At 66.3% G+C, this 56,659-nt stretch carries 53 protein-coding genes (1 of these 53 cut by a window edge); 34 read left to right on the forward strand and 19 right to left on the reverse strand.

The genetic code is table 11. The features are described 5' to 3' along the window. Together DES52_RS23230 and DES52_RS05815 are read left to right on the forward strand one after the other, a co-directional pair. The coding region (locus tag DES52_RS23230; RefSeq protein ID WP_211317869.1) for a hypothetical protein at positions 1 to 215 on the forward strand (215 nt) is incomplete at its 5' end. A gap of 38 nt (positions 216 to 253) precedes the next feature. Further along, positions 254 to 598 (forward strand): winged helix-turn-helix transcriptional regulator, encoded by a 345-nt coding sequence (locus tag DES52_RS05815; protein WP_110885865.1) that lies wholly within the window; start codon positions 254 to 256, stop codon positions 596 to 598. A 3-nt stretch (positions 599 to 601) separates the two neighbouring features. Here DES52_RS05815 and DES52_RS05820 read toward each other — a convergent pair whose 3' ends face one another. The 5 genes from DES52_RS05820 to typA all read right to left on the reverse strand — a co-directional run bounded on the left by DES52_RS05820 (position 602) and on the right by typA (position 9,663). After that, positions 602 to 1,393, reverse strand: coding sequence for a hypothetical protein (locus DES52_RS05820; RefSeq protein ID WP_110885866.1), 792 nt, complete (start codon positions 1,391 to 1,393; stop codon positions 602 to 604). After that, positions 1,390 to 2,175: a TrmH family RNA methyltransferase gene (locus tag DES52_RS05825; RefSeq protein WP_110886131.1), complete on the reverse strand. Its 786-nt coding sequence runs from the start codon at positions 2,173 to 2,175 to the stop codon at positions 1,390 to 1,392. The genes DES52_RS05820 and DES52_RS05825 overlap by 4 nt, the downstream gene beginning before the upstream one ends. A gap of 47 nt (positions 2,176 to 2,222) precedes the next feature. Next, entirely contained in the window at positions 2,223 to 3,341 is a 1,119-nt protein-coding gene (locus tag DES52_RS05830) for a hypothetical protein (RefSeq protein ID WP_110885867.1), read from the reverse strand. A gap of 100 nt (positions 3,342 to 3,441) precedes the next feature. After that, positions 3,442 to 7,023 carry an MSCRAMM family protein gene (locus DES52_RS05835; RefSeq protein WP_146237200.1) on the reverse strand — a complete coding sequence of 1,194 codons (3,582 nt, stop codon included), beginning with the start codon at positions 7,021 to 7,023 and terminating at the stop codon, positions 3,442 to 3,444. Between the two features lie 858 nt (positions 7,024 to 7,881). Next, entirely contained in the window at positions 7,882 to 9,663 is a 1,782-nt protein-coding gene (gene typA, locus DES52_RS05840; RefSeq protein ID WP_110885869.1) for a translational GTPase TypA, read from the reverse strand. 670 nt (positions 9,664 to 10,333) lie between these two features. Here typA and DES52_RS05845 point away from each other — a divergent pair. Beyond that, positions 10,334 to 11,482 carry an MFS transporter gene (locus DES52_RS05845; RefSeq protein ID WP_110885870.1) on the forward strand — a complete coding sequence of 383 codons (1,149 nt, stop codon included), beginning with the start codon at positions 10,334 to 10,336 and terminating at the stop codon, positions 11,480 to 11,482. 53 nt (positions 11,483 to 11,535) lie between these two features. Here the strand turns inward: DES52_RS05845 and DES52_RS05850 are convergent, their stop codons facing one another. Beyond that, entirely contained in the window at positions 11,536 to 12,723 is a 1,188-nt protein-coding gene (locus DES52_RS05850; protein ID WP_146237201.1) for a hypothetical protein, read from the reverse strand. A 160-nt stretch (positions 12,724 to 12,883) separates the two neighbouring features. On the opposite strand from DES52_RS05850, the gene DES52_RS05855 reads away from it, so the two are divergent. From DES52_RS05855 to DES52_RS05890, 9 genes are all read left to right on the forward strand, one after another. Further along, the gene (locus DES52_RS05855) at positions 12,884 to 13,837 is read left to right on the forward strand and encodes a LysR family transcriptional regulator (protein WP_170130915.1); all 954 of its coding nucleotides are present in this window, start codon (positions 12,884 to 12,886) and stop codon (positions 13,835 to 13,837) included. Between the two features lie 9 nt (positions 13,838 to 13,846). Continuing rightward, positions 13,847 to 14,920, forward strand: a complete 1,074-nt coding sequence (gene truD, locus DES52_RS05860) for a tRNA pseudouridine(13) synthase TruD (protein WP_110885873.1) — start codon at positions 13,847 to 13,849, stop codon at positions 14,918 to 14,920. A 7-nt stretch (positions 14,921 to 14,927) separates the two neighbouring features. Then, a complete protein-coding gene (locus DES52_RS22840) occupies positions 14,928 to 15,299 on the forward strand; it encodes a hypothetical protein (protein ID WP_170130916.1) in 372 nt (123 codons plus the stop codon). Then, on the forward strand, positions 15,296 to 15,700 hold the full coding sequence (locus tag DES52_RS05865; RefSeq protein WP_170130917.1) for a DUF3293 domain-containing protein: 405 nt from the start codon (positions 15,296 to 15,298) through the stop codon (positions 15,698 to 15,700). Before DES52_RS22840 ends, DES52_RS05865 begins: the two co-directional genes overlap by 4 nt. A gap of 50 nt (positions 15,701 to 15,750) precedes the next feature. Continuing rightward, positions 15,751 to 17,361: an ATP-binding protein gene (locus tag DES52_RS05870; RefSeq protein ID WP_245900754.1), complete on the forward strand. Its 1,611-nt coding sequence runs from the start codon at positions 15,751 to 15,753 to the stop codon at positions 17,359 to 17,361. A 185-nt stretch (positions 17,362 to 17,546) separates the two neighbouring features. Further along, complete coding sequence (locus DES52_RS05875; RefSeq protein ID WP_110885876.1) at positions 17,547 to 18,821, forward strand: ABC transporter substrate-binding protein; 1,275 nt, start codon at positions 17,547 to 17,549, stop codon at positions 18,819 to 18,821. A 143-nt stretch (positions 18,822 to 18,964) separates the two neighbouring features. Next, the gene (locus tag DES52_RS05880; protein ID WP_110885877.1) at positions 18,965 to 19,876 is read left to right on the forward strand and encodes a carbohydrate ABC transporter permease; all 912 of its coding nucleotides are present in this window, start codon (positions 18,965 to 18,967) and stop codon (positions 19,874 to 19,876) included. A gap of 9 nt (positions 19,877 to 19,885) precedes the next feature. Beyond that, a complete protein-coding gene (locus DES52_RS05885) occupies positions 19,886 to 20,734 on the forward strand; it encodes a carbohydrate ABC transporter permease (protein ID WP_110885878.1) in 849 nt (282 codons plus the stop codon). 91 nt (positions 20,735 to 20,825) lie between these two features. Further along, positions 20,826 to 22,283: a S10 family peptidase gene (locus DES52_RS05890; protein WP_110885879.1), complete on the forward strand. Its 1,458-nt coding sequence runs from the start codon at positions 20,826 to 20,828 to the stop codon at positions 22,281 to 22,283. A 43-nt stretch (positions 22,284 to 22,326) separates the two neighbouring features. On the opposite strand, the gene DES52_RS05895 is transcribed toward DES52_RS05890, so the two are convergent. Genes DES52_RS05895 through DES52_RS05905 form a run of 3 tightly spaced genes read right to left on the reverse strand, consistent with a single transcriptional unit; the run spans position 22,327 to position 24,000 of the window. Then, complete coding sequence (locus DES52_RS05895; protein ID WP_110885880.1) at positions 22,327 to 23,097, reverse strand: hypothetical protein; 771 nt, start codon at positions 23,095 to 23,097, stop codon at positions 22,327 to 22,329. Next, positions 23,094 to 23,591 carry a gamma carbonic anhydrase family protein gene (locus DES52_RS05900; RefSeq protein ID WP_110885881.1) on the reverse strand — a complete coding sequence of 166 codons (498 nt, stop codon included), beginning with the start codon at positions 23,589 to 23,591 and terminating at the stop codon, positions 23,094 to 23,096. Before DES52_RS05900 ends, DES52_RS05895 begins: the two co-directional genes overlap by 4 nt. Before the next feature lie 13 nt (positions 23,592 to 23,604). Next, a complete protein-coding gene (locus DES52_RS05905) occupies positions 23,605 to 24,000 on the reverse strand; it encodes an NUDIX hydrolase (protein WP_110885882.1) in 396 nt (131 codons plus the stop codon). Positions 24,001 to 24,187: 187 nt separating this feature from the next. Here DES52_RS05905 and DES52_RS05910 point away from each other — a divergent pair, with 187 nt between their 5' ends. From DES52_RS05910 to DES52_RS05925, 4 genes are all read left to right on the forward strand, one after another. After that, on the forward strand, positions 24,188 to 24,430 hold the full coding sequence (locus DES52_RS05910; RefSeq protein ID WP_110886132.1) for a cold-shock protein: 243 nt from the start codon (positions 24,188 to 24,190) through the stop codon (positions 24,428 to 24,430). 114 nt (positions 24,431 to 24,544) lie between these two features. Beyond that, positions 24,545 to 25,672, forward strand: a complete 1,128-nt coding sequence (locus DES52_RS05915; RefSeq protein ID WP_146237202.1) for a YjgN family protein — start codon at positions 24,545 to 24,547, stop codon at positions 25,670 to 25,672. Positions 25,673 to 25,680: 8 nt separating this feature from the next. Next, a complete protein-coding gene (locus DES52_RS05920; protein ID WP_110885884.1) occupies positions 25,681 to 26,718 on the forward strand; it encodes a M48 family metallopeptidase in 1,038 nt (345 codons plus the stop codon). Positions 26,719 to 26,763: 45 nt separating this feature from the next. Beyond that, entirely contained in the window at positions 26,764 to 27,774 is a 1,011-nt protein-coding gene (locus tag DES52_RS05925) for a peptidylprolyl isomerase (RefSeq protein ID WP_110885885.1), read from the forward strand. A 66-nt stretch (positions 27,775 to 27,840) separates the two neighbouring features. On the opposite strand, the gene DES52_RS05930 is transcribed toward DES52_RS05925, so the two are convergent. Next, the gene (locus DES52_RS05930; protein ID WP_110885886.1) at positions 27,841 to 28,530 is read right to left on the reverse strand and encodes a response regulator transcription factor; all 690 of its coding nucleotides are present in this window, start codon (positions 28,528 to 28,530) and stop codon (positions 27,841 to 27,843) included. A gap of 133 nt (positions 28,531 to 28,663) precedes the next feature. Here DES52_RS05930 and DES52_RS05935 point away from each other — a divergent pair, with 133 nt between their 5' ends. Beyond that, the gene (locus DES52_RS05935) at positions 28,664 to 29,251 is read left to right on the forward strand and encodes a TetR family transcriptional regulator (protein ID WP_110885887.1); all 588 of its coding nucleotides are present in this window, start codon (positions 28,664 to 28,666) and stop codon (positions 29,249 to 29,251) included. Here the strand turns inward: DES52_RS05935 and DES52_RS05940 are convergent. Continuing rightward, on the reverse strand, positions 29,210 to 29,968 hold the full coding sequence (locus DES52_RS05940; protein WP_110886133.1) for a helical backbone metal receptor: 759 nt from the start codon (positions 29,966 to 29,968) through the stop codon (positions 29,210 to 29,212). The two genes, DES52_RS05935 and DES52_RS05940, sit on opposite strands and share 42 nt — an antisense overlap. Before the next feature lie 107 nt (positions 29,969 to 30,075). On the opposite strand from DES52_RS05940, the gene DES52_RS05945 reads away from it, so the two are divergent. From DES52_RS05945 to DES52_RS05970, 6 genes are all read left to right on the forward strand, one after another. Continuing rightward, a complete protein-coding gene (locus DES52_RS05945) occupies positions 30,076 to 30,288 on the forward strand; it encodes a hypothetical protein (RefSeq protein WP_110885888.1) in 213 nt (70 codons plus the stop codon). 8 nt (positions 30,289 to 30,296) lie between these two features. Next, positions 30,297 to 31,001, forward strand: a complete 705-nt coding sequence (locus tag DES52_RS05950; protein ID WP_110885889.1) for an alpha/beta fold hydrolase — start codon at positions 30,297 to 30,299, stop codon at positions 30,999 to 31,001. 79 nt (positions 31,002 to 31,080) lie between these two features. After that, positions 31,081 to 31,848, forward strand: a complete 768-nt coding sequence (locus tag DES52_RS05955) for a c-type cytochrome (RefSeq protein WP_110885890.1) — start codon at positions 31,081 to 31,083, stop codon at positions 31,846 to 31,848. A gap of 86 nt (positions 31,849 to 31,934) precedes the next feature. Beyond that, positions 31,935 to 33,560 carry a signal peptide peptidase SppA gene (gene sppA, locus DES52_RS05960; RefSeq protein WP_245900756.1) on the forward strand — a complete coding sequence of 542 codons (1,626 nt, stop codon included), beginning with the start codon at positions 31,935 to 31,937 and terminating at the stop codon, positions 33,558 to 33,560. Positions 33,561 to 33,624: 64 nt separating this feature from the next. Next, positions 33,625 to 34,077 carry a MarR family winged helix-turn-helix transcriptional regulator gene (locus DES52_RS05965; RefSeq protein WP_110885891.1) on the forward strand — a complete coding sequence of 151 codons (453 nt, stop codon included), beginning with the start codon at positions 33,625 to 33,627 and terminating at the stop codon, positions 34,075 to 34,077. A gap of 46 nt (positions 34,078 to 34,123) precedes the next feature. After that, entirely contained in the window at positions 34,124 to 35,803 is a 1,680-nt protein-coding gene (locus DES52_RS05970) for a VOC family protein (protein ID WP_110885892.1), read from the forward strand. Positions 35,804 to 35,881: 78 nt separating this feature from the next. Here the strand turns inward: DES52_RS05970 and DES52_RS05975 are convergent, their stop codons facing one another. Next, positions 35,882 to 38,794, reverse strand: a complete 2,913-nt coding sequence (locus DES52_RS05975; protein ID WP_110885893.1) for an insulinase family protein — start codon at positions 38,792 to 38,794, stop codon at positions 35,882 to 35,884. Positions 38,795 to 38,921: 127 nt separating this feature from the next. Here DES52_RS05975 and DES52_RS05980 point away from each other — a divergent pair, with 127 nt between their 5' ends. From DES52_RS05980 to DES52_RS05995, 4 genes are read left to right on the forward strand one after another with little or no spacing between them, the layout of a single operon-like run. Further along, positions 38,922 to 40,442, forward strand: coding sequence for a putative Ig domain-containing protein (locus tag DES52_RS05980; protein WP_110885894.1), 1,521 nt, complete (start codon positions 38,922 to 38,924; stop codon positions 40,440 to 40,442). Then, positions 40,442 to 40,651: an RNA-binding S4 domain-containing protein gene (locus DES52_RS05985; RefSeq protein ID WP_110885895.1), complete on the forward strand. Its 210-nt coding sequence runs from the start codon at positions 40,442 to 40,444 to the stop codon at positions 40,649 to 40,651. Before DES52_RS05980 ends, DES52_RS05985 begins: the two co-directional genes overlap by 1 nt. A gap of 1 nt (position 40,652) precedes the next feature. Continuing rightward, positions 40,653 to 41,171 (forward strand): DUF1684 domain-containing protein, encoded by a 519-nt coding sequence (locus tag DES52_RS05990; RefSeq protein ID WP_110885896.1) that lies wholly within the window; start codon positions 40,653 to 40,655, stop codon positions 41,169 to 41,171. Between the two features lie 8 nt (positions 41,172 to 41,179). Next, the gene (locus DES52_RS05995; protein WP_170130918.1) at positions 41,180 to 41,902 is read left to right on the forward strand and encodes a DUF1175 family protein; all 723 of its coding nucleotides are present in this window, start codon (positions 41,180 to 41,182) and stop codon (positions 41,900 to 41,902) included. A 3-nt stretch (positions 41,903 to 41,905) separates the two neighbouring features. Here the strand turns inward: DES52_RS05995 and sdaAB are convergent, their stop codons facing one another. Continuing rightward, complete coding sequence (sdaAB, locus tag DES52_RS06000; RefSeq protein ID WP_110885898.1) at positions 41,906 to 42,568, reverse strand: L-serine ammonia-lyase, iron-sulfur-dependent subunit beta; 663 nt, start codon at positions 42,566 to 42,568, stop codon at positions 41,906 to 41,908. Positions 42,569 to 42,675: 107 nt separating this feature from the next. On the opposite strand from sdaAB, the gene DES52_RS06005 reads away from it, so the two are divergent. After that, the gene (locus DES52_RS06005; protein WP_110885899.1) at positions 42,676 to 43,536 is read left to right on the forward strand and encodes an alpha/beta hydrolase; all 861 of its coding nucleotides are present in this window, start codon (positions 42,676 to 42,678) and stop codon (positions 43,534 to 43,536) included. A gap of 10 nt (positions 43,537 to 43,546) precedes the next feature. Here DES52_RS06005 and DES52_RS06010 read toward each other — a convergent pair whose 3' ends face one another. Beyond that, entirely contained in the window at positions 43,547 to 44,467 is a 921-nt protein-coding gene (locus DES52_RS06010; protein WP_110885900.1) for a hypothetical protein, read from the reverse strand. Between the two features lie 80 nt (positions 44,468 to 44,547). Between DES52_RS06010 and DES52_RS06015 the strand changes: the two genes are divergently transcribed. Next, positions 44,548 to 45,390: a DegV family protein gene (locus tag DES52_RS06015; RefSeq protein WP_110885901.1), complete on the forward strand. Its 843-nt coding sequence runs from the start codon at positions 44,548 to 44,550 to the stop codon at positions 45,388 to 45,390. Between the two features lie 9 nt (positions 45,391 to 45,399). Next, on the forward strand, positions 45,400 to 46,497 hold the full coding sequence (locus tag DES52_RS06020; protein ID WP_110885902.1) for a serine hydrolase: 1,098 nt from the start codon (positions 45,400 to 45,402) through the stop codon (positions 46,495 to 46,497). Between the two features lie 54 nt (positions 46,498 to 46,551). Here the strand turns inward: DES52_RS06020 and DES52_RS06025 are convergent, their stop codons facing one another. After that, positions 46,552 to 47,181, reverse strand: a complete 630-nt coding sequence (locus DES52_RS06025) for a hypothetical protein (RefSeq protein ID WP_110885903.1) — start codon at positions 47,179 to 47,181, stop codon at positions 46,552 to 46,554. 125 nt (positions 47,182 to 47,306) lie between these two features. Here DES52_RS06025 and DES52_RS06030 point away from each other — a divergent pair, with 125 nt between their 5' ends. From DES52_RS06030 to DES52_RS06045, 4 genes are all read left to right on the forward strand, one after another. Then, positions 47,307 to 48,413, forward strand: a complete 1,107-nt coding sequence (locus DES52_RS06030; protein WP_245900758.1) for an N-acetylmuramoyl-L-alanine amidase family protein — start codon at positions 47,307 to 47,309, stop codon at positions 48,411 to 48,413. 26 nt (positions 48,414 to 48,439) lie between these two features. Next, entirely contained in the window at positions 48,440 to 49,819 is a 1,380-nt protein-coding gene (hisD, locus tag DES52_RS06035) for a histidinol dehydrogenase (RefSeq protein ID WP_110885904.1), read from the forward strand. After that, positions 49,816 to 50,448, forward strand: coding sequence for a histidine phosphatase family protein (locus tag DES52_RS06040; protein WP_110885905.1), 633 nt, complete (start codon positions 49,816 to 49,818; stop codon positions 50,446 to 50,448). Before hisD ends, DES52_RS06040 begins: the two co-directional genes overlap by 4 nt. 138 nt (positions 50,449 to 50,586) lie before the next feature. Continuing rightward, entirely contained in the window at positions 50,587 to 52,353 is a 1,767-nt protein-coding gene (locus tag DES52_RS06045; protein WP_110885906.1) for an ABC transporter substrate-binding protein, read from the forward strand. A 45-nt stretch (positions 52,354 to 52,398) separates the two neighbouring features. On the opposite strand, the gene DES52_RS06050 is transcribed toward DES52_RS06045, so the two are convergent. From DES52_RS06050 to DES52_RS06065, 4 genes are all read right to left on the reverse strand, one after another. Further along, the gene (locus DES52_RS06050) at positions 52,399 to 53,541 is read right to left on the reverse strand and encodes an amidohydrolase family protein (protein ID WP_110885907.1); all 1,143 of its coding nucleotides are present in this window, start codon (positions 53,539 to 53,541) and stop codon (positions 52,399 to 52,401) included. A 58-nt stretch (positions 53,542 to 53,599) separates the two neighbouring features. Further along, positions 53,600 to 54,331 (reverse strand): sporulation protein, encoded by a 732-nt coding sequence (locus DES52_RS06055; protein ID WP_110885908.1) that lies wholly within the window; start codon positions 54,329 to 54,331, stop codon positions 53,600 to 53,602. A gap of 75 nt (positions 54,332 to 54,406) precedes the next feature. Then, complete coding sequence (locus tag DES52_RS06060) at positions 54,407 to 55,936, reverse strand: gamma-glutamyltransferase family protein (RefSeq protein ID WP_110886136.1); 1,530 nt, start codon at positions 55,934 to 55,936, stop codon at positions 54,407 to 54,409. An 88-nt stretch (positions 55,937 to 56,024) separates the two neighbouring features. Beyond that, positions 56,025 to 56,659, reverse strand: partial view of a cation:proton antiporter domain-containing protein gene (locus DES52_RS06065; RefSeq protein ID WP_170130919.1) — the 3' portion only. It continues 628 nt past the right edge of the window; the window shows 635 of its 1,263 coding nt (coding positions 629–1,263); the start codon falls outside the window, past its right edge; it ends in the stop codon at positions 56,025 to 56,027.

Consider the following 56,659-nt stretch of genomic DNA (forward strand, 5'->3'; position numbering starts at 1 on the left):
GAGACGGCGGAGAATCTCGTGTACGAGGTCATGATTCGACTGATGGTGCGCCGACTGGTCAAAAGTACGTCCTGAGGCTTATCAAACGCACTTTAGCAAAAGGGGCAGACGACGTCGGCGAAGACGTCGACGCGCAGCACGTCGAGCGGTGGCGTCATGACGGCATGATATCCGCTTCGCTTCCCTTCGGAAAGCGCTATGATTTTTACTACTGACTTTCCGAAGGGGAACCATTGCGTGCTACAGTTCGCACATGGCGTACGGCTCGGACATCGAACGGCGGCCCGAGTGCGCGGTCGAACGCACCGTGGGCATCATCGGCGCGAAGTGGACGACCTTGATTCTGCGCGAGCTTTTGGGAGGCACGAAGCGCTTCGGCGAGCTCAAGAGCGCCCTCGCGGGCATCAGTCCCAAGACGCTTTCCGACCGCTTGAGGACGCTCGAAGCACAAGGCATCGTGACGCGCGAAGTCTTCCCGGAGGTGCCGCCGCGCGTCGAGTACACGCTCACGCCGCGCGGCCACAGCCTCGGCGACATCATCGCCGCGATGGCGAAGTGGGGCGCGCAGGACCGGGACAACGTCGCCCGCGTGGATTGACGTTCACACGCTCGCCACGAGCGATTCGGGCAGCAGCGCCGCGAGTTCGAAGGCCGCGCGTTCGTACGCGTGCGCGGCTTGAAGCGCGCGCGTCGCCGCCCGCGTTCGCTCGACGCGCTCGCTCGGAGTATCACTCGTGCGTGCCCGTACGTGGGCGGCGGCGACTTCGTACGAAGCGCGCCACTCCCGAAGCCGCTCGAGTTGCTCGTCCATCCACCGCTGCGCGCCTTCACGCGCGGCGGCGAGATCGGCCGTGCGCCTCGGCACGCTGGCACGGGCGGCGACGCGGGCGCTCGGCACGGGCGCGTGTTCCGCCATCCAGCGCGTGAACTCCAACGCCCGCACGGCTTCACGAACGACCGGGTGATGGTCCGCGCGATGCACCCAAGCGTCACGCGCCGTCGACTGCCACGTCGGTTCGGGCACTTCGGGCGCGGACGGGACCGCGCCGATCGCGCTCAGGAGGTCACTCGTCTCCAAAAAGCGCATCTCGGCCTCCAGCCGCTCGCGCGGCGACGCGCCGTCGCTCGACTGCTTCTCGCGCCACACCTCGCTTTGCGACGTCAGCGCGTGCGTTTCGAGCACGAGCTCCTCCTCGCGGTGCCGAGCGAGCAAGACCTCCAGGTGCACTTGCGCCGCGAGGTGGCGCCACTCGTCCTCGGCGCGCTCCACGGCGAGGCGCGCTTGCAGCACGAGGTCGTCGGGCGCGCCGGGCCTTTCGAGGAGGTTGGTGAGCGATCGGCGTGAAGCGCGCACTTTCGCCCGGGCCACGCGAACGTCGAAGCGCTCGTTCACGAACGCGTGCTCCGTTGCCGCAGCGCTTCGTACAGCACGAGCGCGCCTGCGGTCGCCACGTTGAGGCTGTCGGCCTCGCCGCGCATCGGAATGGACAATCCGCGCGTCGCCGCCGCTTTCCAGCGCGGCGGCAAGCCTTCGTGTTCCGTGCCGAGCACCAGGGCCGCGCGGCCCGTGAGGTCCGCGCGCCAGTACACGTCGTCCGCCTCGGGGGTGAGGGCGAACGCGCGAACACTCTGGGCGCCCAAGAACGCGAGGGCCTCGTCGTCGGTCATCACGGCGGTCGGCACGGTAAACACGCTGCCTTGCGAAGCGCGAATGACGTTCGGGTTGTGCAGATCCACGCCTCTGCCCGCGAGCAGCACGAGATCGACGCCCACGCCGTCCGCCGTGCGCAGAAGCGCTCCGAGGTTGCCGGGCTTCTCCAAGCCCACGAGCACGAGGACGAGCGCGTCTCGAGGCAAGCTCGGCGTGGATGTCGCCCGCGCGGGGGCCACGCCGATCAGACCGTCCGGGTTCTCTCGAACGGACAGTTTCGCGAACGCGTCCGGCGAAACACGTACGGTCGGCACCGACAGCGTCGCCGCGAATTCGCGTCCTTCCGGGCGCAGCAACGCCTCGCAGACGTAGACCGTCTCGAGGGCCACGCCTCCGCGCACGGCGCGTTGCAACTCGCGCGTGCCCTCCACGAGAAAGCGACCTTCGCGTTCGCGGTCGCGCCGCTCCTTGAGGCGCGCGACCGCCTTGATTTCCGGGTTCTGAGGACTCGTGAGCTCACGCATGCCAAGCGTACTCACCATAGCACCCCGGGCAGAAAACATACGTCCGGTCAAATGTCGAAGTCGTCGCTGGCGCGGCGGAACTTGTCCTCCAGGAACCGTCGGTGCGCGAGGAGGTCTTGTCCGCCCCGCACGGCGACGTTCGTCATGACGTCCCTCGTCGCCGCGAGCAGCACATCGAGTTGCTCGGTGAGCAAGTCCGAACCCGTCTTGCCGTCTTGCAGGGGCGTCACGTTCGCGAGAGACGCGGGCAGGCGCAGGTAAGCTCGAACGGCCGTCGGCGCGTAGTCGTCGGCGATGGAGCTCAGCAGGTGGAAGCTGTCCGTGTTCTGCGCGTCGTGCTCGCGAAGGTAAGCGAGGCCTTCACGGACGGCGCTTCGCAGCTCGGTGAGCTTGGCATGGGCGCCGAGCGGAAGGCGGTGGCCGTCTCGCGCGAGGAGCGCCGAGAGGGTCGGCGTGACGTCGTCCGAGGGCGAGGTGGACGTCGGCTCGGACGTCGAGGGGACGGGCTCGGGCGCTTGGCGGCGGGCACGGCGCGCTCGGCGGCGCGCTTGCTTCTCGGGGCGTTTCTCCGCTGCGCCCTCCTCGATCACGAGCATGGGCACGGAAAGCGACTTTGCGTCGGACGGAGACGGCAAGGGCTGAGCGCCGAGCGTCAACGCTCGTTGCGCGCGCTTCGCGGCGCGGCGCTCCTCGAGCTTGCGTTGCCGAGAGAACGTCGTGGGCGCGAGAAAGGCCGCGATGATGCCCAGAATCACGAGTGGATACATCGCCCAGCTCGCGCCGACGATCGAGCTGATCGCGAGGATCGCCACGGCGAACACGAGTCGCGGCAAGTCCCGCCGCTTGCCCGTGAAGGCCGTGCTGGCCATGAGACCGATCGTGACGCCCGCCAAGGGATGCACCACCCAACTCGCCGCCGTGAAGCAAAGCGCGAACATCCCGCCGACCGCCACGAGGATCGGCAGGGGACGTCGCCACGCCGAAGGCACGAAGGCCAGCGAGGCGTACAGCGCGAGCAATCCGGCGGCGAGCGGATGCACCAACCAACCGAGGGCGCTCAGCATCCCCAGCGCCCCGAGAATCACGAACCACGCGGCGAGCACCGCGCCGCCGAGCAGCAACCAGAACATCGAAGCTTTGTCCACGCCTCGAGAGCCGTTCGTCATCGACCCACCTCGCCCTTCACAGTACACGCATCGTGGAGAAAACGGCGAGAAGGAACGGGACTTCCAACGTCCCGTTCCTTCTCGCCTCGCGTGCGTGGTGTTACGGCAAGCTGTCCCAGCGTACGTAATTGGCGATCGCGCGGGCAAGTTTGCTGTTGGCCGCCGTGCCGGGAGTGAATGTTCCGCTGTCGCCGTTTTGGTTGAAGTTGGCCGCTTCCTGCTGGGCTTTTTGCATGGCCGTGGCGTTCGTGCCGCAGTACGCCGCTTCCCAGGCGGCGAACTTGCCCATGCCGCCGCTCGGGACGCTGCCGAACGCCGACGCGTTGAGTTCAGCGGCGAGCAGTTGCTGCAAGAGCTGCATGCGTGATTGGTCGAGCGCCGAGCGCGACTTGTTCTGGCTCGTCTTCGAGATCCCGCTCCAGAAGCCGCCCATGAGGTCGGAAGAACCGGTGACCGTCAAGCTTCCCGCCACGACCGGCTTGCCGCAAAGCGCCATGTCGCCGATTCCGGAGATCGAGGTGACGCCGGGGAAGCTGTTCTTGCCGAGCGCGCCGCCCGTCCACGCGATGAGCGCCAAGTTGGGGTGCGTCGACCAGAAGCCTTGCGTACGCGTCACGCCTTGGCCGGTGTTCTCGAACACGCAGGTGACGGTGTCGCCCATCTTCAGGTTGATGGTGGCCGTCTGGGTGTTCAGGTCGCCTTGGCCCGTGCTGCCGCCTTGACCGCTGACCATGCAGGCGTCGGGCGTGGTCGGGTCGTTCGATCCGCCAATGGCGGTGAGGTACCAGCCGAGTTGCGTGTTCTCGGTCGCCTTGTAGGTTCCCGCGCCGAGGTTCGTCGTAACGTTCTTGTTCGTGTCGCCGGTCGTCGCGCCGGTGAGGGTGAAGCCGGCGGTGTAGCCGCTGCCGGTCGTCGTGAAGGCGAAGCTGCCGTTGGCAGGCGTAGCGTACTTGACGATCACGATCGTGGCGGGCGAGTCGCTGTTGGTGATGGTGCAGGTCTTGTCGTCACCTGCCGCCAAGTTCACCGCGCCGCCGTTCGTCGTCGCGTTCGTCAGGTTGTTCACGCACACGATGCTGTCCTGCGTGTAGCCGTAGGGCAACGGCGTGGCTTCGCTCACGGTGTAGTTGCCCACCGGGTAGGTGTTCGTCACGCCGCTCGTCACGTTGGTCGAGTTCACCTTCAACGTGAAGTCGCTGACGCCCTTGGTGCCGCCGAAGTCGTTGTTCACGACCTTGACCACGGTCAGCTTCGGCAGCTTGAGGTTGGTGAAGACGCACTTCACGGTTTCGCCCGCGTCGAGCTTGAAGGTGGCGGTCTTGGTGCTCACGCTGCCGCTGCTGGCCGTCGCGCTGGCATTGTCGTCACAGACGATGCTGCTCAAGTCCCAACCGGCCGGGACGGCTTCGGTCGAGGTGTACGTGCCGGGCGCCAAGTTGCTCACCACGATGGTTTGGCCGTCACCGATGGAGCCCGCCGCCGTGCCCGTGAAGGCGAAGGTGCCCGAGGCTCCGTCCGGATTGGTCTGCTTCTCGACGATGATGGTGCCGCGCTTCGTGTTGGTGAAGACGCAGTCGAACACGCGGGCGGCGTCGGCCGGGTAATTCACGGTGAAGCTGCACTCGGTGGACGCGCTCGTTTGGTCGAAGCCCGTCTTGGACGTTTCCGTGATGGTGTAGCTGCCTTCTTGCAAAGCGGTCGTGAAGGTCACGGAGCCCGTGCCGGTCGTCGTGACCTTTTCGCCACCTGCCGGAGTGCCGGGGCCCGTCAGGGTCATTTCCCAGCCTGCTTCGGACCCGGCGGGCAAGGTGACCTTGCGGACCTTGGCACTGGCCGGAGGAACGACGTTGGCGAAGCTCACGCTGCCCGAGCAGGACGGCAAGGCGATGGCGGCGGTCTGGTCGCTTTGAGCGGCCCAGCCTGTCGCGGCGTCTTCCTTGACGGTGTAGGTGCCGGGAGCCAGGTTCGAGACCGTGACCGACTTGCTGGTTTCACCGGCGGCGAAGGAGATGGTCGGAGTGGCGACCTCGACGTTGGACGCGTCGTACACGCGGAAGGTGAACGTCTGCGTCTCGTTGCCGCTCAGCACGTTCGGAATCGTCTTGTCGATCGTGAGCTTGACGCGCGCGTCCGACGAGATGTTGACGCTGGCCGACGCGTTTGCCGTGACGCTGCCCGACGTGGTCAGGGTCGCGGTGTCGCTCAGCGTTCCGGTGCTGCTGACGCCTCCGGCCGCGACGTACACGGTCTTGCTGAAGTCGACGTAGCCGCCCGCGCTCAAAGTGCCCGACGTCCAAGTGACGGGGCCGGAAGTCGCGGTGCCAGCGGTGTAGCTCGAGAACGAGCCGCTCGGGCCGGTCGGGGTGAAGGCGAATGAGTCGGTGGAGAACGTGAAGCCCGCGCCGACGAGGCTTTCCACGTCGGAGACGCTGGCCGTCTGGTTGGTGGAAGTCCCGTTGCTTTGCACGGTCGCGCTGGCAGTCGCGGTGGTCGTGCCGGGAACGGCGACGCCGGTCACCTTGTCGGTGTAGCTGGCGGTGGCGATGTCATTGAGGTCGGCGGTGCCCGCCGGAACGAGGAAGCTGTGCGTGAGTACCAACAGCTCGGTGTTCGCGGCGACATCCACTCCGCCCATCGCGGTGCTGATCGTGTCGAGGACGCTGGTGCCGGAACGAATCACGTCGCTCACGTTGACCGTGATCAAGCGGCTGGCGGGGTTCTTGGCATAGATGTTGGTCGTCACCGTGACTTGGCCGCTGGGCGTCGGCGCTCCTTTCGTCCAAGTGACCCGAATCGACACGGGCTTGCTGCGCGGAGCGTTGACGTCGCACGTGTCGGGGAACAGCACGCTCGCCGGGGTCGCGGCCTTGGTGACGTTCCACACCGAGTCGGTGCCTTGGGTGGCGCTCATGTCCTTGCGCAGTTCTTGCGGCAAGATCTCCTTGACGGGAATCGACACGTCCTTCGACCCGATTCCGGCCGTTCCCAAGACCTTGTTCGCCAAGTTCGCGTGCAGCGACGAGCCGGGGAAGAGGTGCGATCCGAGCGCGAGGCGAGCGTAGTAGTCGTACACGCAGGTCGTGTTCCTGGCCTGCGTGACGTTCATGCGGCGGTACAGCGACTTGTCGATCCCGCCCAAGCCGGGCGTGAGGATCTTCGCGGGATCGTCGACGGTGGCGACCGAGCAGCCCGAGGGGCTCGACAAGGCGGTGTTGAGCACCGGAACCGACAGCACGTCGTAGCCGGGTTTGCCGGCGTCCTCGTTGTCGACGACGATCGACACGGTGTACGTCTGGCTGCTGGGGGCCGAGTTTCCCGCCTTGGCGGTCACGCGGTACGGCACGAGGTCGAGTTCGTTCCAACCTTTGCCGAGGTTGCCAGTCGTGTAGGCACCGTCGGGGCAGATGAACTTCCCGCCCGAGTTGGGCAGGGTGATCGTGCCGTTGTTGCGGCATCCTTCCAAGGTGAAGCTCACCGAATCCGGGTCGGCGGCAGGTGAAATGTCGGCGAGCGCGACGATCGGGCTGGGGTCGCGCGCGGCGCTCGCCGAGCTTCCGTTCGGCGCGGAACTGCTGGTCAGACTCGATTGACCGCAGGCGCTCAGCAATGTCAGCGTTCCGGCGGCGAGCATGCCTTTGATGAGGTTGGGTCGACGTGTCCTGTCCCTTGGTGTGATCGACATTGCTTCGCTCCTATTTGCGATGGCGGATTGTCGACTGGGTGTGGGGGTGCCGAGGCGGTGGAGTTAGGTTCTTTGGGCCACGTGAACCTCCATGGGAAGCGGCCGCCGCAGTTTTCGCTGCCGCGTTGGCGTCCTCGAGCGACATGCTCGAACGTTTTTGTTGGCGACCTGTGGCTTCATGCGCTTCACGCTTTTCGCGGGCGTGAAGTGGCACGGTCACGGGCACTGGGGCCGTGAAGGGAGCGTCACCCTGGTATCGGGCGACTTCCCACCTTCACGGCGATCGACTTCGTCGGCGCATACAGTCCCCCTTGCAAGCGCGAAGGGTGGAGGCGCGGCTTCGCCCGGCCTTAGACCGGTGCCGAATGCTCGTGCACTCACCGAGTCGAGCGCTTGCTTTACGTGATCTTTCTTGACGTACATCGCCGCGAAGCAAATGTTCACGCCAGCTCCCCCGAAGCTGTTCTTCGTGCTTTTCGGTCGCGAGCGTGCCGTCGTAGGGGCGGGTGATGGAATGCGACGCTGTGTCCATACGTTAATTCACAAAACAGGACGAGGCATACGAACTTAATAAAGTTCGGGACGCCCGCAAGCTTACGAGGCCCTCACGTCGAACGGATGAGCGGACGGCTCAAGCGTCCCAGACGCGCCTTAGGCGTGAGAGCCCCTTCACGCGCCTAGGCCATCAACATCGATCCTCGTGCCTTCCATGGAAGTACGGTCAGACTTCGACGAAATTCCCCCATTTCATCGCGTTTTTAGGCTCATGAGGAGGGTTAATCGCCATACCGAAAAGGAGAGGAGGGACGCTCGGCTTAGCCAGCGTCCCTCCTCTCCTTGGTTTTCTCGGTCCCGGCGTTACTTGCGGAAGCTGGGATTGAGGACCTTCTTGCGAAGGCGAATCGACTGCGGGGTGATCTCGACGAGTTCGTCGTCCGCGATGTACTCCAGCGCGTCCTCCAGCGACAGGCGACGCGGCGGAATCAAGGTCAGCGCTTCGTCGGCGCCCGCCGAGCGGACGTTCGTGAGCTTCTTGTTCTTGTTGACGTTCACGTTCATGTCCTGCTCGCGCGCGTTCTCACCGACGATCATGCCGACGTAGACGTCCGTGCCGGGGTCGATGAAGAAGGTGCCGCGGTCTTGCAGCTTGAAGATGGAGTACGCGAAGGCGTTTCCGTCTTCCATGGCGACGAGGCTGCCGTTCTGGCGCGTCTTGAGTTCGCCTGCCCACGGCGCGTAGCCGTCGAAGATGTGGCTCATGATACCTTCGCCTTGCGTCATGGAGAGGAATTGCGTGCGGAAGCCGAACAAGGCGCGCGACGGGATCTTGAACTCGATGCGCACGCGGGTGCCTTGCGGCTCCATGTTCACGAGTTGACCCTTACGGCTGGAGAGCACGCCGATGACGGTGCTGGAGAACTGCTCGGGCACATCGAGGACGAGGTGTTCGATCGGCTCGTGCTTCACGCCGTCGATGTCGCGCGTGATGACTTGCGGCGCGCCGACTTGCACTTCGTAGCCTTCGCGGCGCATTGTCTCGAGCAAGATCGAGAGGTGCAGTTCGCCGCGGCCCGACACCTTGAACTCGTCCGGGCGAATCTCGTCGACGCGCAACGACACGTTCGTCATGACTTCCTTCTTCAGGCGGTCGTTGAGGTGACGGCTCGTGACGTACTTGCCTTCCTTGCCCGCGAAGGGCGAGGTGTTCGGCTGGAAGACCATGGACACGGTCGGTTCGTCCACGGTGATGATCGGCAAGGCCTCGGGATCGGCGAGATCGGCGACCGTCTCGCCGATCTGCGCGTCCTCGATGCCCGCGAGGGCCACGATGTCGCCCGCGCCGACTTGATCGGCTTCGATGCGCCGCAAGCCGAAGTGCGTGAACGGCTGCACGACGCGCACCTTCGTCATCGTGCCGTCCTTGTGCATCAAGTTGACGAACTCGCCGCGCTTCACCTTGCCGCGCTTGACGCGGCCCACGACGATGCGACCGAGGTACTCGGAGTAGTCGAGGTTCGTGACGAGCATCTGGAAGGGCGCTTCGAGGTCGACGTCGGGCGCGGGGATGTGCTCGAGCACGGTCTCGAACAGCTCGTGCATGTCGTCTTGAGGCGCCTCGATGTTCGTGTACGCCTTGCCGTCACGCGCGATCGCGTAGATGATCGGGAAGTCGAGCTGGTCGTCGCTCGCGCCGAGTTCCGCCATGAGGTCGAACGTGAGGTTCACGACTTCCTCGGGGCGGGCGTCCTGTCGGTCGATCTTGTTGATGACGACGATGGGCTTGAGGCCGAGTTCGATCGCCTTGCGCAGCACGAAGCGCGTCTGGGGCATCGGGCCCTCGGCGGCGTCGACGAGCAGGAGGCATCCGTCGACCATGCCGAGGACGCGCTCGACTTCGCCGCCGAAGTCGGCGTGGCCGGGGGTGTCGACGATGTTGATCTTGACGCCCTTGTACTCGACGGCGGTGTTCTTCGCGAGGATCGTGATGCCGCGTTCTTTCTCGAGGGCGTTCGAGTCCATGGCGCGCTCGGCGATCTCCTCGCCGTGCTTGAGTTCGAGGGTTTGCTTCAACAGGCCGTCGACGAGCGTCGTCTTTCCGTGGTCGACGTGCGCGATGATCGCGATATTCCGGTATTCCATACAACTCCTTCGCTCGTTCTCGCGCCGCGCCCACAAGGCGTTCAGACCCTGACAGCAAAAAAGCCGCGCGGCGAGTGCGGGCATTCCAAGCGAGTATTGTATCCCATTTGGGCTCGTTCGGTCACGCTCCAAGTCACGTTCGGGCGAACGGAAGCGGCGGACCCCGACGTCTCGGCGGTCGTTCGCCGTGCTGAACCGCGCCCTCGCCGTGGTCCCAAGTCAAGAAGGTCGTGCGCGCCGAAACGGGCCGACGTCACGCGGGCCGTACGGACCGATGGCGTTTCATGAACCTCGACGAAGGAAGTGCCAAGGACGTGCAGCATGACTTGGCGGCGCTCCCGTCCGCGGATCGCGTGCGTCGGGGCGATGAAGCGCACCGTGCACGTCGCGGCTTCCTCCTCTCGCCGAGCGAAGCGACCGATTCGGCGGTGCCGGACGCGGCGGTCGTGGGCTTTCGGGCTTTGCTCATGCTCTTCCGACGAGGCCGTGGGAGAATGTATATACCGCTGCGTATGCACGGTGTGGCTCGCCCCCGACGGGGACGGGTCGCGGAGAACGTCGGCACGAACGGCGTTTTCCACGTCACGGAGGTGAGTTCGCCGTCCGTTTCCAGAAGGCCGCGTTCGGGTGGTTTCGTGCGTCACGCCCGGCCTGCGAAGCGGCGGAAGTTATGCGAGGACCGTTCTCGCGAAGTTCGTCGGTGCTGTTCGGCTTTTACGCTCTTCTCGGGTTCGTCGACGCCAGTTTCGGAGTCGCGTACCACACCTTGTTGCAGAAGTACAACTTGGACATGGCAGCGCTCGCCGCCGCCCTCCTGTGGGGTACCGCGGCGGCGTTGCCTCTTTTATGGTACGGAGGTCGCCTGCTCGGTCCGCGCTCCAAGCGGTCGGCGCTGCGACTCGTCGGACTCGCCGTGCCCCTCCTCGCGTGGTCGATCCTGCTCGCGCCGAGCGCGGCCGTGTTCCTCGTCGGCGTGGCAGGTCTGCTCGTCGTGACGGCCCTGCTCGACATGAGCGCGAGCGGCGCCGCGCTCGACTTGGAGGCGAGCGGACGCCCGCCGCTGTTGGGCCGCGTGCAGTCAGGCTTCGCGGTGGGCGCCGTGAGCGGCGCGCTGCTCGGCGGACTGCTCGTCGAGGCGAACTTGGGCGTGCTGCTGGGCGCGTTCGTCACCGTCGTCGCCGCGCCGTTGCTGCTCGGTTCGCGGGCCTTACCGAAAGGCGGGCGGATCGTTTCGAGCGCGAACGGGGCGCCGAAGGTCGCGTCGCGTCTCACGCTCGCCGTCATCGGCGGGGCGGCCCTCGTCGCGTACTACGCCGAGGGAATGATGCAGTCTTGGAGCGCGACCTTTTTGCAGCGCGACCTCGGCGCGAGCGCGAACGCAGCGGGCTTGCTGGCGGGCGCGTACTACGTCGCGTTCGGCGTCGGAGCGGCGCTGTCGTGCGTGGCGCGGCGAACGTGGGGCACGCGGGGTTCGCTCCGTCTCCTCGCGATCGGAGCGGCGTCGTGCGCCGTGGCGCTCGTCAACGCGTCGGAGTGGTCGCTCGCCGCGCTCGCGTTGCTGGGGCTGGGCGTGACGATCGCCGGGTTGATTCCGATCCTGCTGTCGTGGGGAGCGAACGCGGGGCTGGGCGCAGGCGCGGCGGGCTTCGTGTCGACCTTCGCGTACGCGGGCATGCTGCTCGAACCGCTCGCCGTGCGCTTCAGCGGCGACTCGTTGCGGCCCGTGCTGCTGACGCTGCCACCGCTGTTGTTGCTCGTGGCGGGCGCGACGTTCTTGAAGCCCGCCGAGAAGGCGGTGCTGCTTCCCGCGGGGGACTGAGCGCGACCGTCCCGCCTCGAAGGCGTCTCCTTCGAGGCGGGACGCGGACGCCTTCACTCGAAGCGGCGCACCTGAACGGCGAAGCGGCCAGCGACGTCTTCACGCCACGCGATGAAGGTCGCTCCGTCGGGCGTCACCGTCACGGCGGGCGAGCGGGCGTCACGCGCCGAGTCGAGGTTGAGCGGGCCGACGTCGCGCCACGTCTCCCCCGTCCAGTGCGCGACGTGGACTCGCCCGACGCCCGCTCGCTCCTCGATCCAGGCCACGACGGGCCGTCCGCGGGAGTCGAGGGCGAGCGAGGGCGAGGAGGCGGTGTCGACGTTGAGCGCGCCGCCCAAGGGCGTCCAGGCGTTCTTGTCGAGGCGAGAGACGTAGAGGGTGTCACGGCCGTTCAAGTCTTCGAGCCACGCCACGATCGGCCGACCCGCCGCGTCGAGGGCGAGGCGCGGCGTCGTCATGTAGGCGCGCGCGCGGCGGTACAGCGGCGGGCCGAGACGCGTCCAGCCGCCGGGTCCCTCGCGCCACGCGAGAATCTCGGCGCTGACCAAGCCGCCTTCGAGCCATACGGCCGTGCCGCGCCCGCTCGCGTCGAGAACGAGGCTGGGTTGCCGCGCGTACACGCCGGGCGTGTTGAGGCGGTCACTGCGCGCCCACGTGTCGGCGGCCGCGTTCCAGCGGCGGCGTGTGAGGTTGCTGCCGAATCCGTTGCGAGGCAGTTCTCCCCAAATGATCGTCGGCTCGCCGTTCCACGCGGCGACCGCGCGGGTCTTGGCGGCTTGCGGAGACGAGATGCCGATGTAACGCGACTGCCAGTTCGTCCACGCGCCGCCTTGCCACGCTCGGAACTCCACGACGTCGTTGTCGCCGTAATTCTCGTTCCAGGCGAGCACGGGCGTTCCACGCTCGTCGAGGGCGAGGTTGAGGTTGGCGGCGGGTCGGGGCCGCTTGTAGTTGAGGATATTGCCGAGGGCGGTCCACGCGCCGTTTTCGAATTGCCAAGCGCGCACGGCCCGAGCGACGAAGGGTCCCTTGTCGCTCATGGCGCGGCCCTCGTCGGCGATCAAGGCGAGGGTGACGCGACCGTCTCGGTCCGAGGCGATCTGCACGTCACGTACGGAACCGAGGGCGCCGAGGGCGGGCGAAGCGAGCACGACGGGACGGTCGGCGCCGCCGGCGAGGGCGAGGCCGAGAAGGGCGGACAGCGACGAAACGGCGAGCGGCGAGCGGAGCGTGCGCGGCATACGACCTTTCTCGCGCCGAAACAAGCGGCGCGTGTCATGCGGGAAGTCGACGTTCATTGTGCCGCGCCGTCGCCGGGTCGGCAACGCACGCACGGCATGAAGCGCGTTCCCGTTCATGCGTTTTCCGCATGGAACGTCACGTGCCGTCTATGATGAGCGCGTGATCGACTTCGTGATCGACGCGGCGAGCTCCGCCATTCCTCAATTGTCGAGCGTGCAACTTCTGGTCGTCGTGCGCGTCGCCGAGCTCGGAAGTTTCGGGGAGGCGGCGGCGCAACTCGGCGTCGCGCAGTCGAGCGTGAGCCGAGCGGTGCAAGCGGCGGAAGTCGAGCTTGGCGCGGTTCTCTTCGAGCGTGGCCGCTTCGGCGCGCGACCGACCGTCGCCGGGACGCGCGTCGTGGCGCACGCTCGAAGAGCGCTCGACGCGTTGGAAGCCATGAGGCGTCATGGCGGCGAAGCGGTGGCGGGCGAATTGAGGATCGCGGGCTGCCGCAGCGCCCTGCGGCACCTCGTGACGCCCGAGTTGGCGACGCTGGGGCGGACGTACCCCGAGGTGCGGCTCGTCGTGCGCGACACGTCGGGCGAGCACGACGAGATCGAGGCGCTCGTCGCGAGCGGCGAGGCGGACATCGGTTTGGGGCGCTTGCCGATGCGGCCCGAACTCGTCTCGACGCCACTCGTGGACGACGAGTACCTCGTCGTGACGTCCGACGGCGCGCCGCCCTTGGCGACGTGGGACGCCCTGCTCGCCGCGCCGTTCGTGGTGTGCGAGGAAGACTGCGCGCCGTTCGTTGCCGCGCACGTGCACGCGCACACGGGGCGACGTCTGGAGCCGAGCGTCAGGCTACGAGATCCGCACGTCGCGCTCGGTCTCGTCGCGCAAGGGCAAGGATTCACGGTGCTGTCGCGCCTCGTGCTGGAGCCCTTCGTGCCAGGAGTCCGGGGAGCGTCGCTTCCGGCGCCGTTGTGGCGAACGCTGGGGGCGGTGGTTCGTCCGCAAGCGCAAGGGTCGCCGCTCGTCGACGTCTTTCGCACCGCCGTGCTCGCGCCGTCCCTGGCGAGATTGCGGCGCGGCGGGCTCGCGCGCGAGTTGCGCTTCCCGGCGGGCCGCTAGAGTACCTGCATGTCCTTCTCGTTCGACTGGTCCACCTTGACGCCCCTCACTCGCACGCTCGGCACGGGCGGCGTCCTGCGCACCGAGCCCGACGATTTCGTCGTGGAGGAAGTGCCGCTGTACACGCCGAGCGGTGAAGGCGAACACGTGTACGTCCGCCTGCGCAAGACGGGTCACACGACGGCGTTCGTCGCCAAGGAGATCGCTCGGCAACTCGACGTGAAGCTCGAACGCATCGGAATCGCGGGCCTGAAGGATCGTCACGCCGTCACGACGCAGTGGCTGAGCTTGCCCGACAAGGCCGAGCGTCGCCTCGAACGGTTCTCGATGGAAGGCGTGGACGTCTTGGAGGTCGCGCGGCACGGCAACAAGCTCGGCATCGGACATCTGCGCGGCAATCGCTTCACGGTGCGAGTTCGCGGCGCGCGAGGCGAAGAGACCGTCGCGACGGCGATTCTCGACGAGCTCGTGCGGCGCGGCGTCCCGAATTACTTCGGACCGCAACGCTTCGGCTTGGGCGGCCTCAACGCCGAGGAGGGATTGCGCGTGCTGCGCGGCGAGTCGCGCACTCGCGATCCGCGCGTGCGACGCTTTCTCGTGTCGAGCGTGCAAAGCGTGCTGTTCAATGCCTGGCTCTCGGCGCGCATGGAGCGCGGATGGTTCGACGCGGTGCTGAGGGGCGACATGGCCAAGAAGCACGACACGGGCGGAGTCTTCCGCGTGGAGGACGCCGCCGCCGAGTCCGAGCGCGCGGCACGCGGAGAGATCAGCGCGACGGGCACCCTCTTCGGGCGAAAGGTGAAGCCGTTGACGGACGAAGCGGGCGACTTGGAGCGCGAGATTCTGGACCGATTCGGCTTGACGCCCGAGGTGTTCGCGTCGCGCCGCGGAGACCGCCGCTTGTCCCGGGTGTTTTTGGAGGACGCGCGCGTGGCGTCCGCCGAGGACGGTTTCACGGTGTCGTTCTTCTTGCCGCGCGGCAGTTTCGCGACCTCGGTGCTGCGCGAGGTGATGAAGGTGGACGTGGACGTCGCGGGCGGAGCAAACGAGGATGACGCGCACGGCGAAGACGACGTAGAGTGATGAGGTCATGAAACGTTTGGGACGCAGCTTCGTCATGCTTGTCTTGGCGGTGTCGAGCGCGGCCGCCGCGCCGCTCGTGCCGAGGGCCGTCTTGAAGCCCACGACGGGCGGAGTCCTCGTCGAAGCCGCGCTGTCGAACGTCGGCGAAGGCGACGTCCTGACGGGCGTGTGGACGGCGAACGCGAAGGCGAACTTGCTGGAGTGCGCGCCGCGTTGCCGAGTCGTGGCGAGCGTGCCGCTCTCGGTCGGCACGACCCTCGGCGCGCGGACACGCTTCCGCGTCGTCTTGGGTGGCCGCTTCCGACTCGGGCAGAAGGTGGGGTTGCTGTTCTCGTTTCGCGGTCGCGTCGCGGCGGTCGAGGCGACGGTGACCCGGTGAACGAGGACTTGTGGCGGGCGTTCGAGCAAGCCACGTACGGCACGCGCGAGGAACGCTTCGCCCTGAGCGACGCGCCGAGCGGAAGGCCTTCGTGGGCGAACGGGACGTGGGGCATCGTGACGGCTTGGAATCCGAGCGGCGAGCGTACGCCCGAGCGCCTCAACGAATGGAGGCAGGGAGAATTGCGGCGCGGGGTCGAGGCGCTCGGGCGCTCGCCGCTCGACGGGGTGAACGGTGAGGGCGAATGGGAGGAGGCGTCGCTGATCGTCGTCGGAGCGTCGCTGCGCGAAGTGCGGACGCTCGGCGCGCGGTTCGATCAGGCGGCGGTCGTGTGGGGCGTCGGGCGGCGCGTTGCCGTCGTGGCGTGCGGGGACGTCGGCGTTCGTCGCGCGTGGGTATGAAGTCTGCTTTAATGCGTGTTCGATCTATGGGCGCTTCCTTCGACTTTTCCTTGCCGGTCGCCAAGGCGGCCGTGGTGCGGCTCGGCGTCGATATCAGCCCCGAGGTGCTCGCGCGTTACGCGGTCGGACTCGCCAACGCGCGCGGCGGGACCATCCTCGTCGGCGTCGGCCCCGACGGGCCGCAGGACGCCTCGGACATTCATCCGCTGCAAGTAACGCACGCGATTTTCGAGCTCACGAGCGGCAAGCTCAGCGTGAACGTGCGTCACGAGCCGCTCGGAGGAGTGCGCGTGCTGTCGGTGCACGTTCCGCAAGCGCCGTACCTGCTCGCCACGCTCGAAGGCGAGGTCGTCGCGTGGGACGGCGCGCACCTCGTGCCGGTGAGCGCGTTGCCGCACGAACCGCTGGTGCAACCCGACTTCACGGAATCGGTGCCGCCGCACGCGTCGCTCGCCGATCTCGATCCCTTCGAGGTGGCGAGGTTGCGTTCGATGGGACGAAAGGGCAACCTCGCGTCGCTCGCCGACCTCGACTTTCTGCGCGAACTCGGCTTGATTCGCGACGTGAACGGCGAAGCGAAACCCACCGTGGCGGGCATCTTGATGGCGGGCACGTCGGACGCGTTGAAGGCGTACGTGCCGCAAGCGGAGGTGTGTTACTACCATCACGCCACGTCCGACGTGGAGTTCCAGTTTCGCGAGGATCTGCTTCGCCCTCTTCCGGCCTTGTTGCTGCGCCTCTCGGAGCTCGTGCAGGCCCGCAACGCCTTCACGCCCGTGCAAGTCGGTCTTTTTCGCATCGAGGTGTGGGATTACGACGAGGCGGTGTACCGCGAGGCGATCCTCAACGCGCTCGCACACCGCGATTACACGCTGCGCGACGTCGTGCACGTCCACCACTTCCCGGACCGCCTCGAAATCATGAATCCCGGCGGCTTTCCGGGTGGAATCACGTCGGAGAACATCTTGCGCCACGCGCCGAAGCGGCGCAATCCGCTGCTCGCCGAGTCGCTCGCACGGCTCGGCTTCGTGGAGCGCGCGGGCGTGGGGGTCGACAAGATGTACTCGCTGATGCTGCGTCACGGCAAAGAACCGCCCGAGTTCACGACGTACGAGGACGCGGTGACGTTGACGCTGCACAATCCCGGCTTCGACGCGGAGTTCGTGCGCTTCGTGGCGCGCAAGCAAGAGGAGATGCAGACGCTGTCGCTCGACATGCTGATCGTGCTGAGCGTCCTCGGACGCGAGGGCGACGTGCCGCGTGCCGCGCTCGCGCGGGCGCTGCAACTGCCCGAGGAGCGCACGCCGAGGCTGCTCGCCATGATGGAGGAGCGCGGCCTCGTCGTGAAGTCGGGACGCGGGGCGAACACGACGTACGCCTTGTCGAGCGACGCCCGCGGCGCGCTTCGTCGGTCGGCGCCGAGCGCCGCCGTGGAGCGTGCCGAGCGGACGGGGCGTCCTCGCCGCGCCGGGTCGTCGCGCGAAGCGGCCCTCGCGCTCGCGAGCCGTCCGGAGGGCGCGTCGAACGGAGACGTGCGGCGAGAACTCGGCTTGTCGACGCAAGGCGCGTGGCGCGTGTTGCGCGCCCTCTTGGACGCGGGCGTCGTGGAACGCCGCGGACGCGGTCCGAAGAACGCTCGGTACTTCCGCCGCGTCTCATGAGAAGGCGTGCATAGGGTTGCACTTGAACGTTTCAGCGTGCTGGACGACTTCGTTCGGCAATGGGTTTCGTTTGACATTTCGTAAACGCTCAGTGTAGGCTGCCATCGTCAACATACCAGGACTTGGAATCGGTTCCGGCTTCGCTCGGTCCGCATCCGCACCAGGTTGACCTCTGGGAGGAAGCTATGAAAAAAGCTCTTACCGTCGGCCTCACCTTCGCTCTGTCCGCGCTCGGCGCGGCCTCGGCGCAAGGCGTCACGATCACCATCGCCTGCGGCGCGGTCGGCCAAGAACTCGAGTTCTGCCGGTCGGGATCGGACGCATGGGCCAAGAAGACGGGCAACACCGTCAAGATCCTTCAGTCGCCCAACCTCACCAACGACCGCTTGGGTCTGTACCAGCAGCAACTCGCCGCGCGCAGCAGCGACATCGACGTCTACCAGATGGACGTGATTTGGCCGGGCCTGCTCGCCCAGCACTTCATCGACCTCAAGCAGTACATCCCCGCGGCGGAAGTCAACGCGCACTTCCCCGCCATCATCCGTAACAACACCATCGGCGGCAAGCTCGTCGGGATGCCTTGGTTCACGGACGCCGGCGTGCTGTACTACCGCACGGACCTGCTGCAGAAGTACGGCTTCAAGAACCCCCCGAAGACGTGGGCGGAGCTCGAGCGTCAAGCGCGCACGATCCAAGCCGGTGAGCGCAAGTCGAACAACCGCTTCGTCGGCTTCGTCTTCCAAGGCCGCAACTACGAAGGTCTCGCGTGCGACGCGCTCGAGTGGATCTCCTCGTTCGGCGGCGGCTCGGTCATCGACGCGAACGGCAACGTCACCATCAACAACGCCGGCGCGCGCAACGCGCTGCGCACCGCCGCGAGCTGGGTCGGCACCATCGCCCCGTCGGGCGTCACGACGTACGACGAGGAAGCGGCCCGTAACGTCTTCCAAGCAGGCAACGCCGCCTTCATGCGCAACTGGCCGTACGCCTGGGCGCTGGCTCAAGGCGAAGGCTCGGCCGTTCGCAGCAAAGTCGGCGTCGTCGCCTTGCCGGCGGGCACCGGAACCGGCGCGCGCAGCGCCGGCACCCTCGGCGGATGGCAGCTCGGCGTGAGCGCCTACAGTCGGAACCAGAAGGTCGCCGCCGACCTCGTGCGTTACCTCACGGGCCGCGAGGAGCAAAAGCGCCGCGCGGTCGAAGGTTCGTACAACCCGACGATCGCGGCGCTTTACAAGGACCAAGACGTCCTCAAAGCCGTGCCGTTCTTCGGCAGCCTCTACAACGTGTTCACGAACGCGGTGGCGCGCCCGTCGAGCCCGACGGCCAGCAAGTACAACCAAGTGTCGAACCAATTCGCCTCGGCAGTGTACGCCGTGCTCACGAAGCGTCAAACGCCCGAGCAGGCGCTCAGCGGACTTCAAACGTCCCTGACCCGCCTCAAGGGCGCCGGCTTCCGTTAAACGACGGTTCGTCGACATGGTGGGCGCTCCATGCTGGAGCGCCCACGTTCGATTACCGACGTGACGGCCGAGCGCTTCGCATAAAGCTTCTTCGAAGTCGATCAAGGACGCTTCCGCACAGGTCACTTACCGTAAGGAGAATCATGGCAACTTCCTCGCTTCCCACGTCCACGCGCCGTCCCGGCATCGAACGGGCTCGGGCGCGCACCGCCGTCTGGCTGCTCGTGCCGACCCTTCTCGCGATCGCGTTCGTCGCCGGATATCCGTTGTTCCGTACGATCTATCTGTCGTTCACCGACGCCAACCTCGGATCGACGGACGCTCCTCGACTCGTCGGCTTCTCGAACTACGCCTCGCTGCTCGCCGATCCCGCTTGGTGGGGTGCGGTTCGCAACACGGTCGTGTTCACGGTGTTTTCCGTGGGCTTCGAGTTCGTCCTCGGCCTCGCGTTCGCGCTCGTCATCAACTCGAAGTTTCGTGGTCGCGGCCTCATGCGAACGGCGATTCTCGTGCCGTGGGCCATTCCGACGGTGGTGAGCGCCCAGATGTGGTCGTGGATGTACAACGACAACTTCGGCGTCGTCACCGACATCCTGCTGCGCCTCGGCGTGATGCAACCCGGGGAGTCCCTGCTCGCCAATCCCATCACTGCCCTGCCCGCCATCATCGCCGTGGACGTTTGGAAGACCGCTCCGTTCGTGGCTCTGCTGCTGCTCGCGGGCCTGCAAAGCATTCCGAGCGACATGTACGAGGCGGCGGACGTGGACGGCGCCAGTAAGGTCACGCAGTTCTTCCGCCTCACGCTGCCCCTGCTCGTGCCGGCGATTCTCGTGACGTTGATCTTCCGAACGCTGGACGCCTTGCGCGTCTTCGACGTGATCTTCGTCATGAAAGGCTATGCGCCCGAGTCCGTGTCGATGAGCGCGTTCGCACGTCAGCAACTCGTGGACTTCCAGTTGCTCGGCGCGGGCTCGGCGGCTTCCGTCCTGATCTTCCTCGTCGTGATGATCTTCACGGTGATCTACGTGACGAGCCTTCGCGTGAAGTTCGACTGAGGTGACGCCATGAAAAAGAACTCGCCTCTTCAATTGCTCGGCAACATCGCCTTCTGGATCGTCGTGCTCGTCATCTTGTTCTACGTGCTGTTCCCGTTCTACTGGGCCATCAACACGTCGCTCAAGGCGCCGCAGTCGCTCAGCCAGACGCCGATTCAGTACCTGCCCGTCCAATTCCACGTTCAAAACTACTTCGACGTCTTCACGAACCAGCCGTTCGGGCGCAATCTTCTCAACTCGCTCGCCGTCGCCGTCGGGACGGTCATCCTGAGCTTGCTGCTGTCGGTGCTCGCCGCGTACGCGCTCGGACGCTTCCGCTTCCGAGGCAAGGCCGCGATGATGTACACGATTCTCGCGGTGTCCGTGTTTCCGCAAATCGCGGTGCTCGGCGGTCTTTTCTCGTTCATTCGTCAAGCCGGGCTGTACAACACATGGGGCGGCTTGATCTTCTCGTACATGATCTTCACGTTGCCGTTCACGGTGTGGGTCTTGACGTCGTTCGTGCGCGACATCCCCGGCGAACTCGAGGAAGCGGCCCTCGTGGACGGCGCGTCTCCCCTGCAGACGCTGTTCAAAGTGCTGCTGCCCGTCATGACGCCCGCCCTCGTGACCACGGGCCTGCTCGCGTTCATCAACGCGTGGAACGAGTTCTTGTTCGCCCTCACGTTCACGTCCGACAACAACGCCCGCACCGTGCCGCCCGCCATCGGGTTGTTCTCGGGCGCGAGTCAGTACGAGTCGCCGTTCGCGCAGATCATGGCGGCCTCCGTCATCGTGACGATCCCGCTGATCGTCCTCGTGCTGGTCTTCCAGCGCAACATCGTCTCGGGCCTCACGGCCGGCGCCGTCAAAGGTTGAGCGCTTCTCCCCTGCCTCCTCGCTCCTCGCGGGCGAGGAGGCTTCTACGTCAAGTGGCTTAGCCTTTCGCGGGTCGGGTAACCTGGCTCGCATGACGCAACCCAACTCGGACACGCCGTCGGCGTCCGCTCTGCACGCCGACAACATCGTCACGACGCATCACACCTTGAGGCTCGGAGATCGCAAGCTGAAGTACACGGCTCGCGCGGGCACGCTCGTGTTGCGCGAGGAAAGCGCCGACAAGGACGGAAAGTCCGAGGGCCTCAAGGCGAAAGCCGAGGTGTTCTTCGTGGCGTACACGCTCGACGACGCGCCTCAAGGCCGCCCTCTCACCTTCTCGTTCAACGGCGGCCCCGGTTCGAGCTCGGTGTGGCTGCACCTCGGTCTGCTCGGTCCGAAGCGCGTGAAGATGGGCGACGCGGGAAACCTCTTGCCGCCGCCGTACGACTTGATCGACAACGAGCACACGCTGCTCGACGTCACCGACCTCGTGTTCGTCGATCCGATCGGAACGGGCTACTCGCGCGCCGTGCAAGGCGAGGCGGACAAGGCCTTCCACGGCTTCAAGCGTGACATCGAAAGCGTCGGAGATTTCATTCGTACGTTCGTGTCGCGCGAAAAGCGCTGGCTGAGCCCGAAGTTCCTGATCGGCGAAAGTTACGGCACCACGCGCGCGGCGGGCCTCAGCGGCTACCTCGGCGAGCGTCACGGCTTGTTCCTCAACGGAATCATGCTGGTGTCGAGCATCCTCGACTTCGGCACGGTTCGCGAAGCGCCCGGCAACGACCTTCCGTTCGTGCTGATGCTGCCGACGATGACGGCCACCGCCTGGTACCACGGCAAGATCGACGGCGACTTGCCGAAGTTGCTCAACGCGTCGGAAGCGTTCGCGAGCGGACCGTACCTGGCAGGACTGTTCAAGGGAGCGAAGCTCGGCGGCGAGGAGCGAAGCGCGGTGCGGCGCGACCTCGCTCGGTTCACGGGCCTGAGCGAGGACTTCGTGGAGCGGTGCGATCTGCGCGTCAGCTTGGAGCGCTTTCAAACGGAACTGCTGCGCGAGCGAGGCGTCACGGTCGGACGCCTCGACAGCCGTTTCGTCGGCAAGAACCGCGACTTGGCGGCGACGCGCACCGAGTACGACCCGAGCTACTCGGCCATTCAAGGTCCGTACACGGCGGCGATGAATCACCTCGTGCGCGGCGAACTCGCCTTCGAGAGCGACTTGCCGTACGAGATCTTGTCGTTCAAGGTCTTTCCGCAGTGGAGTTACGCGGAGTTCGAGAATCGCTACGTCGACGTCAGCGATACGCTTCGGCGCGCGATGAACCAGAATCCCGCCCTTCGCGTGCACGTCGCGAGCGGCTACTTCGACTTCGCCACCCCGTACTACGCGGCGAAGTACACCTTCTCGCACCTCGGCGTCGACGCGGACACCGAGGGCCGCGTCGAGTTCTGCGAGTACCCGGCGGGACACATGATGTACGTTCACGAGGAAAGCTTGGCGCGACAACGACGCGACCTCGGCGCCTTCATCGAGCAACGAGGCTAAGGGATCAAGGAGACGTTCGGCGCCGCCCTTCGGGGCGGCGCCTTCAGCTGCGGGCTCGGACGAAGCCGCCCTTGACGAGCTCGCTCATCACGGCTTCGAGTTCGTGCAGTGCGGCGTCGGAGCGCAGAGAGTACTCGGCGGGCGTGAGCCCCTCGGCGATCGCGCGCAGGACGGCCGTCGCGCCATGTCCGAACTGCTGACGAAACTGCTGGTGAATCGTCGTGATGGGATTGAGCGAATCCTTGCCGCGTAACGTGAGGACGTAGTTCTGATGCGCCCAGCCCGCCAAACTCTTGGGCAGGATGAGGGTGTTGGGCCGAAGCGGGGCCGGGAACGCGCCCTCGTACGGCAAGCGAACGGGCAAACGCGCCAAGACGGCGCCCGACACGTAAAAGGACGCCCCGGTCGCGTCGACGTGAAGGCCGGTGAAGTCCTCGGTGAGGTTGAACTTCCAAGCGCGACTGCCGACGCCCGACAGGGCGTGCGCGATGTCGCGTTCGAGCACGTACGCCCCGAGGGGCGCTCCGGCGAGAAAGAGGTTGAGGAGGTCGGCGAGGGCGGCGTCGGCGGTGTTCTGCCCGCTCGCGGCGGCGACCGCGCGTCCTTCGAAGATCAGCACGAAGGCGTCTTGCCCGTCGAGCGTCGCGTGCAAATAACCGTACCACTGCGTGTCGAACAGGTGCCGCAAAAAGGCGTGCAGATCGCAAAAGCTCGCCGAGAGGCCCCAGAACGCGGCTTTGGCGCGCGGCAGGAAGCGTCCGAGGAACGGCGCGGCGTCGGGAAAGCGTGGGCTGAGTTCGATAGGTTGCGTCAAGGCGTGTCTCCTCGGTATCGGGCGGCGAGGGCGACGTAACGAGCCGCGTGCCCGGAAGGCGGCGCTTCGCGAACGACGCGGGCGGGCACGCCCACGGCGAGCATGCCGGGTGGAACGCGAACTCCTTCGGGCAGCAAGGCCCCGGCGGCGAGCACCGCTCCTTCGCCGAGCGAGCTTCCGTTGAGCAGCACCGCGCCCATTCCGACGAGGCTGCCCTTGGCGAGGTGCGCGCCGTGCACGACCGCGCGGTGGCCCACCGTGACGTCCTCGGCGAGGACGCACGGAAAGCCGGGATCGGCGTGAAGCACGGCGCCGTCTTGGACGTTGCAGCGCGGTCCGACCACGATGTCCTCGGTGTCGCCGCGCAGCACCGCCCCGAACCACACCGACGCGGCCTCGTGCACGGTGACGCGACCGATCACGTCGGCGCTCGGCGCGACGAACGCGCTTGTCGCCACGCTCGGCGCATGACCTTCGAACTCGTAGCGTCCCATGGATCCTCCGAACTCACGTCACGTTCGCGTGACGAAGCGCTTCTTTCAACAATGCCTTGTCTTCAGGATAGCTTAACAGTTCGAGAGCGGTGCTCGGCGCGAAGAAGCCTCCGTCGTCGAAGAGCGTCTCGAGCACCGTGACGCTCGGCGCGGCGCGCATCAAAAACCAGTGGATCTCGCGGGCGACGCCACGGTCGTTGGTGTAGCGCGTCGGTGACAGCGGCGCGAAGATCGAGGCGGTGACGCCCGTTTCCTCCTTCACTTCGCGCACCGCCGTCTGCTCGACGCGCTCGCCGGGATCGATGTGGCCTTTGGGAAAGGTCCAACCGCCACTGCGGTACCGTACGAGCAGCACTTCGTTCTCGGCGTTCAGAACGACGCCGCCCGCTCCGAGCTCCTTCGCGTCCATGGCGGGAGTGTACCGCGAAGCGCGTTCGTGCGCTCGGCCAGCGTCCGGGCACGGGCGGCTTTCGCGTTTGACATCGAGAAAAGTGCCCACAATAATGACAAGCGTTCCAAGTCCAGACAAAGTCCCGACGGTCCGCGTGGTCGTCGCGACGACGTCGAAGTTTCTTCTTGGAACGACGAGGAGTTTCATGGCTCAAGGTCGAGTGAAGTGGTTCAACGTCGAGAAGGGCTACGGGTTCATCGAGTACCCCGGTCACCCCGACGTGTTCGTGCATTACAGCGCCATCCAGACGAGCGGCTTTCGCAAGCTCAACGAAGGCGACGAAGTCGAGTTCGAGCTGGAAAACGCCTCGAACGGCAAGGGCCCGCAAGCGAAGAACGTCTCGGTGACGAGCGCCGCGCCCGAACCCGCGTCGCGCGGTCGCTGGTAACGTCGTCCTTTCGTGACGCGGGCCCGAACGGGCCCGCGTTCTTTTCGCGTTTTCCGAAAAGGCGCGGCCATTTGCGTGCGGCCGCCGCGCGTGATCTCGTACACTGAGAAGAGCATGAGTAGCCCCGCCTTCGAAGAGCGCGTCGTCGGCCGCGTTCGGCCCGTCGGCGCCGAACACCCTCTGAGCTTCACGGGCTCGGCGTCCGAGTACTTCCGCATTTGGATCGTCAACATCGCCCTCACGACGATCACCCTCGGTTTGTACTGGGCGTGGGCGAAGGTGAGGACGCGGCGCTACTTCTACGGCAACACGTGGCTGGGCGGTCACAATTTCGAGTACACGGCCAATCCCGTCGCGATTTTGCGCGGACACATCGTCGTGGCCGTCATGGCGGGGCTCTACAGCTTCCTGCAATCGTACGACGTGGCGCTGTGGCTCGTCGTGCTCGCGTTGTTCGCGCTCGTGTGGCCTTACCTCGCGTGGAGTTCGCTGCGTTTCCTCGGCATCAACACCGCGTACAGGGGATTGCGTTTCGGCTTTCACGGTCAGCTCAAAGACGCTTACAAGGTGTATCTCGCGTGGCCGCTGCTGCTCGTGCCGACCTTCGGGCTGCTCACACCGCACGTGACGTTCCTGCAGCGCCGCTACACCTTCGATCACGCGGCGTACGGCTCGGCGCGCGCCTCGTTCGTCGGCAAGTCGAGCGAAGTGTGGACCATTTACCTGCTGGCGTTCGCGCTCAGCGTGGGCGCGTTCACCGCCCTCGGCATCGCCGCGTTCGTCTTGGTGGTAGCCGCCGGTCTGCTCGGCGCGCTCGGGGGCGATCTCGGCGCGTCTCGCGACTCGAGCTTCGCCCTTTTCGGCGTGCTCGCGCTCGTGCCGATCTACGCGCTGTATTTGCTGGCGCTCGCCGCGCTCGGCGCGTTCGTCAAAGCGAGCTTGCTGCACTACAGCCTCACGAACACACGCGGACGACTCGACGACGGCAGCGAGGTCGCCTTCGAGTCGACGATCAGTCCGTGGATGTACACGGGCATCAGCGTGGTCAACACGCTCGCGCAAGTCGTGACGCTCGGCTTGGCGACGCCTTGGGCGGCGGTGAGGCGCGCGAATTACGTGCTGCCGCGCGTCGCCGTCGTGTCGCCGCGTCCCCTCGACGAGTTCACGTCGGACGTCGCTCAACGTCAAAACGCCCTCGGCGAAGCCGCCACGGACTTCCTAGGGCTCGACATCGCCTTGTGAGGCCCGCGATGCACGGAGTCTACTTCGACGGCCGAACGTCCAAAGCGCACGAGGCGACGGCGAGCGTGGAGTCCGACACCTTCGTGGTGCGCCTCGACGACGCCGAGGGAAGCGAGCGCCGTTTCGCGTGGAAGGACGTCGTGATCGAGCCCGCCATGGGCCGCGTTCGACGCGCGTTCGTGCTGCGGGACGCGCAACGCTTCGAGACGAGCGACTTCGGTGCGGTGGAGGCGCTCGAAGCGACGCTGGGACGCAACCGTGGGCTGACGTTCGTGCACCGCGTGGAAAGCCGCTGGCACCTCGTGCTGCTGAGCGTCGCCGTGTTCGTCGTGGTCACCTTCGCGATCTGGCGATACGGCTTACCGATCCTCGCGGGCGTCGCCGCGTCCCTCACGCCGCCCGGCGCGATGGCCGTGATGGACCGTCAAGCGGCGCGTCTGCTCGACGAGCAACTGTTCGAGCCGACGAACCTGCCAGCCGACACGCGAAGGCGCGTTCGCGCCGATTTCCGGCGAGTCGTGGCTGACCTCGGTGGCGCGTACCCCTACCGCTTGGAGTTTCGCGACGGCGGCGAGCTCGGCGCGAACGCGCTCGCGCTTCCTCACGGCACGATCTACGTCACCGACCAACTCGTGAAGCTCGCCAAGAACGACCGCGAACTCGAAGGCGTCCTCGCGCACGAAGCGGGCCACGTCATTCGTCGCCACGCCATGAAGGGCGTGTACCAAAGCGTCGGGCTGTTCGTGCTGCTGAGCGCCGTCATGGGCGACGTCGGCACGGCCTCCACGATCGCCGCGACGATACCGACCGTGCTCGTCAACAGCGGCTACTCGCGCGAGATGGAAAGCGACGCCGACGACGTCGGAGGTCGCTACCTCCTCGCGCGGTACCGCACGACGAAGCCTTTGCAAGACCTTTTGACGCGGCTCAGCGAGGCGCGCGGCTCGAAGGGCGGGGACTTCACGATCCTCGATTCGCATCCCGATCTGGAGCGCCGCTTGAAGCGACTGCGCGCGTTGCAGCGAGACGCTCAACGCCAACCTTAGAAGACGCGCAGATTCGTCCGAGGTCCGTACGCTAGAGTGTTGGTCATGCACCGAATGCTGCTCACGCTCGCCCTCGCGGCGACGACCGCGCTGGCGCAAACCGCGCCGCAGACGCCCGCCGCTCCGACCGCGCCCGCCGACCCGAACACCGTCGTCGCGCGCGTCGGCGACGAAACGATCACCCTCGGCGAGTACGAACGGCAATACCGCATCTACGTCGGCCGCATCGTCAATCAGCAGGGCGTGCCGTTCAGCGAGGACGTGCTGTCGTTCTTCGCGCAGTACCGCACGGACATTCTCAATCAGCTCGTGCGCTCGCGCGGCCTCGTGCAACTCGCCAACGCCGCGGGGCTTCAATCGGACGCGACCAAAGTCGACGCGACGATTGCGGAGAACAAGCAGGAGTTCGGAAGCGACGAGGAATTCACGGACGCCTTGCAGCAATCGGGCTACCCGGACGAGGCGGCTTTCCGTCAAGCCGTCACGGAAGGATTGCTCACGGGCGCGTTCGTGGACTCCTTGCGCGAACGCTTCAAGTTCGGTCCCGCCGTTTTGCGGGCGTACTACGTGACGCACAAGGCCGACTACACCAAAACCGCGCAGGCGTGCGTCAAGCACATCCTCGTCGCCGACGAGGCCGCCGCCAAGACCGTGCGTGACCGCCTCGCGGGCGGCGAGGAGTTCGCGAAGATCGCCTCGGAAGTGTCGCAAGATCCGGGCAGCAAGGACGAAGGCGGCGACCTCGGTTGCTTCGAACAAGGCCAGACGGTGCCCGAGTTCGATCAAGCCGCGTTCACGGGGCCGCTCAACACGCTGCAGCAAGTCACGACCCAGTTCGGCGTGCACGTTTTGCAAGTGTCTCAGCGCACGTCGGGCGGCGTCGCGTCGTTCGAGGAAGCCGAGCCCGACATTCGCAACACCCTCGCGAACCTCGCAGCGGAAAAGTACTTGGACGCGAAGCTCAAGGGCGTCAAGATCGAGACGTTCGCGGACGTCGTAGCGGCGCCCGCAGCGCCAACCGATCCTGCCGCCCCCGCTCAACCGAAACAACCTTGACCGAACGAAGAGAGGAGCGGCGAAACCATCGCCGCTCCTCTCTTCGTTCTTGGCACACTCGCTCGGTCAGGCGAGCAACGCTTCGTCTCTCGGAGAGCTCAGGCCGTAGCCGAGACCGCGCACGGTGCGCAGCATCGTCGGAGCGCCCGCCTCGGCCATCTTGAGGCGGATGTTCGAGACGTGCACGTCCACGACGTTGCTGTACTTCGGCAAAGGCTTGTCCCACAGCCGCGACTGGATTTCCTCGCGGCTGTACACGCGGCCCGGCGTGCGGGCGAGCAGCAGCAGCAAGTCGAACTCGCGCGGCGTGAGCGAAAGCTCGATGTCGTGAATGCACGCGCGCCGCGCGGCGACGCTCAGCGTGAGGGCTCCGAGACGCACGACCTCGTCGTGCGTCTTGCGCAAGACGCGCTTCACGCGCGCGAGCAGTTCCTCCTCGTAGAACGGCTTGACGACGTAGTCGTTCGCGCCGCGCTCCAGCAAGCGCACTTTCACGTTGGTGTCGCAGTGGGCGCTCAGCACGACGATGGGCACTTGGGACGACGACCGCAGGCGCGTCACGATGTCCTCACCGCTGAAGTCGGGCAGACCGAGGTCGAGGACGATGAGGTCGGGCGCTTCCTCTCGCGCGGACAGGAGCGCGTGCACGCCGTCGTGCGCGAGGCTCACGTCGAAGCCGGCGTCCGAGAACGTCTGCGCCACGAGGGTCGCGACGTCGAGGTCGTCTTCGACAATCAAAATACGTCCGCTCGTCATGACGTCAGGGTAACGAAGGTGGAACCTTGGTTCCATTCCGATTTTATCGAGTCTTTCTTCATTTCCCGGACAGCTCGGCGGCTTTCTCAAGCGGGCTTGGGCGTTCCTGACGGCTTGCTTTATGCTGGGCCGCATGGCTCGCACCGTGAATCCCGTTCGCGAGAAGCAGCGTCGCGCGGAACTCACGAAGGCCGCGTACCTGGCGTTGTACCAGCACGGCTACGCGCACGTCACCCTCAGCGACATCGCCAAGGCCGCCGGCGTCAGCAAAGGCACGCTGGTGTACTACTTCGGCAGCAAGGAAAAGCTGTTCGAAGCCGTCTTGCGGCGCTTCGTCCGCACGATCACCCTCAGCACGCGCCGAGCACTACGCAAGGCGGGCAGCGTGGACGACAAGCTCGTCGTGTTCGTCGAGAACCAATTTTACGGCCTTTCGAACACGCGGCGTTTCTACACGGTGTACCTGGACTTCCTCTCGGCGTCCACGAAGGACGACCGGCTGAGGGCCGTCACGCGCGCCTTCTTCGAGGAGTCGCGCTCGCTCGACCTCGAACTCGCCCGCCTCGTCGAAGGTGACGCCGAGACGCGCGCTTGGCAGTTGCGCGCCCTCGTCGACGGGCTGTCGATTCGTTTTCTCTACGACAAGGACGCCAACATCGACGTGTACCGCCGCACCTGCCTAGCGGGCATTCGCGCCGTCCTCAACCTCGGAAAGGAGTGACGAGAGCGCCCGAAATCCCTCCACGAGGCGGGGTCCGGGGCGCCCCAGGGCCGACTCCGGAATGCACGCGACGCGCATGCCCAGGCCGCGCTTCTCGGCGACGTCGGGCCGCAACTTCTTCGCGCCGCACCACGACAGCACCAGGAGGTCGGGCTTGGCGTCTCGCACGTCTTCCAAGGTGACCACGGCGGAGCGGGCATCGACGTGCTCGAAGGCGTTGCGGGCGCCGAGCAAGGTCAGCATGTCGGTGATCCAGCTGTCGCGCGTTGCCACGATCAAAGGCTTGGGCCACCACTCCACGACGACGCTCGGCGGCCGAGCGAAGACGCGCCGAGCCGACGCGGCCTCCGCTCGCAGTTCGGCCACGACCGCCTCGGCCCGCGCCGTCACGCCGAGCGCCTCGCCGACCACGCGAATGTCTCGCAGCACGCCGCTCCACGACGTCGCGTCGAGGACGAGTTGCGGGAGTCCCGCCTGATCGACGGCCGCGACGACGCGCTCCATTCCCGGCACGCTGAGGCTCGACAACACCAAGTCGGGCCGAGCGGCGACGAGTTCGTCGATGTCGATGTCGAGGTCGGGCCCGAGGCGCGGTACGTTCGCGACTTCCGGCGCGTCCGAGTGCGAATCGGCAGCGACGATGCGGTCGGCGAGGCCGAGGGCCATGAGGATCTCCGTGTTCGAGCAGGTCAAGCTCGCGATGCGCGAAGCGGTCATCAGCAACACTCTACGCCACGTCACGCAGCCCTCGGCGAGCGGCCCCCGACGTTCGCGCCGATTCACTTGTCATCGTGGCGTCATCGTTCGCGCCGTAGGCTCGCTTCATGGACGCCTTGATTGACGTGTGCATTCGCTTGTTCGGGTATCTGCTGTTCAACTTCTTTGGAGTCGGGCTCGTATGTCTGCTCACGGCCATGTACGGCGCGGGCATCGATTGGCCCGGTCTCGTCGACGCGGCGTTGTTGCTCGGAGCGGCCTCGTGCTGGTTCGTGTCAGGGCGAGGCCGCGTTCGGCTGTGGCGGGAATCGGCGAGGTAAGCTGAGCCATGGCCGATTCCGCCGCCCCGCTCGTCGTGCTTCACGGCGCCTTGCAGTCTCGCGCGGCCCTCGCGCCGCTGCTCGCGGTCCTCGAAGGGCGCGCCGACGCGATCGACTTGACCTTGGCCGGACACGGCGGGCGCGACATTCCCGACGAGTTGACGACGAGCGGACTCGCGCGCGACGTCCTGGAGCAACTCGACGCGGCGAGCGTGCGGAACGCGCACTTCTACGGCTACAGCCTCGGCGGCTACGTCGCGCTTTACCTCGCGCGGCACTTTCCCGACCGCGTGCGCAGCGTGTTCGCGCACGCGACGAAGCTCGCTTGGACGCCGGACGTCGCCGAGCGGGAAGCGGCCTCGCTCGACCCCGACGCTTTGACGGCCCGGGCGCCGAAGTTCGCGGCGGCGCTCGAACGGACGCACGCTCCGCGAGATTGGCGAGTCCTCTCGGCGAAATTCGCGGCGTTGATGCGCCGACTCGGCGAGCAGCCCGACTTGACGCACGAAGACTTCGGAGCGATGTCGTGCCCCGTCTTGTTCGCCGTCGGTGACCGAGACGCGCTGGTCTCGATCGCCGAGACGATCGACGCTTACCGAGCGGTGAGCGCGGGACGGCTGTCGGTGATGCCGGGCGTGCCGCACGCGCTGAGCGCCTCGCTGGCGCCTCGAGTGGCGTTCGAACTCGAGCAATTCTTGCGTGAAGTGTCGTGACGCCGGACCTTCGGACTTCTTGAATTTCCTCTTACGGTGGGCGTCATCGGGCTCGCGCGAGCTGTGATAGCCTTCTCACATGCGGACGTTTGCAGTTTCGATGACGGCTCTCATGGCGCTGCTGCTCGGCGGCGGGTTGTACGCGTATCACATCGGGACGGCGAAGCCGGCCGAGGTGACGGACACGACGAACGAGACGAGCGTGCCCAACGGTGAGAACAACGACGCCACGGGCAACACGACGGACACCAACCAAGGCGAGGCTTCGCCGCAACAAGGCGGAAGCGCCGACCGCGGGGTGTTGAACTCCACGGCGAACGCCGGGCGAGGCGGCGTGCAAGGCCGCGCGAGCAACGAAGGGTCGGGGTCGGTCGACGGCGAGCAGAAGGAGACGGGCGAGCAAGGCCAAGCGGCGCCCGACAATCGCGGCGACATGACCGAGGGCCAAGGCACCGTGCCGCAGGCGAACCGGACCGTGGAAAGCACGGAGTCGCAAAACCAGGCGCAAGGGCGCGTCGGTTCGGATACGGCGCAAGCGAACTCGGGGCTGACGCAAGCGGCGGGCAACGTCGGTCAAGGCAAGACGTACTACGAAAGCAACTGCCAAGGTTGCCACGGCGAAAAAGGTCAAGGCGTCGTCGGCCCGAGGCTCGTAGGGCCGGACGCGCCGTCCTCGTGGGACGTCGGAAAGTTGCGCAAGGTCCTCGTGCAGTACATCGATCCGGACAGCAACCAGCCGCTGCAACCGCCGATGCCCAACTACAGCCAGACGAACCTCATTCCGAAGGGCGGTCCGGCGTCGGACGCGGACGTCGCCGACATCCTCGCGTACCTCAAGACGCTCTGAAGGCGAGCGTGAGAAGCGGGCGGCCTCATGCCGCCCGTTTTTCATGGGCGCGCAACTTCCCGAAATCTCGCGGCGTATCTTGTGGCATGGCCGACATGCGCACCTCCCCCATCGCCGACTTGTTGAGCGACACTCTGAACTTGCCGACGCCCGAGAAGCTTCCGACCGGCCTGAAGTTCCCGACGTGGGTGATTTTGGACGTCGCGGGCAAGTACCCGTCGAGGGCGCCGAGCAATCCCCTTCAACAGCTCGTCACGCGGGCCGACACGCTGGAGAGCTTCGACAAGAAGATCGACGCGCTCGTGGGCGCGCCGTGGCTGCACGGCGTCCTCGTGCGCTTCGGCGACCTCGAGGTGGGAGGCGCGACCGCGTGGCACATGAGGCGCAGCTTGCAGCGTTTGTCGAAGGAGAAGCGGACCGTGGCGTACGCGACGCGTCTCGACATGCTCACCTTGCTCGTCGCGAGCGGCTCGGGCGAGCTCACTCTGCCCGAGAGCGCGGACATCGACGTGACGGGCTTCACGACGGAAATCACGTTCCTCGGCGCGTTTCTGCACAAGCACGGCGTCGCGTTCGACGTGAGCCGCGTCAAGGAGTACAAGAGCGCCTTGTCGCCCCTCGCTCAAGATCGCATGGACGACTTCGACCGTTCGCAACGTGAGGAACTGCTCGCGTCGTTCGAGGCGGAGTGGGTGCGCGACGTTGCCGAGGCGCGCGGCGTGTCGGGAGACGAGGTGCTGTCGTGGCTGGCGCGGGGCGTGGCGTCGGCGAACGAGGCGAAGGCGCTCGGCATGATCGACCGCGTCGCGTACGAGGACGAGCTCATCGGGCCGGGCACGCGTCCGTTCTCGAGCGTCGCGATGGCGCTCAAGCCCAAGAAGACGAGCGGCAAAGGCCGAGTGGCCGTCGTGAGCGTCGTGGGCACGATCGTGCCGGGCAAGAGCCGCAACAATCCGTTGCCGCTCTTCGGAGGAGTGCAGGCGGGCTCGGACTCGGTGGTCGCCGCGATTCGGCGCGCGAAGAAGGACGCCAGCACGAAGGCGATCGTGCTGTACGTGGATTCGCCCGGCGGTTCGCCGCTCGCGGCGGATTTGATGTGGCGCGAACTCAGCACGTGCGACAAGCCCGTCGTGGCCGTCATGGGAAACGTCGCGGCGAGCGCGGGGTACTACATTCCGGTGGCGGCGAAGCGAATCGTGGCGGCGCCGAACACCATCACGGGCTCGATCGGCGTGATCGCGGGCAAGCCCGTGTTGGAGGAGTTCAACGAGCGCCAGGGATTTCGACCCGAGCGCGTGACGCGCAGCGCCTTTCCGGGACTGTACAGCGCGTCGTCGAGTTGGACGGAGCGCGAACGCGACTTCATCGACCGTTCGATCTTGGAGATCTACGACCGCTTCGTGGACCGCGTCGCTCAAGGGCGCGGCCTGTCGCACGAGCGCGTCAACGAAGTTGGGCGAGGGCGCGTGTGGACCGGCGCGGACGCCGTGAAGATCGGTCTCGTGGACGAGCTGGGCGATCTTCGGACGGGCATCGAGCGGGCGTGCGAACTCGCGGGCTTGTCATACGACGCGCCCGTGTGGAGCGCCGACCCGAGGCGGTCGTTCGAGCTTCCAGAAGTGCCGAAGGACGCGGCGGCGTTGCTCGTCCCGTCGATTCTGCTGCGCGAACGGGCGTTGATGATGCTCGACGCGTCGTACCAAATACGGTAGGCGAGCGGGGCGGGCCAATGGGAATCGCCTGCCCCGGCTCGCGCCTCCCCTACAATCGAGCATCATGCCGACGCACTGGGAAGGATCGACAGAGGAACGAATCGCGCTCGACGCGTACATCAAGCTGTGGCGGGCGTCGCAGTCGGTGGAGTCGCGAGCGAATCGGCACCTCGGCGACCACGACCTCACGCTCAGTCAGTTCAGCGTGCTCGAAGCGCTGCTGTTCCTCGGGCCGATGACGCAGCGCAAGCTCGCCGATAAAATCTTGCGAACGAGCGGAAACCTCACGATGGTGATCGACAACTTGGAGCGTTCGGGCTTCGTTCGGCGCGAGCGCAACGAGAAGGATCGGCGTGAGGTGATCGTGCGCCTCACCGACGAGGGGCGGGCGAAGGTGGAGAACCTCATGGACGAGCACGTCAAGGGAATCGTGGAGGTATTTTCCGCCTTGAGCGAGGACGAGCAGGTGGTGCTCGCTCGGCTGTGCAAGAAGCTCGGCGTGGGCGGCGCGACGTGAAGCGCAAAGCACAGATCGTTTAACGTTGAACGATTAGGATGACGATATGAACGAAGCGACCAAGACTCCCGTGCAAGGTTTGCATCACATCACCGCGATGGCGTCCGATCCTCAGCGCAACATCGATTTCTTCGTGCGTCTGCTCGGCCAACGCCTCGTGAAGCTCACCGTCAACTTCGACGATCCGGGCACCTACCACCTCTACTACGGAGACGAAGTCGGCAGCCCCGGCACGATCATGACGTACTTTCCCTGGCCGAACGCCAAGCGAGGCGAGCGTGGAAACGGCGAAGCCGTCGCCTTCGCCTACGGCATTCGCGCCAACGCCCTCGGCGGATGGAAGGCGCGCCTGTCCGAACTCAACCTCGACTACGCCGAAGTCACGCGGTTCGGCCGCTCGGTCTTGAGCTTCACCGACCCCGACGGGCTCGGCGTGGAACTTATCGCGGAAGACGGCGCCGACGAGCCTCGCCCGTGGCCGCGCAACCCCGTACCCGACGCCCTTCGCCTGCGAGGCTTTCACTCCGTCACCCTGTGGGTGGACGACGTGCGGTCGACCCGCGAGCTTCTCGTCGGCCACCTCGGCTTCGCCGAGGTCGGCAGCGAACCCGACCCCGAAGGCCCGAGGTACCGCTTCAAGGGAGACTCGGACGGCGTCGGATTGTACGTGGACGCCGTCGAGCGGCCCGGACGGCCTACCGCCTCGTTCGGCGCGGGCAGCATCCACCACGTCGCCCTTCGCACCCGCGACGACGCCGAGCAAGCCGTGTACCTGCGCGACCTGCGCGCCGCCCGGTACAACGTCACGCCCGTCCAAGACCGCCAGTACTTCCACTCCATCTACTTCCGCGACGCCTCCGGCGTCCTCTTCGAGATCGCCACGGACGCGCCGGGCTTCGCCTACGACGAACCTGTCGACGAGCTCGGCAGCCACCTCAAGCTTCCCGACTGGTTCGAAGGCAAGCGCGCCGCCATCGAAGCGCACGTTCCGACCATCACCTCTCCCGAGTACAACTTGCAAATCGGCGCGCAAGGCAAGGCGAGCGCCGCCGCCCCAAGCGCTTCGGGCGAGCGCAAGGCCACCGGCCCGCACGCCGACAGTCCCGTCTACGGCGCGGGTCGGCCTCTCGAACAAGCCCGCCTCGCCGTCGTCCTCGTTCACGGACGTGGAGGCAGCGCGCGCGACATCTTGGGCCTCGAAAGCGAATTCGGTTTGTCCGCGTACACCTACCTCGCGCCCGAAGCCAGCGGCAACACCTGGTATCCCCTTTCCTTCCTGGCGCCCATCGAGCGCAACGAGCCTCACCTCACGAGCGCCCTCTCGAAGCTCGACGACGTCTTCGCGCACCTCCGGGAAGCCGGAATTTCGGCCGAGCGCGTCGTACTGGGCGGCTTCTCGCAAGGCGCGTGCCTCGCCCTCGAGTACGCGGCGCGCAACGCCAAACGGTACGGCGCCGTCTTCGGATACTCCGGCGGTTTGATCGGACCGGACGGAACGCCGCGCGACTACACGGGCACGTTCGAAGGCACGCCCGTGTTCCTGGGATGCAGCAACGTCGATCCGCACATTCCAGTCGGGCGCGTGAAGGAGACGGCGAGCGTACTTCAGCAAATGGGCGCGAACGTGGACGCCAGAATCTACCCGGGCATGGCGCACACGATCAACGCGGAGGAGATTCAAGCGGTGAGGGCGTTGATGCACGCCTTGGCATCACAGCTGTCCTGAAGGGCGAACCGCCAAACGAAGGCGATGTGACGCGAGGTCGCGTCACATCGCCTTCGAGAACGCCTTGGTCGGCCTCTTTTAGATGCGCGCCACCTCGTACACCACCCCGAGGTCGGCCGTCTCGGGATTCGGGTCCTTCCCCGTCACCGTTCCGTACGCCGCGTTCTCTTCTCGCAGGTACGTGTCGAAGACGCGCCGCACGTCCTCCAGGGTCACGTCGAGCAACCGCGCCTTGAACGCCTCCTGCTTGTCGGGCGTGTATCCGGCGAGGTCCCCGAAGAACCGCAACCGCGCGATCGTGTCCGGACTCGTGAGCGGATCGAGGTTGGAAGACGCGCTCAAAATCGCTTCCTTGAGGTCGTCGGCGCTGATCGTGCCGCCGTGAACGAAGTCACGCGCGCCTCGGTAGACTTCCAAGGTGCGCCGGGTGTGCGGATCACGGTACGAGAGCATCGTGAACAAGCCGCCCTGGGCGTTGTACGTGGCGAAGCCGCCGTACGCCCCGCCCTTCTCGCGCAATTCCCTCAGAAGGTACTTGCTGGCGAGCAAGGTGGACAACGCCAACAGGGCGGGACCGTCCGGATGCGAGTACGGAACCGTCCTGTACGCGACGGCGTGATACGACACGGGCACGTCCGTGGTGCGCGCTTGAGGCGTGCGCGCGCGAAGCTCGGGGCGAAGGAGTCCCGTCGCGGCGCCCGTGAGGGGCGCGAGGACGGGCGTGAGGTCGAGTTGAAGGTCTTCCTTCTGCCCGGTGAGCAGGACGCGCGCGCGCGCGGACTTCAAGGCCTCGGTGATAGTTTCGAACTGCCGCAGCACGCTCGGCGCGCCTTGCTCGTCGGTGAGCTGCTTGAGGCGCGCGAGGGCCGTGAGGCCGTCTTGTCGCTCGGCGAGGGCGGCGGCCGGGGAAAGTTGGGCGGTGGCGAGGCCGCGCGCGTAAACGTGACCGGCCGAGACGACGCCCGCCTCCATCCCCGAGCGTTGTTGACGCAGAAGCTGCGAGAGGCGCTCCTCGTCGAACTTCGGGTCGGTCAGGAGGTCGCCGAGAATCGCGACGAGCTCGGCCGCGTTGCGCGACAGGGCCTTGCCCGAAAACGTCAGGCTGGCGCGCAAGTCGCCGAGGTCGTCGGGACCGGTGCCGATGCTGGTGGACGCGCCGACGCCGCCCGTGTGCGCTTCGATGCGCCGCGCGAGGCCGACGTAGTCGAGGCTCCCGGCGCCGCTGCGCGTGACGGCGTACGCGTAGAGCGGCAGCACGTCGAGTTGCTCGGGCGTGAGGTGCGGCACGCCGAGTTGCACGTCGAGGTACACCAAGCCGGACGTGGGCTGCGCGGAACGTCCGACCGTCACGCCGGGCTTGATGTCGTCGGCGTCGTACTCGGTGCGGGGAACCGTGCGGGGAATGTCGGCGAGCTCGAGGGTCGGCAGCACGGACGTGTCGTCCTCGGCTTCTTGCAAGCGCGCGAGTTCCACGGCTTCGCCCACGACGCGCGCCTTGTCCTCGTCGGTGAAGTCGCGGCTCATCTCGGCAATGCGCGCGCGCTCGTCGGCCTCCGTCCGCTCGGCGAGGGCGGGCTCGGGAACAAGCGTGAGACGCACGCGGTGCGGATTGACGAGAAGCTCGTCGCGAATCATGCGCTCGAAGAAGTCTCCGGCTTGCCGCTCGCGCTGCAAGCGTGACAAGTCCTCGCCGAGTTTCAAGAAGCGCAAGGGATCGCCGCCGAACTGCCAAGTGGTGGCGAAGCGGAAGAAGAGCTTGAGCGAGTACGGCCAGCCCGCGTTCGAGACTTCCTTGCGCGACAATTCGAGTTGATGAATGGCGGCGTCGACGAGATCGGCGGGAATGCCTTCGTCGGCGATCGCGCGCAGCGTTTCCACGACGAGCTCTTCGACTTGTTCGGCCTTGTCGGCGGACAAGCCCTTGAGGCCCGCCGAGAACGCGCCTTCGCGGAAGTCCTCGTGGTAGCCGGTGCCGTCGGCGGTGGCGCTTCCGAGACCCGATTCGATCAAGGCGCGGCGCAGCGGCGCGGCCGGATTGCCGAGCAGGACGTCGGCGAGGACGTTCCAGCGCAGGACGTCGAAGCTCTCGTGGCTCGGCGAAACTTTCCACGCCACGAGGCTCTGGGCGCCCTTCTCGGTGTCACTGCTGGCGTACGGCAAGTCGAGGGTGCGCGGCTCGGCGAAGTTCGCTTGGTCGGGAATGGACACGTCGAGGTCGAGCGTCTCGAACTGAGACATCACCTGCGCCTCGATGGGCTCCAAGAAGCGCTCGATCGGCAAGTTGCCGTACGTGTAGAAGTACGCGTTGCTGGGATGGTAGTGGCGAGCGTGGAAGGCACGCAGACCTTCCCACGTGAGGTTGGGAATGTCGCGCGGCTCACCGCCGGAATTGTTCGCGTAGGTAAGGTCGGGGTAGAGCGCCTTGCCAAGCGCGCGGTACATTTGCGACGACGCGGACGCCATGGCGCCCTTCATCTCGTTGTACACCACCCCTTGCAGCTTGAGTTCGCTCGCGGAGTCGTCGATCGTAGCGTACTCGAGGCGCCACGCTTCGCGCAAGAAGGTCTCCTTGCGCATCAAGGGAAAGAAGGCGGCGTCGAGGTACACGCCGAGCAGATTGAAGAAGTCCTTCTCGTTGCGGGTGCTGAACGGATACGCCGTGTGGTCGGACCACGTCAGGGCGTTCATGAAGGTGTTGAGCGAGCGCGGCAGCATCGAGAAGAACGGGTCTTTTACCGGGTAGTGCTTCGAGCCCGCCAAGACGATGTGCTCCAAGATGTGCGCGACGCCGGTAGAGTCGCTCGGCACGGTCGGGAAGGACACGCAAAATGTCAGGTTGTCGTCGTCGCGCGAGATGTGCACGTGCCGAGCTCCGAGGTCGTGACGCAATTCGTAGAAGGTCGCGTCGATGTCCGGCAGGGTCTGAATGCGCTGCACGGTGTATCGCCCGAGGCGCGCCCCGGGCGCGAGGGTCGTCAAGGTGGTGTTCACGAGCGAATTCTACTCGTGGGCGGCAAAGGACACTGCGACTTTCGTGAACGCGACGCCGAGCCGAAGGACGCGTCTTCCCACACGTTTTCTTCAGATTCGATTCGCCTGAATGTGCTTTCATACCCGTATGTCCCACTCGGTCGCGCCTGCCCGCTTCTTCCTCACGTTGCTGCTCGGGGCGTCGCTCGCCTCGTGCGGCACCAACTCCACGTTCGGGTCGGGAACGACGAGCAGCAAGGAGATTTTGAGCTTTCGAAGCTCGACGCTGCCCGACGCCTACGCGAACGAGCCGTATTCGACGACGGTGGCCTTGTCGGGCGGCGTGAATCCGTACAGCGTCCGCGTCACGAACGGGACGTTGCCGCCCGGCGTGCGCCTCAGCGGCACCGCCCTGACCGGCACGCCGACGCAGACGGGCCGCTACGAGTTCACGTTGGAGGCGGCCGACGCGACGTTATCGACGAAGTCGCAGACGCTCACGATCAACGTGGCGACCCTCCCGCCCGTGGCGTTGACGCCGATCCTCGGGGCGAGCAGCGCGGCGAACACGACCTTTCGTAGCGACACGCGCGTTCCGCTGCGCGTGACCGCTCCGCGCGGCGCGCGGGCGATGCGGTTGTCGTGGCGTCTGCCGAGCGGCGTCGAGGTGGCGCGGGTACAGCCCGGCGACGGCACGCCTCTGCTGCTGTGGAAGCAAAGCCCGGGGCTCCTCACGGTCGTCCTCGGCTTTCCGAAAGAGCCGGTGAGCGGAGCGAACGTCGCGGTCGTGTCCCTGCGCTTCGCGGGCCCGACGCAACTCGACGGAACGCAGGTGGGGCTCGAAGCGCGCGACGCGACGGGCAAGAAGATCGTCGAGACGGCCCTGCCCGCCCCCAAGCCGCCCGCGAGCGCGACGCCCTCGGGAAGCGCCACGCCGACCACGTCGCCCTCGACCACCCCGGCCGCGAACGCCTCGACGCCCGCGGCGGCGCCGAGCTTGCCCTCGCCGAACGCGCCAGTTTCCAATCCGACGAAGGTGCCCGACACGACGAGCGCGCCGGGCGACGCGCCGAGTGCCACGGCCCCCGCCACTCCTCCCGCAGAGGGCGCGGCCGAAGCGACGCCGCCCTCCGAGCAAGCCGCGTCCACGCCCGGCGCCACGCCTCCCGCGTCGACGCCGACTTCCACGCCGTCGTCGACGTCCGCTTCGAACGAGCCGTCGCCGCCAAGCACTTCCGCGCAAACGGGCACGGCGGATGCGGCGCCCGCGTCGACGGCCTCGGCGCCCGAAAGCGAGAAAGCCACCGGCGATACGTCGGCGCAAACGCCGCCGACCTCCCCGGCGACCTCTCCCACCGAGGCGACGCAGCCGACCGCACCGTCCACGGCGTCTCCCGTCACGCCTCCCACCGAGTCGGCGGCGCAATCCTCGGGAACGAACGGCGACGCTCCTGCGTCCGGCGCCACCTCCACCCCCACGACCACGCCGACCGCCACGCCCACGCCCACCGCTCCGACACCTCCGGCGGGCCCCGACCTCGGAGACTTCGCCATCTTGGCCGTGAACTACGGGCGCACCGGACAGAATTTGCCGGGTGACCTCAACAAGGACGGCAAGGTGGACGCGGCGGACGTGCGGCTCTTCTCGGAGCGCTATCCTCTGCCTTGATGAGCGACTCAGCGACGAACTCGGACACGATCGACTTGCAAGACTGGATGAAGCTCGAAGGCTTGGTGGAGACGGGCGGCGAGGCGAAGTTCGTGATTCAAGACGGACAGGTGCTGCTCAACGGCGAAGTGGAGACGCGCCGCCGCCGCAAGGTGCGTCGCGGAGACGTCGTGGAATTTCGCGAGCGCACCTTCAGAGTGGAGTTTTGACATGGACGACGTGACGACCGAGTTGCTCGACCATCGTCGGCGCAAGGACGTGTTTTTTCGAGGGCCGAACTCTCCCCTGCCGCCCGAGGAGCGTTCGGGCTTCGCGGGCTTGGCGTACTTCGAGCCGAACGCCGCTTACCGTATCTTCGCTTCGATCGTGCCGAGCGACGGGGAAGTCGTGGAGCTCGCCACGACGACGGGCGAGGCGCGTCACTTCATCCGTTACGGCACGGTGACCTTCGACGTGCCCGAGGGTACGGGCACGTTGACATTGTTCGCACCGTTCGGAGACGACGCGCCGACGCAGGTGTTCGTTCCCTTCAGGGACGCGACGAGCGGCGCCGAGACGTACGAGACGGGCCGTTACGTGGAAGGGCACGTCCACGGGGACATGGCCACGCTGGACTTCAACTTCGCGTATTTTCCGTACTGCGCGTACGGCGAAGGATGGAGTTGCCCGATTCCACCGATCGAGAATCGCTTGAGCATCGCGATTCGTGCGGGCGAGCGTTCACGCTGAAGGCGGCCGTGAAGCGGCGGTGGTTGACGCTGGCCCTCGTGTGCCTGCTGGGTGGAAGGGCCGCTTCGGGCGCGCCGTTGGACTCGGACGGTGACGGCTACCCCGACGCGCTGGAGCTCGTCGGGCAAGACCGCGCTTCGTTTTCCGACTGGTTCGCGAGCGTCGCGGAAAGTCAGTTCTACGGTCTCAATCGAGATTGGCCCGAAGGTGATCAGGACTGCTCGGGCCTCGTGCGCTACGCGTTCGTGCAAGCGCTCGTGAATCACGACGACGCGTGGTGGGCGAAGTTTCGCTACCTTCCCAGGCCAACGTCGCCGAAAGTGCGCGCGTACGGCTATCCGGCTCCGCTCGTGTCACGGTCGCTGTTTCGCGTGGCGGCCGGACCTTACCGTACGAGCGACGTGGAGAAGGGACGGATGGTGGGCCGCACGTCCGCGCAGTTTCTGCTGCGCGGCTCGGTGAACTTCGTCTCTCGCAATTGGCGTGACGCGCGGCGCGGAGACTTGCTGTTCTTTTTGCGTCCGAACCTCGGCGCGTACCACACCATGGTCTACCTCGGCGAAGGACGCGTCGTGTACCACACGGGCGCAGCTCCTCGGGAGGGCGGCGAGGTGCGGCTCGTGACCGTCGACACCCTCATGCGTCATCCGGAAGGGGCGTTTCACCCGACGAGCAGCAACCGCAACTTTCTCGGCGTGTACCGATGGAAGATTCTCGGCACGAACTCTTGAAGTTCAGTCCATCACTTTCGGCAGCATCCTCAACCAGCGAATTTCCGGAGCGTGGGCGATGGAGCGAATCGCGTGGTCGGACAGGCGCGTATCGAGTTCGATGGACAGCATCGCCGATCCGCCGCGTTTCTCACGGGTGCACACGAGGGTGGCGATGTTGACGCCGTCCTCGGCGATGAGGGTGGCGACGCGGGCGATCATGCCGACGGCATCTTGATAGCGCAGCAGAAGCGTCGGAGAGGCGCCCGTGAAGTCGGTTTTGAAGCCGTCGACACGCACGACGTGAATGGCGCCGCCCCCCGTGCTGCTCGCGATGACGGACGCGTCGCTTCCGCCTCCGATGAGGTCGATGCGCGCCGTGTTCGGGTGAACGTCTCCGAGGTTGACGTCTTGGAATTCGATGGCGAGGTTCACTCCCTGCGCTTCCTCGAAGGCGCGCGGCAGGCGCGGATCGTCGGGCTGAAAGCCGAGAAGGCCCGCGACGAGGGCGAGGTGCGTGCCGTGTCCGCGGCCCGTCTTGGCGAAGCTCGCGTGTAGCCCGATGCGCGCGGTGCTCGGCGCGTGCCCGAGGACGCTTCGCGCGATGAGGCCGATGCGGCACGCGCCCGCGGTGTGACTGCTCGACGGCCCGATCATCACGGGACCGATCATGTCGAGGAGGCTCATGGGCGCAGTATAGACAATCGCGGAGCGGGCGCGAACAGCGTGGGCACAAGGAAGGCGCAAGGCAAGGCCGCTTCTGTTCATGAACGGGCGCGCCAGACTGACGACGTATGACGTTCGTCGCTCGTCGGTCGCTGCCGATAGTCGTCCTCGCGCTCGGCATGGTAGGGTGCGCTCGCGTGGACCCCCTCGTTCCCCTGAACGCCCTCGCCAACACGTCAGGGCTCGTCGTCGACAAGAATCGAGCGTACGGCTCGGATCCTCGGCAGGTGCTGGACGTGTACGCGCCGCTTCACGCCCGGGGCGCGCCCGTGCTGATCTTCATTCACGGCGGATCGTGGACGGGCGGATCGAAGGACGGATACAAGTTCGTCGGCGAGTCGTTCGCGCGGGCAGGTCTCGTGACGGTCGTGATGTCGTACCGTCTCGCTCCCGTGAATCGCTACCCGTCTTACGTGCAAGACGCGGCGAGCGCGATTCGCTGGACACGCGAGAACGCCGCGCGGTTCGGTGGCGATCCGAACACCCTGTTCGTCTCCGGGCATTCGGCGGGCGGCTTCAACGCCGTGGAAGTCGTGGTGAATCGGCGTTGGCTACAAGAAGTCGACGTTCCCGTGTCGAGCGTGAAGGGCGTGATCGGCATCGCGGGACCGTACAGTTACGACTTCCGTCAGTTCTCCAGCCGCAACGCCTTTCCCAAGGACGCGGCGCCCGAGGACGTCATGCCGTCGTACCACGTTCGCCGCGACGCGCCGCCGCACTTGCTGCTCGTCGCCGAGAAGGACCAGGTGGTCGGTCCCGAGAACGCCGTGCGCATGGAGGCGGCTCTTCGGGCGGCGGGCGTGCCGGTGGAGCGACGCGTGCTTCCCAAGCTCGACCACTACACCATCGTGGGCTCGCTCAGCCGTCGCTTGACGTTCTTGGGCGAAACGCGTCAGGCGGTCTTGGAGTTCGTGAACCGATTGAAGTGACGCGTCCGGGTCACTCGCCGTCCCTCGTCGCCTCCACGAGCTTCTCGGCGGCGACGAGGGCGCTCGGGCCGAGCGGAGCGCGCTCCAAGCCCAGCAGCGTGCTGAGACGCTCGCGCTTCGTCGGGCTGAGGTGCGCCCAGTTCGTGAGGTCCGCGCGGTGCGTTCGCGACGTCTCGTCGCGCAGCAAGCGCACGGCGCCGTCGAAGTAGCCGCACTGAAAGGCGGCGCGCGCCCGCCGTTCCTGCGCGACGAGGCCGAGGCCGCGCGTGGCAAGCAGGACGCGCCTCGCCTCGTCCTCGCCTCCGAAGCCGTACAAGCTGTCGAGGTGGTAGATGGCGCGGGGAAACTTGAGGCCTGCCACGGCGCGCCACGCGTGCGGCATACGCACTTCGAACTCGGGCCAGGCGTGCAGGTACGTCAGCAAGGCCGGGTAGACGAAGGCGAGGGCGACGTCCCGCGCGGTCACGAGCGCGACGATGTGCTGCGTGGCGGTGTGGCCGGGCCGAGACACCTCGCGCCCGACGATATCGAGTTGCTCGGCGGCCGAGTTGAGCAAGTCGCTGCGGTACGCGGCGAGACGTTCCTCGCTGAGATTCCAAAGCGTCTTCTGGATGCGCGCGAAGAAGCCGGTGGGGTCGTACGCCACGCGCGCGGTCGCGAGCAAGCCGAGCGGCGCGTCGGCGCGCGCCACTTCCCATTCTCGCCACGCTTCGAGCAGTTCGTACGGAAAGCGCTCGATCACCGTGCCCGCGCGCGTCTCCGTGGCATTCGAGACGAGACCGCGCTCGAAGGTGACGAGGGTGGGTACGCTGCCCGACCACGCTTGATCACTGCCGTAACTTCCCGCCCACGCGACGGCGCGCACCTTGCGCTCCCGCACGAGTCGATCGAGGACGTTCTCGGGTTCGCTGTGGGACGGGACAGGACTCACTGGGCGTCAGTCTAGCGCGAACCATGAGGCTTTGCGGGACACGCGAAGATGCCGCGTGAATCTTGCGTTAAAGTAACGCCATGATCACAATCGTCACCGACTCTACGAGCGACCTGCTGGAGTCGCACCTGAAGCAGTACGACATCACCTCGGTGCCGTTGTACGTGCTGTTCGGCGGATCGATGCTCAAGGACAGTCTCGAAATCAATCCTGGGCAGATCTTCCGTGGAGTCCGCGAAGGCAAGGCGCCGCCGAGCACGTCGCAGCCGAGTCCCGCCGAGTTCGCCGAGGCGTACCGCAAGGCGCTCGAAAAGGCGGATCACGTTTTGTCCATTCACCTCAGCTCGCAATTGTCGGGCACGATGGGCAGCGCGAATCTCGCCGCGCAAGAGTTCGGCGGCAAGGTGACGGTCGTGGACTCGAAGAGCGTCTCGGCCGGCCTCGGCATGCAAGTCCTGCGCGCGGCCCAGCGCGCGCGTGAAGGCCGCAGCGTGTCGGACATCGTGGCGGAACTCGAAGGCGTGCAGCGCGCGATGAACATCCGCTTCACGGTGGACACGTTGGAGTTCTTGCGCCGTAACGGCCGCATCGGCGGCGCGCAAGCGTTGCTGGGCGGGTTGCTCAACATCAAGCCGATCTTGGAAGTGCGCGGCGGACGCGTCGAGGCGGGCGGGCGCGTGCGCGGACACAAGAAGGCGGTTCAGGACATCGTGGATCACGTGCGCAACTTCGCGAGCGCCCACTCGAACGCGCGGGCGATGTTTCTGTACACGGAAGGCGGCGAGGAAAGCTTGAGGGAAGTGCGGGCGGGCCTCACGGGCGTGAACGTGCACGACCTCGGCGCGCTCACGATCGGCGCGGTCGTGGCGACGCACGCCGGTCCCGGCGCGTTCGGCGTGGCGATGGAGCCCTCGCTTTCCTGATTTCGCACCATGGGCCGACGTCGACGTGGCAAGCATCCTCTGAAGAACAAGGGCCGTTACGTCCTGTTGGGGCTGGCCCTGTTCGGCGCGTGGTCGTGGTGGCGTGACACGCGCGCGGAAGCTCATCCCAAATTGACCTTGGCGCACATGTCGTGCGTGCGTCCCGGCGCCTTCGAAGCCGCGCCCGAGCCGCCGAGTCGGCTCACGGGACGGCTCGGCTTGTGGGTGGCGGTCGTGGACCCTGAAACGCTGCAACCCGTGAAGGCGGTCGCGACCGATCCGAACGGCGTGTACCCTTTGGCGAGTTCGTACAAGCAAGCGGTGCTGTGGGAAGCGTTGCGGCAAGTCGACGAAGGCAAGCTGCGCCTCGACGAGACCTTCGACGTGGACCACGGCAGTCAAAGCCTCGGCAACTATCCGTACGACGATTCGACGACGCGCACGCTTCTGCACCGCATGATTCACAACTCCGACAACACGGCGACGGACATCTTGCACCGCCGCGTCGGACTGGAGGCGGTGCAAAAGCTCGCCGACGATCTCGACTTGTGCCGCACGCGCTTGATCTTGCCGACGAAGACGTGGTGGGTGGCGCAGGCGGGCCTCGACAAGAACTGGCCGGGCGCGGGCGTGTTCGCGCAGGCCAGCCCCGAGGAGCGCGCCCGAATCGCGCACCATCTCGACGAGACGGCCCGTGGCGTTCGCGCGGACGTGCTGCAACAAAAGCTCGACGATTACTTCGAGGAGCGGTACGACGAGGGCGCGGACATCGGAACGCACAACGTCTCGACGCCCTTCGAGTTTGGCACGCTCATCGCGCACGAGTTCTTGAGGCCGAAGTTGTCGTCGGCGTCGCGCGCCGTGCAGCGCGAGGTGATGGCGACGGGCTTCGGCCGCAGCGCCCTCCACGCTCCGGTCACGTACTTCGGCGGCAAGGGCGGCAACGGCTGGAAGATCCTGACGATGACGGGATACTTCGAGACGCCGAACGGGCAGCACGTCGTGTACGCGTTCATGCAGCACGGCTCGCACGAGGATTACACGATGGGCAACATCCGCGCGGCGTTCGCGTGGATCAACGACGCCGTGAAGGCGGTGCTGAATTGAAGGTCGAACGTGTGGCGCGGGCAAGGTAGCGTGCGCGCTTCACGTCCCGATCGGTCACTTCCAGTAAGCCTCGTACTGTTTCACGATGGCGGCGTTGGGGCGGCTCGTGGCGACCGGTTTGTTCTTGCCGTCCCACGTGACGAGCAGCACGGCGTCAGGTCGCGCGTTGCCGAGACGCGTTCCGCCGAAGCTGTAACGGTAGTTGCCGCGCATAACGGCACGACGATGTTGGTAATCGACGACGACGGTATCGGCTTGCATGATCGGCGTGACGCTCTTGACGCTTCCCGTGGCGGAAACGATCTTCGAGTCGGCTTCCAAGGTGAGGGACGCCGCCGTGAGGCCGCGCACGCGCGAATCGTTGTACACGAGGTTGCCCTTCGCCGTGAGGTCGCCTTTGGCGGCGCTGTACTCGACGTTGTCGGCGCTGAGTGCGCCGCCGTCTTCGGTGGTGAGCTTCGCGCCGCGCGCGCGAAGCCACGCCCCGTCCTTGAATTCGATGTAACGCGCGTCGACCGTCACGCCGCGCTCGGCGTCCGTGGCGACGCCGCCCGCCTCGAGGACGGTCGCGCCCGTTTGCAAGTTGAGCTTTTGATTGCCGTACGGCTTGATTTGGAAGCCTGCGAAGGTCGCGGCGGACGCGATTCCCAGCGCGGCGAGCATCGTCACGACGAGGCGTTTCATGAGATCGAGTCTAGCGAGGAGCCGCTGAGAGACGTGAAAAAGGACGTCAGCCGGACGTCAGCCCCTCATCGTTCTCAGATTCGTGTGCACGCGCGCCGAGGCGAATGCTTTACACTGCGCGCAACGTGAAGCGGCACACTTCCCTCCTTCTCGCGTCCCTCTTGATCGGTACGTTCTCGTTGGCTGCTCCGCGCATCGGCAACCACGACGGTTTCACACGCGTCGTATTCGACTTGCCGAGCGACGCGACCGCGACGACGAAAGTGCTGGGACGCAGCGTCAGCGTTCAAGTCGGCGCCGCCCTGAAATCCGAGCGTGGCTCGCTGCGAACCAACGACGTCACCGCCTATGACGTTCAAGGTGGAACGCGAGCAAGCACGGTCACGCTCACGGTGGCGTCGGGCCGCAAGGTGAACGCCTTCGTGATTCCCGCCAAAGGCTCGACGCCCGCGCGCCTCGTCGTGGACGTCGGCACGAACGTGGACCGAAGCGCGAGCGAACAAAGCGCGGCCGTCGTGCGGCCCGCCGCGCTCGGCGCGCCCGTCGCGCCTCGCCTCAAGGTCGTGCTCGACCCGGGTCACGGAGGCATCGACAACGGCATGGTGGGCTTCGTCATGGAAAAAGAGGTGACGCTCGACGTGTCGCAGCGCGTGCGCGAGAAGTTGCGCGCCGCCGGAATCGACGTGGTGATGACGCGCGACCGCGACACGCAGTTGTCGGTCAACAAACCTGTCGACCTCAACATGCGAGCGAACTTGGCGAACGTCGGTACCGTCAACGCGTACGTGTCGATTCACGTCAACGCCTCGACGAGTTCGAGCGCGCAAGGCATCGAGACGTGGGTGTTCGGGCAGCTGCTCGACTCGGGCAGTCGAGCGGTGGCCGTGCGCGAAAACGGGGGCGGCGCGGTCGGTGAGCGCGTCACGCGTGAAAGCGCGAACATCGCGCAAAGCCTTTTGGGTGACTTGATCGCGCAGAGCAAGCTGACGTACTCGAAGAAGCTCGCGAGCATGGTGCAGCGAAACCTCATCGCGTCGACGGGCGCGACGAACCGTGGCATCGGCACCGCGCCCTTCGCCGTGATCCGAGAGACGCGCACGCCCGCCATCCTGATCGAGCTCGGCTTCGGCTCGCATCCCGTGGAGGGTCGCAAGCTCGGCGACTCCACGTACCGCGACACCTTGGCGACGGCGATCGCCAACGCCATCGCCGAGTTCCTGCACGCCAAGTGAGCGGAAAAATAAGCTAGATTCTTGCCGTGAACATCTTGACGGGATCGGCGGCGCGCGCGGCCTTGACGAGGCGCTTCGGTGAAGAGCGCGTGCCCGAGTCGGTGCTGGACCGCAACGAGGCGTTGTTCGGCGAGCGCCTCACGCCCGCGCAAGTCGTGGAGCGCATCCTTGCGGACGTGAGGGCCCGAGGCGACGAAGCGCTGCGCGAGTGGACGCGTCGACTCGACGGAGTCGACGTCGAGGCGTTGCGCGTGCCCGACGAGGACGTGGCGGCGGCGACCGTCGACGCCGACTTGCACGCCGCCATTCGCGTGGCGTGCCAGCGGGTGCGGGCCTTTTATGAACGGCAGCCCGCGCACGGCTGGATGCACCACGACGACCTCGGTGCGCTCGGGCAGATCGTGCGGCCGATCGAGCGCGTCGGCGTTTACGTGCCGGGCGGACTCGCACCGCTGATCAGTACCTTGATTCACACGGCGGTCGTCGCGAAGGTCGCGGGCGTGCCGGAGATCGTCGTGGCGACGCCTCCGAACAAGGACGGCTCGGTTCACGAGGCGATTCTCGTGGCGGCGCGCGAAGTCGGCGTGTCGGGCGTGTACCGCGTGGGCGGCGCGCAGGCGATCGCGGCGTTGGCGTTCGGCACGGCGAGCTTGAAGCGCGTCGACAAGATCGCGGGACCGGGAAATTCCTTCGTGGTGATCGCCAAGCGCTTGGTGTTCGGCGAAGTCGGGATCGAGAGCTTGCCGGGTCCGACGGAGACGCTCGTGCTGGCCGACGAAACGGCCGATCCTCGCTTCGTCGCGGCGGATTTGCTGGCGCAAGCCGAACATCTCGGAGCGGAACCCGTCCTCGTCACGACGAGTCGCGCGTTGCTGATCGAGGTGGAACGCGAGTTGCACCGACAGTTGGAGGCGCTGCCCGAGCCGAATCGTTCGTGGGCGCGTGACTCGGTGGGCGCGCGCTTCAAGATCGTCCTCGCCGACTCGCTCGACGAAGCCTTCGACTTCGCGAACCTCTACGCGCCCGAACACTTGTGCCTGCTGACGAAGGATCCGTGGAGCTTGCTCGGAAAGGTGCGCAAGGCGGGCGGCGTGTTCGTCGGCGAAGCCTCGATGGAGGCGCTGGGCGACTACGCGGCCGGGCCTAGCCACGTCATGCCGACGGGCGGCACCGCGCGCTTTTCCAGTCCCGTGAACGTACGCGACTTTCAAAACATCATCTCGGTCGTCGGCGTGAACGAGCGGGCCTTGCAAGAGGTGGGGCCGCACGCGGCGAGGCTGGCGCGCGCCGAGGGCTTGGAGGCGCACGCGCGGGCGATCGAGGCGCGTCTGGCGCCCGTGGGGCAGCAAGACCGAGCGAGTGACGAACTCACCGCCCTCACCGACCTCGCCCGAGGCGGCGAGTGAGCGCGGTGCTGACCCTCGTTCGGCACGGTCGAACGGCCCACAACGCGGCGGGACGACTGCAAGGCTACGCGGACGTGCCGCTCGACGAGGTGGGATTGACGCAAGCGGCGCGCGTGGCGCGTCGGTTGGCCCGCGAGGCGCCGCGCGTGACGCGGATCTTTTCGAGCGACCTGACGCGCGCCGCGCAGACGGCCGCCGCGATCGGGGCTGCGACCGACGTCTCCGTGGAGACGTCCCCTCAGTTGCGCGAGATCAGCGTCGGAATCTGGGAAGGGCGCCGAATGGACGAACTCGCGCTCGAGGAGCCTGCCGCGTTCGCGGCTTGGCCCATCACGTACGCCCCGCCCGGAGGCGAGACGGTCGGCGAGGCGGGCGCTCGCCTCCGGCGTTTCTTCGACGAGTTGACGTTCGAGCACGGCGAGCACGTCGTGCTCGTGTCGCACGGCGCGGCGATCACCGGCATGCTCGCGTCGCTGCTGAGTTGGGATCTGGCTGAAGTGTGGCGCGAACGGCGCGGAGATCACGTCAACACCGCCCTGACGCAGCTCGACGTGTCGGGGAAGGGGGCTCCAGGCGTGCGTGTTTTGGCATGCGCGCGGCATCTCGAGGACGCCTCGTTCCAAAAATGAAGCGACGCTCAAGGCCTTTGCAGCGCGCAAGAAGTTCTTGTGGTACGTTTGTGCGCGTGTGACTCACGTTCGTCAGGAGGAAGCGGATTTGCGCTCATCTTCGGACGATAGTCTCTCTATCCAGGAGGAAGCATAAACATGCGAGCTATTTCTGTTGCTGCACTGTCGGCGACGCTGCTTCTCGGCGTCGCGTCGGCTCAAACCAAAGTCACCAAGCCCTTCGTGTGGCCGGCCGCCTGGTCGGACACCCCGGCCAAGTCGGCCAAGAAGGGTGGCGTGTTGCGCCAGTCCGCGATTTCGGACTTCAAGACCTACAACCCGTTCACCACGGCCGAAGCGGGAAGCATTCCCTCGATCGAGGAAGTCGGTACGACCGGCCTCGTCACGCAAGATCCCCGCACGGACGACTTCATTCCTTACATGGCCGAGTCGTACAAAGCCTCGGCCGACGGCAAGGTCTACACCTTCACCCTGCGCAAGGGCATGAAGTTCAGCGACGGCCAGGAAATCACGGCCGACGACTTCGTCACGACCTTCAACATCACGATGGACGAGAAGGTCGGCTCGCAAGCGCGCGACGGCTTCATCATCAACGGCAAGCCCGTCACGATGAAGAAGCTCGGCACGTACGAGTTGCAAGTGACGTTCCCCTCGAAGGACGTCACCGCCTTCGCCAAGCTCACGCTCGCCCCCGAACCCGACCACATCTGGGGCAAGGCGTACCGCTCGGGCGGCGCGGAAGCCGTCAAGAAGCTGTACTCGCTCAACACTCCCGCCAAGGAACTCGTCACGGCGGGCGCGTGGGTGCTGTCGGGCTACCGAGTCGGTGAGCGCGCCTCCTTCGTGAAGAACAAGTACTGGGGCGAGTGGAACAAGGACAGCGCGGGCAACGCCCTGCCGTACCTGGACGGTCAGTCCTTCACGATCGTGAAGGACACGAACGCCGACCTCGCCGCGTTCCTCGCGGGCCAAACCGACATCGCGCCGATCTCCAAGGCGGACGACCTCGCGCAGATCAAGTCGGCGATCGACAAGGGCAGCCTCAAGGCGAACTTCTACCCGAACGTCGGCCCGAACTCCACGTCGTCGTGGATCGTGTTCAACTGGAACAAGAGCGACGACCCCGCCAAGCAAGCGTTGTTCCGCAACGAGAAGTTCCGTCAAGCGATGAGCCAACTCGCCAACCGCGCCGCGATGGTGAAGCTCGTCCTCGGCGGTCTCGGCTCCGAGGTCTACACCTCGGTGTACCCGGTGTTCAACAGCTTCATCCCGAAGGACCTCAAGACCTTCAAATACGACCCGGCCGCCGCCGTGAAGACGCTGGCGGGCCTCGGGTACACCAAGAAGGACTCCAGCGGCTACCTCGTCAACGCCAAGGGTGACCGCGTCGAGTTCGACCTCGTGACGAACGCGGGCAACAAAGAGCGCGAGCAAATGATGCAGATCTTCGCGGACGAAGCCAAGAAGGTCGGCGTGAAGGTCAACGCGAAGTCCATCGACTTCAACAACCTCGTCAACGCCCTCACGGCGTCGGGCGACAAGCGTCCGTTCGATGCGATCCTGCTCGGCCTCTCGGGCGGCGACAACATCTGGCCGTTCGGCAGCAACGTCGTTCCGTGCGACGGCGGCCTGCACTTCTGGAACATGAGCGGCAAGTGCCTCGACACCGACGAGAAGAAGATCTCCGATCTGTACTTCCAAGGGCTCCAAGAGTCGAGCACCGCCAAGCGTCGCGCGATCGCCGCCGATCTGCTGCGTACGGAAAGCACCTTGCAACCCGTCGTCTACCTTATCGCGACGAACTACCACGTGGCCTTCAACAGCCGCGTCGGCGGCGCGATGCCCCGCAACCTCTGGAGCAGCTACTACGGCAGCCGCCTCCTCCCGCTGACGTACATCAAGTAAGACGTGTCCGCCACACCTCCTCGCCTTTACGGGCGAGGAGGTTTTTCATGCCTGCCAAGCGTAAGCTTCGCGCCACGGCTCGCCTCGGCGAATGAAGGGCACGCTCTCCCCCAGCACGCGCGCTCCTCCTTTCACCGCCGCGCGCACGAACACGCGGTCGTCGAGGTTCGGGTAGGCGGCGCGGGCGAAGGCGAGTTCGTCGTGCACGTCGAGCGTTTCCCCGCTCGCGACGGAGTCGGTGCCGACGGCGACCTCCACACCGAGGCGCGCGAAGAGCGGCCAGTCGAAGGTGCCGCACTGCAAGTTCGCGTTGCTGCGCGGGCACGTCACGACCGTGCTGCCCGCCGAAGCGACGATCTTCACGTCGTCCTCGGTGACGTGAACCATGTGGATCAAGGTGGGCTTGGCGTCCAGCACGCCGAGATCGGCGAGGTACGACACGGGCGTGAGGGCCGAATCGGGCGATCGCCCGAAGATCGTCGCGAGGTCGAGTTTCACCACGCGCCCGAAGGACTCGGCGAGCGGCCCCGTCCCGGCGGCGAACAACGCGAGCTCGCTGCCGTGCTCGGCGACATGGATTTGCATGGGCAAGGCTTCGCGGCGCGCGTAATCGGCCAGCAAGCGAAACAATTCGTGCGAGACGGTGTACGACGCGTGCGGTGAAAGACCCACCTTCACGCCGCGCCCCTCCAGCCGACGCCACGCCTCCACACGCTCGACGGTCTTTCGAAAGGTGTCCTTCGCCGTCGCCGGATCGGGATCGAGCACTTCCCAGTACGCCACGCCCGGCAAGGTCGACTCGGACAGCAGGAAGGTCATGACGTCGGGGTCCCACACGATGTCGCCGAACGCCGAGACTCGCGAAGCTTCGAGTGACGCGAACCCGAGCCGAGCCCCGGCGAGGCCACGCTTTTCGCGGTTGGCGATCACGACTTCGGGAATCCAGCGAAAGTAAGGCAACGCTTGGAAATCGTACGAGCTCATGTCGAGATGCGTGTGCGCGTTGACGGCGAGGGGCGCGATGACGGCGCCCACGTACGTTTCCACGGCGTGCGGAAACGACGAGCGCAACTCGGCGAGGCGACCGGTCGCGGCGACGGTGTCGTCGGAGACGACGACGCCCGCGTCTCGTTGAGGCAAGCCCATTCCGGTGTACACGACGTCGGCGGTGAGAAGGCGAAGCGACATGCGGCCATCATACGGTCGAGGGTCGAGGACCGGCGGCCCTCGACCCTCGAGGTTCGACTTACATGCCGCGAATTCGGTCGCCAAGTTCGCGGGCGATGACGTCGGGTCCCGCCGCGATGAGTTGCGGCGAGAGTTCCCAGCGCGAACGCGATTCGAACTCCTCGACGAACAAGGCGGCCATGCCGCGCGCTCGGCGGTCCACTTCGATGATCACGCCGAGACGGTCCGCTTGCGCGAAGAGGACGAATTCGACTTCCGCCACGCTGTACGCGCCGTACGGCGGAACGAACTCCAGTTCCTGCACGAAGCGGCCCTTGCTGTACTCGATCTCGGACTTCTTGAAGCGCAACCCGAGACGCTCGACGCCCGCCAGGAACGCTTCGACGGGCGCGTTCGGCAAGACCGTCAAGGCGTCCGAGTCGCCGGGATCGACGGCCGCCGAGATGGCGGCGCCCGTCTGCACCCACAACTTCGTGCCGTACATCGAGAGCGGAACGCTGTAGCCGATCGGGAAGCGGAAGGGAACTTCACGCGTTTCTCCCGGCTTGAGGTCGAGACGGCCCGACACGGTCTGCGTATGCACGGCGTGGTTGTGATACGTGTCTTCATGCTTGTACTGCGTCATGACGTACAAGTTGATGTGCTCGATGGTCTGGGCGACGTTGCCGCCGCGCACGACGACCCGTCCGCTGAGCGTCTCTCCGAGGCGCACTTGCGAGGAGTCGAGTTGCGTGTCCACCTTCGCCGCGCCGAAGCCCACGGAAGCCAACATTTTGTTCAGGAAGCTCATGCCATTAATGTACGCGGCGCACGGGGACAAAGTTGCAACAATGCGCCTCGTACATCAACGGCAAATGAAGCGGCGTCAGTAGGCGGCGACGACGCCGTCGGCGCGCGACTCGGTTCCGCCTTGCAGCACGCCCGTCCCGGGATCGCGCCAGATGATCTGTCCGCGCCCGAATGCGCCCGGCTCGAGGTTCACGCGCACGTCGTGTCCGCGCGCGGCGAGAGCGCGGGCCAAGGTCGCGCCGACTTCGTGCTCCACTTCCACCGTGCGCCCCCCGGTCCACTGCCAACGCGGCGCGTCGAGGGCGTCTTGCGCGTCCATGGCGTGCCGCAAAGTGTTCACGACGACTTGCAAGTGTCCTTGCGGTTGCATGAAGCCGCCCATCACGCCGAACGGCCCGACGGCTTCGCCTTCTCGCGTCAGGAAGCCGGGGATGATGGTGTGGTACGGCCGCTTCGACGGCGCGATCTCGTTGGGATGACCGGCTTCCAAGCTGAAGTTGTGCCCTCGGTTTTGCAAGGCGATGCCCGTGCCGGGCACGACGAGGCCGCTTCCGAAACCCATGTAGTTGCTTTGGATGAACGACACCATGCCGCCCTCGCCGTCCGCCGTGCACAAGTACACCGTGCCGCCGGGATTCGGCTCGCCCGCCGCCGGATCGAGCGCCGTGTCCGAGATCAGTTCGGCGCGGCGCGCGTGATAAGCCGGTTCGAGCAACGCCGCCGTCGGAACGTCCACGACGCGCGGATCCGCGACGTAACGGTGGGCGTCGACGAAGCCGAGCTTCATCGCCTCGATTTGGCGATGCACGAACTCGACGTCGTCGCGCGCCTCGCCGAGCTTTCCGAGGATGCCGAGCGCGACAAGCGCCGCGATGCCCTGTCCGTTGGGTGGAATCTCGTGCACCTCGTGTCCGTCGTATTCGACCGAGATCGGCTTCACCCACTCGGACGCGTGCGAGGCGAGGTCCGAGGCGCGCAACAACCCGCCCGTCTCCCTGGCGAAGCGGTCGATTCGCTCGGCGAGTTCGCCTTCGTAAAAGTCGGCGGCGCCGCTCTTCGCGATGCGCTCCAGCGTGCGCGCGTGCCCCTCGGACGACCAAAAGGCCCCCGGCCTCGGATCGAAGTTCGCGGGCGCGAACGTCTCGAAGAACGATTGCAGCAACGGATCGTTCGCCGCGCGGTAGATCTGGACCGCGCGCTTCCAGTAACGCGCGAGCACCGGAGACAGAGGATAGCCGTTGCGCGCGTACGAGATCGCCGGGCCGAGCACGCGCTCGAAGGGCAGACGACCGAACCGAGCGTGGAGATCCGCCCACGCCCTCGGCGCTCCCGGCACCGTCACGGGCAACCAACCACGCGTCGGCAACTTCCCTTCAGAAAGGGCGTCGCGCGACAAAAGCGCCGGCGAACGGCCCGAGCCGTTGAGTCCGTGCAGTTCGCCGCCGTGCCACACGAGCGCGAACGCGTCCGCACCGATTCCGTTGGACGTCGGTTCCACCACCGTGAGGGTCGCCGCCGTCGCGATGGCGGCGTCCACGGCGTTCCCCCCTTCTCTCAGTACGTAGAGGCCCGCTTGAGCGGCGAGCGGCTGAGAAGTCGCCACCATGCCGTGCTTCGCGTACACCGTTTGCCGACGAGGACGAGGAAAGTCGAACACCACGGAAGTGTACCAAGCGCGGCGGACTCCTGTGCCCTCAAGGAGGCATGGGCGAGCCGGGCGAGCCGGGCATCACGCGATTGAGACGCCCTTGGCTCCAAGACGCGAGCGGCCCCGCGATGAGCGTCGTCGAAACCGCCATGAGAACCATCACGGCGAAGAGGTTGTCGGTGATGAGGCCGCGTTGAAGGCCGACGTTGAGGACGATGAGCTCGACGAGGCCGCGGGCGTTCATGAGCGCGCCGACACCGACGGAGGTATAAGTGTCCAAGCCGCTCGCCCTCGCGGCGAGAAAGCTCGCCAGCCCTTTTCCGGCGCACGCCACGAACAGCACGACGAGGGCAGTCCACCACACGGCGGGCGAACTCAGCGAGGCGAACTTCGTGTTCAGGCCGCTGAAGGCGAAGAAGATCGGCAACAACAGCGTGACCGTGAAAGGTTCGAGCGTACGGACGACGGCGTGGGCGCGCTCGGTGCGCGGCGTGACGAGGCCGAGCAGGAACGCGCCGAAGATGGCGTGAACGCCGATGAGTTCGGTGGTGAGAGCGCAGACGAGCAAGGTGGCGAGCAAGGCGACGGGAATTTCGCCCGAATTCGGCGTCGTGTCGGGCAAAAGGCGGCGCAGAATCGGCCGCACGACGAAGACGAGCAAAGCGGCGAAGGCGACCGTGA

It is taken from the genome of Deinococcus yavapaiensis KR-236, from assembly GCF_003217515.1.
Classification (GTDB): Bacteria; Deinococcota; Deinococci; order Deinococcales; family Deinococcaceae; genus Deinococcus_A; species Deinococcus_A yavapaiensis.

Bases quoted from the DNA above. Each gene is read 5' to 3' on its own strand.
- DES52_RS05815 (WP_110885865.1), top strand. From the start codon at position 254: ATGGCGTACGGCTCGGACATCGAACGGCGGCCCGAGTGCGCGGTCGAA.
- DES52_RS05825 (WP_110886131.1), bottom strand. From the start codon at position 2,175: ATGCGTGAGCTCACGAGTCCTCAGAACCCGGAAATCAAGGCGGTCGCG.
- DES52_RS05830 (WP_110885867.1), bottom strand. From the start codon at position 3,341: ATGACGAACGGCTCTCGAGGCGTGGACAAAGCTTCGATGTTCTGGTTG.
- DES52_RS05835 (WP_146237200.1), bottom strand. From the start codon at position 7,023: ATGTCGATCACACCAAGGGACAGGACACGTCGACCCAACCTCATCAAA.
- typA (WP_110885869.1), bottom strand. From the start codon at position 9,663: ATGGAATACCGGAATATCGCGATCATCGCGCACGTCGACCACGGAAAG.
- DES52_RS05845 (WP_110885870.1), top strand. From the start codon at position 10,334: ATGCGAGGACCGTTCTCGCGAAGTTCGTCGGTGCTGTTCGGCTTTTAC.
- DES52_RS05850 (WP_146237201.1), bottom strand. From the start codon at position 12,723: ATGCCGCGCACGCTCCGCTCGCCGCTCGCCGTTTCGTCGCTGTCCGCC.
- truD (WP_110885873.1), top strand. From the start codon at position 13,847: ATGTCCTTCTCGTTCGACTGGTCCACCTTGACGCCCCTCACTCGCACG.
- DES52_RS22840 (WP_170130916.1), top strand. From the start codon at position 14,928: ATGAAACGTTTGGGACGCAGCTTCGTCATGCTTGTCTTGGCGGTGTCG.
- DES52_RS05875 (WP_110885876.1), top strand. From the start codon at position 17,547: ATGAAAAAAGCTCTTACCGTCGGCCTCACCTTCGCTCTGTCCGCGCTC.
- DES52_RS05880 (WP_110885877.1), top strand. From the start codon at position 18,965: ATGGCAACTTCCTCGCTTCCCACGTCCACGCGCCGTCCCGGCATCGAA.
- DES52_RS05885 (WP_110885878.1), top strand. From the start codon at position 19,886: ATGAAAAAGAACTCGCCTCTTCAATTGCTCGGCAACATCGCCTTCTGG.
- DES52_RS05890 (WP_110885879.1), top strand. From the start codon at position 20,826: ATGACGCAACCCAACTCGGACACGCCGTCGGCGTCCGCTCTGCACGCC.
- DES52_RS05900 (WP_110885881.1), bottom strand. From the start codon at position 23,591: ATGGGACGCTACGAGTTCGAAGGTCATGCGCCGAGCGTGGCGACAAGC.
- DES52_RS05905 (WP_110885882.1), bottom strand. From the start codon at position 24,000: ATGGACGCGAAGGAGCTCGGAGCGGGCGGCGTCGTTCTGAACGCCGAG.
- DES52_RS05910 (WP_110886132.1), top strand. From the start codon at position 24,188: ATGGCTCAAGGTCGAGTGAAGTGGTTCAACGTCGAGAAGGGCTACGGG.
- DES52_RS05915 (WP_146237202.1), top strand. From the start codon at position 24,545: ATGAGTAGCCCCGCCTTCGAAGAGCGCGTCGTCGGCCGCGTTCGGCCC.
- DES52_RS05920 (WP_110885884.1), top strand. From the start codon at position 25,681: ATGCACGGAGTCTACTTCGACGGCCGAACGTCCAAAGCGCACGAGGCG.
- DES52_RS05925 (WP_110885885.1), top strand. From the start codon at position 26,764: ATGCACCGAATGCTGCTCACGCTCGCCCTCGCGGCGACGACCGCGCTG.
- DES52_RS05930 (WP_110885886.1), bottom strand. From the start codon at position 28,530: ATGACGAGCGGACGTATTTTGATTGTCGAAGACGACCTCGACGTCGCG.
- DES52_RS05935 (WP_110885887.1), top strand. From the start codon at position 28,664: ATGGCTCGCACCGTGAATCCCGTTCGCGAGAAGCAGCGTCGCGCGGAA.
- DES52_RS05940 (WP_110886133.1), bottom strand. From the start codon at position 29,968: ATGACCGCTTCGCGCATCGCGAGCTTGACCTGCTCGAACACGGAGATC.
- DES52_RS05945 (WP_110885888.1), top strand. From the start codon at position 30,076: ATGGACGCCTTGATTGACGTGTGCATTCGCTTGTTCGGGTATCTGCTG.
- DES52_RS05950 (WP_110885889.1), top strand. From the start codon at position 30,297: ATGGCCGATTCCGCCGCCCCGCTCGTCGTGCTTCACGGCGCCTTGCAG.
- DES52_RS05955 (WP_110885890.1), top strand. From the start codon at position 31,081: ATGCGGACGTTTGCAGTTTCGATGACGGCTCTCATGGCGCTGCTGCTC.
- sppA (WP_245900756.1), top strand. From the start codon at position 31,935: ATGGCCGACATGCGCACCTCCCCCATCGCCGACTTGTTGAGCGACACT.
- DES52_RS05965 (WP_110885891.1), top strand. From the start codon at position 33,625: ATGCCGACGCACTGGGAAGGATCGACAGAGGAACGAATCGCGCTCGAC.
- DES52_RS05970 (WP_110885892.1), top strand. From the start codon at position 34,124: ATGAACGAAGCGACCAAGACTCCCGTGCAAGGTTTGCATCACATCACC.
- DES52_RS05980 (WP_110885894.1), top strand. From the start codon at position 38,922: ATGTCCCACTCGGTCGCGCCTGCCCGCTTCTTCCTCACGTTGCTGCTC.
- DES52_RS05985 (WP_110885895.1), top strand. From the start codon at position 40,442: ATGAGCGACTCAGCGACGAACTCGGACACGATCGACTTGCAAGACTGG.
- DES52_RS05990 (WP_110885896.1), top strand. From the start codon at position 40,653: ATGGACGACGTGACGACCGAGTTGCTCGACCATCGTCGGCGCAAGGAC.
- sdaAB (WP_110885898.1), bottom strand. From the start codon at position 42,568: ATGAGCCTCCTCGACATGATCGGTCCCGTGATGATCGGGCCGTCGAGC.
- DES52_RS06005 (WP_110885899.1), top strand. From the start codon at position 42,676: ATGACGTTCGTCGCTCGTCGGTCGCTGCCGATAGTCGTCCTCGCGCTC.
- DES52_RS06015 (WP_110885901.1), top strand. From the start codon at position 44,548: ATGATCACAATCGTCACCGACTCTACGAGCGACCTGCTGGAGTCGCAC.
- DES52_RS06020 (WP_110885902.1), top strand. From the start codon at position 45,400: ATGGGCCGACGTCGACGTGGCAAGCATCCTCTGAAGAACAAGGGCCGT.
- DES52_RS06025 (WP_110885903.1), bottom strand. From the start codon at position 47,181: ATGAAACGCCTCGTCGTGACGATGCTCGCCGCGCTGGGAATCGCGTCC.
- DES52_RS06045 (WP_110885906.1), top strand. From the start codon at position 50,587: ATGCGAGCTATTTCTGTTGCTGCACTGTCGGCGACGCTGCTTCTCGGC.
- DES52_RS06050 (WP_110885907.1), bottom strand. From the start codon at position 53,541: ATGTCGCTTCGCCTTCTCACCGCCGACGTCGTGTACACCGGAATGGGC.
- DES52_RS06055 (WP_110885908.1), bottom strand. From the start codon at position 54,331: ATGAGCTTCCTGAACAAAATGTTGGCTTCCGTGGGCTTCGGCGCGGCG.
- DES52_RS06060 (WP_110886136.1), bottom strand. From the start codon at position 55,936: ATGGTGGCGACTTCTCAGCCGCTCGCCGCTCAAGCGGGCCTCTACGTA.